The 57,671-nt window shown below is 60.8% G+C and carries 47 protein-coding genes and 2 tRNA genes (1 of these 49 running past the window's edge); 26 read left to right on the top strand and 23 right to left on the bottom strand.

Annotated elements, in window-relative coordinates; genetic code table 11:
• Window positions 1-1,132: the 5' portion of a membrane-bound lytic murein transglycosylase MltF gene (gene mltF / locus NDJ82_RS24010; RefSeq protein WP_099585591.1), read on the bottom strand. It extends 329 nt beyond the left edge of the window; 1,132 of the gene's 1,461 nt are visible here — the first part of the coding sequence; its start codon is at window positions 1,130-1,132; its stop codon lies off the left edge, out of view.
• 275 nt (window positions 1,133-1,407) lie between these two features.
• Here mltF and purL point away from each other — a divergent pair, with 275 nt between their 5' ends.
• Together purL and NDJ82_RS24000 are read left to right on the top strand one after the other, a co-directional pair.
• Window positions 1,408-5,304, top strand: a complete 3,897-nt coding sequence (gene purL, locus NDJ82_RS24005; RefSeq protein WP_099585590.1) for a phosphoribosylformylglycinamidine synthase — start codon at window positions 1,408-1,410, stop codon at window positions 5,302-5,304.
• 4 nt (window positions 5,305-5,308) lie between these two features.
• Complete coding sequence (locus tag NDJ82_RS24000; protein ID WP_099585589.1) at window positions 5,309-5,620, top strand: YqfO family protein; 312 nt, start codon at window positions 5,309-5,311, stop codon at window positions 5,618-5,620.
• Window positions 5,621-5,703: 83 nt separating this feature from the next.
• Here NDJ82_RS24000 and NDJ82_RS23995 read toward each other — a convergent pair whose 3' ends face one another.
• The 8 genes from NDJ82_RS23995 to NDJ82_RS23960 form a co-directional block, all read right to left on the bottom strand.
• Window positions 5,704-11,403, bottom strand: coding sequence for a membrane-targeted effector domain-containing toxin (locus tag NDJ82_RS23995; protein ID WP_250926428.1), 5,700 nt, complete (start codon window positions 11,401-11,403; stop codon window positions 5,704-5,706).
• Between the two features lie 112 nt (window positions 11,404-11,515).
• On the bottom strand, window positions 11,516-13,207 hold the full coding sequence (nagE, locus tag NDJ82_RS23990) for an N-acetylglucosamine-specific PTS transporter subunit IIBC (RefSeq protein ID WP_250926427.1): 1,692 nt from the start codon (window positions 13,205-13,207) through the stop codon (window positions 11,516-11,518).
• A gap of 26 nt (window positions 13,208-13,233) precedes the next feature.
• The gene (gene ptsP / locus NDJ82_RS23985) at window positions 13,234-15,747 is read right to left on the bottom strand and encodes a phosphoenolpyruvate--protein phosphotransferase (RefSeq protein ID WP_250926426.1); all 2,514 of its coding nucleotides are present in this window, start codon (window positions 15,745-15,747) and stop codon (window positions 13,234-13,236) included.
• Window positions 15,748-15,783: 36 nt separating this feature from the next.
• Complete coding sequence (locus tag NDJ82_RS23980) at window positions 15,784-16,794, bottom strand: SIS domain-containing protein (protein ID WP_502941246.1); 1,011 nt, start codon at window positions 16,792-16,794, stop codon at window positions 15,784-15,786.
• Window positions 16,787-17,893 (bottom strand): N-acetylglucosamine-6-phosphate deacetylase, encoded by a 1,107-nt coding sequence (nagA, locus tag NDJ82_RS23975; protein ID WP_099585585.1) that lies wholly within the window; start codon window positions 17,891-17,893, stop codon window positions 16,787-16,789. The genes NDJ82_RS23980 and nagA overlap by 8 nt, the downstream gene beginning before the upstream one ends.
• A gap of 10 nt (window positions 17,894-17,903) precedes the next feature.
• Window positions 17,904-18,662 (bottom strand): GntR family transcriptional regulator, encoded by a 759-nt coding sequence (locus tag NDJ82_RS23970; RefSeq protein ID WP_099585584.1) that lies wholly within the window; start codon window positions 18,660-18,662, stop codon window positions 17,904-17,906.
• A 261-nt stretch (window positions 18,663-18,923) separates the two neighbouring features.
• Window positions 18,924-19,427, bottom strand: coding sequence for a L,D-transpeptidase family protein (locus NDJ82_RS23965; RefSeq protein WP_099585583.1), 504 nt, complete (start codon window positions 19,425-19,427; stop codon window positions 18,924-18,926).
• Window positions 19,428-19,455: 28 nt separating this feature from the next.
• The gene (locus tag NDJ82_RS23960; protein ID WP_099585582.1) at window positions 19,456-20,004 is read right to left on the bottom strand and encodes an NUDIX hydrolase; all 549 of its coding nucleotides are present in this window, start codon (window positions 20,002-20,004) and stop codon (window positions 19,456-19,458) included.
• A 146-nt stretch (window positions 20,005-20,150) separates the two neighbouring features.
• Between NDJ82_RS23960 and NDJ82_RS23955 the strand changes: the two genes are divergently transcribed.
• From NDJ82_RS23955 to purT, 5 genes are all read left to right on the top strand, one after another.
• Window positions 20,151-20,753 carry a CoA pyrophosphatase gene (locus NDJ82_RS23955; protein WP_033898592.1) on the top strand — a complete coding sequence of 201 codons (603 nt, stop codon included), beginning with the start codon at window positions 20,151-20,153 and terminating at the stop codon, window positions 20,751-20,753.
• Window positions 20,754-20,789: 36 nt separating this feature from the next.
• The gene (locus NDJ82_RS23950) at window positions 20,790-21,314 is read left to right on the top strand and encodes a gamma carbonic anhydrase family protein (RefSeq protein ID WP_250926424.1); all 525 of its coding nucleotides are present in this window, start codon (window positions 20,790-20,792) and stop codon (window positions 21,312-21,314) included.
• Window positions 21,311-21,526: a DUF1289 domain-containing protein gene (locus tag NDJ82_RS23945; protein ID WP_158877165.1), complete on the top strand. Its 216-nt coding sequence runs from the start codon at window positions 21,311-21,313 to the stop codon at window positions 21,524-21,526. The genes NDJ82_RS23950 and NDJ82_RS23945 overlap by 4 nt, the downstream gene beginning before the upstream one ends.
• Window positions 21,527-21,678: 152 nt before the next feature.
• Complete coding sequence (locus NDJ82_RS23940) at window positions 21,679-22,146, top strand: VUT family protein (protein ID WP_099585579.1); 468 nt, start codon at window positions 21,679-21,681, stop codon at window positions 22,144-22,146.
• 69 nt (window positions 22,147-22,215) lie between these two features.
• Window positions 22,216-23,397, top strand: a complete 1,182-nt coding sequence (gene purT, locus NDJ82_RS23935) for a formate-dependent phosphoribosylglycinamide formyltransferase (RefSeq protein ID WP_250926423.1) — start codon at window positions 22,216-22,218, stop codon at window positions 23,395-23,397.
• A 49-nt stretch (window positions 23,398-23,446) separates the two neighbouring features.
• On the opposite strand, the gene NDJ82_RS23930 is transcribed toward purT, so the two are convergent.
• The 3 genes from NDJ82_RS23930 to NDJ82_RS23920 all read right to left on the bottom strand — a co-directional run bounded on the left by NDJ82_RS23930 (window position 23,447) and on the right by NDJ82_RS23920 (window position 27,019).
• Window positions 23,447-24,757 carry an MFS transporter gene (locus tag NDJ82_RS23930; RefSeq protein ID WP_099585577.1) on the bottom strand — a complete coding sequence of 437 codons (1,311 nt, stop codon included), beginning with the start codon at window positions 24,755-24,757 and terminating at the stop codon, window positions 23,447-23,449.
• 192 nt (window positions 24,758-24,949) lie between these two features.
• Window positions 24,950-26,194, bottom strand: a complete 1,245-nt coding sequence (locus NDJ82_RS23925; RefSeq protein ID WP_158877163.1) for a transporter associated domain-containing protein — start codon at window positions 26,192-26,194, stop codon at window positions 24,950-24,952.
• Window positions 26,195-26,206: 12 nt separating this feature from the next.
• On the bottom strand, window positions 26,207-27,019 hold the full coding sequence (locus tag NDJ82_RS23920) for a cytochrome C assembly family protein (RefSeq protein WP_099585575.1): 813 nt from the start codon (window positions 27,017-27,019) through the stop codon (window positions 26,207-26,209).
• 234 nt (window positions 27,020-27,253) lie between these two features.
• Between NDJ82_RS23920 and ffh the strand changes: the two genes are divergently transcribed.
• From ffh to thrC, 10 genes are all read left to right on the top strand, one after another.
• A complete protein-coding gene (ffh, locus tag NDJ82_RS23915; RefSeq protein ID WP_003193965.1) occupies window positions 27,254-28,630 on the top strand; it encodes a signal recognition particle protein in 1,377 nt (458 codons plus the stop codon).
• Window positions 28,631-28,880: 250 nt separating this feature from the next.
• Complete coding sequence (gene rpsP / locus NDJ82_RS23910) at window positions 28,881-29,132, top strand: 30S ribosomal protein S16 (protein WP_003238923.1); 252 nt, start codon at window positions 28,881-28,883, stop codon at window positions 29,130-29,132.
• 5 nt (window positions 29,133-29,137) lie between these two features.
• Window positions 29,138-29,674 carry a ribosome maturation factor RimM gene (rimM, locus tag NDJ82_RS23905; RefSeq protein ID WP_099585574.1) on the top strand — a complete coding sequence of 179 codons (537 nt, stop codon included), beginning with the start codon at window positions 29,138-29,140 and terminating at the stop codon, window positions 29,672-29,674.
• Window positions 29,656-30,429 carry a tRNA (guanosine(37)-N1)-methyltransferase TrmD gene (gene trmD, locus NDJ82_RS23900; protein ID WP_024077235.1) on the top strand — a complete coding sequence of 258 codons (774 nt, stop codon included), beginning with the start codon at window positions 29,656-29,658 and terminating at the stop codon, window positions 30,427-30,429. Before rimM ends, trmD begins: the two co-directional genes overlap by 19 nt.
• A 45-nt stretch (window positions 30,430-30,474) precedes the next feature.
• Window positions 30,475-30,825: a 50S ribosomal protein L19 gene (rplS, locus tag NDJ82_RS23895; protein ID WP_003175895.1), complete on the top strand. Its 351-nt coding sequence runs from the start codon at window positions 30,475-30,477 to the stop codon at window positions 30,823-30,825.
• An 82-nt stretch (window positions 30,826-30,907) separates the two neighbouring features.
• Window positions 30,908-31,321: an acyl-CoA thioesterase gene (locus NDJ82_RS23890; RefSeq protein ID WP_250926422.1), complete on the top strand. Its 414-nt coding sequence runs from the start codon at window positions 30,908-30,910 to the stop codon at window positions 31,319-31,321.
• A gap of 151 nt (window positions 31,322-31,472) precedes the next feature.
• Window positions 31,473-32,369, top strand: a complete 897-nt coding sequence (xerD, locus tag NDJ82_RS23885) for a site-specific tyrosine recombinase XerD (RefSeq protein WP_191947311.1) — start codon at window positions 31,473-31,475, stop codon at window positions 32,367-32,369.
• A gap of 144 nt (window positions 32,370-32,513) precedes the next feature.
• Window positions 32,514-33,245 carry a thioredoxin fold domain-containing protein gene (locus tag NDJ82_RS23880; protein ID WP_003175893.1) on the top strand — a complete coding sequence of 244 codons (732 nt, stop codon included), beginning with the start codon at window positions 32,514-32,516 and terminating at the stop codon, window positions 33,243-33,245.
• 129 nt (window positions 33,246-33,374) lie between these two features.
• Window positions 33,375-34,679 (top strand): homoserine dehydrogenase, encoded by a 1,305-nt coding sequence (locus tag NDJ82_RS23875; protein WP_032890791.1) that lies wholly within the window; start codon window positions 33,375-33,377, stop codon window positions 34,677-34,679.
• 66 nt (window positions 34,680-34,745) lie between these two features.
• Entirely contained in the window at window positions 34,746-36,155 is a 1,410-nt protein-coding gene (gene thrC / locus NDJ82_RS23870; RefSeq protein WP_032890793.1) for a threonine synthase, read from the top strand.
• Between the two features lie 86 nt (window positions 36,156-36,241).
• On the opposite strand, the gene NDJ82_RS23865 is transcribed toward thrC, so the two are convergent.
• Window positions 36,242-36,445: a hypothetical protein gene (locus tag NDJ82_RS23865; protein WP_371929460.1), complete on the bottom strand. Its 204-nt coding sequence runs from the start codon at window positions 36,443-36,445 to the stop codon at window positions 36,242-36,244.
• A 310-nt stretch (window positions 36,446-36,755) separates the two neighbouring features.
• Here NDJ82_RS23865 and NDJ82_RS23860 point away from each other — a divergent pair, with 310 nt between their 5' ends.
• A complete protein-coding gene (locus tag NDJ82_RS23860) occupies window positions 36,756-37,040 on the top strand; it encodes a DUF3509 domain-containing protein (RefSeq protein WP_099585568.1) in 285 nt (94 codons plus the stop codon).
• Window positions 37,041-37,210: 170 nt separating this feature from the next.
• Here NDJ82_RS23860 and NDJ82_RS23855 read toward each other — a convergent pair whose 3' ends face one another.
• Window positions 37,211-38,080, bottom strand: coding sequence for a TIGR02285 family protein (locus NDJ82_RS23855; protein ID WP_250926421.1), 870 nt, complete (start codon window positions 38,078-38,080; stop codon window positions 37,211-37,213).
• A gap of 16 nt (window positions 38,081-38,096) precedes the next feature.
• The gene (locus NDJ82_RS23850; protein ID WP_112196634.1) at window positions 38,097-39,296 is read right to left on the bottom strand and encodes a CaiB/BaiF CoA transferase family protein; all 1,200 of its coding nucleotides are present in this window, start codon (window positions 39,294-39,296) and stop codon (window positions 38,097-38,099) included.
• Between the two features lie 147 nt (window positions 39,297-39,443).
• Here NDJ82_RS23850 and NDJ82_RS23845 point away from each other — a divergent pair, with 147 nt between their 5' ends.
• The gene (locus tag NDJ82_RS23845) at window positions 39,444-39,986 is read left to right on the top strand and encodes a YaeQ family protein (RefSeq protein ID WP_099585565.1); all 543 of its coding nucleotides are present in this window, start codon (window positions 39,444-39,446) and stop codon (window positions 39,984-39,986) included.
• Between the two features lie 98 nt (window positions 39,987-40,084).
• Window positions 40,085-41,794, top strand: coding sequence for a single-stranded-DNA-specific exonuclease RecJ (gene recJ, locus NDJ82_RS23840; protein WP_112196632.1), 1,710 nt, complete (start codon window positions 40,085-40,087; stop codon window positions 41,792-41,794).
• Window positions 41,795-41,856: 62 nt separating this feature from the next.
• Here the strand turns inward: recJ and NDJ82_RS23835 are convergent, their stop codons facing one another.
• The 4 genes from NDJ82_RS23835 to NDJ82_RS23820 all read right to left on the bottom strand — a co-directional run bounded on the left by NDJ82_RS23835 (window position 41,857) and on the right by NDJ82_RS23820 (window position 46,474).
• Window positions 41,857-43,137: a virulence factor family protein gene (locus NDJ82_RS23835; RefSeq protein WP_099585563.1), complete on the bottom strand. Its 1,281-nt coding sequence runs from the start codon at window positions 43,135-43,137 to the stop codon at window positions 41,857-41,859.
• Complete coding sequence (mprF, locus tag NDJ82_RS23830) at window positions 43,137-45,779, bottom strand: bifunctional lysylphosphatidylglycerol flippase/synthetase MprF (RefSeq protein WP_250926420.1); 2,643 nt, start codon at window positions 45,777-45,779, stop codon at window positions 43,137-43,139. The genes NDJ82_RS23835 and mprF overlap by 1 nt, the downstream gene beginning before the upstream one ends.
• 266 nt (window positions 45,780-46,045) lie before the next feature.
• A tRNA-Met gene (locus NDJ82_RS23825) sits at window positions 46,046-46,122 on the bottom strand.
• Between the two features lie 275 nt (window positions 46,123-46,397).
• A tRNA-Met gene (locus NDJ82_RS23820) sits at window positions 46,398-46,474 on the bottom strand.
• A gap of 280 nt (window positions 46,475-46,754) precedes the next feature.
• Between NDJ82_RS23820 and dinB the strand changes: the two genes are divergently transcribed.
• Window positions 46,755-47,813: a DNA polymerase IV gene (gene dinB, locus NDJ82_RS23815; RefSeq protein ID WP_250926419.1), complete on the top strand. Its 1,059-nt coding sequence runs from the start codon at window positions 46,755-46,757 to the stop codon at window positions 47,811-47,813.
• Window positions 47,814-47,881: 68 nt separating this feature from the next.
• Here the strand turns inward: dinB and NDJ82_RS23810 are convergent, their stop codons facing one another.
• The 4 genes from NDJ82_RS23810 to NDJ82_RS23795 form a co-directional block, all read right to left on the bottom strand.
• A complete protein-coding gene (locus NDJ82_RS23810) occupies window positions 47,882-48,835 on the bottom strand; it encodes a hypothetical protein (protein WP_099585560.1) in 954 nt (317 codons plus the stop codon).
• Between the two features lie 20 nt (window positions 48,836-48,855).
• Window positions 48,856-50,571 (bottom strand): proline--tRNA ligase, encoded by a 1,716-nt coding sequence (locus tag NDJ82_RS23805; protein WP_250926418.1) that lies wholly within the window; start codon window positions 50,569-50,571, stop codon window positions 48,856-48,858.
• 204 nt (window positions 50,572-50,775) lie between these two features.
• Window positions 50,776-52,308 carry an AmpG family muropeptide MFS transporter gene (locus tag NDJ82_RS23800; protein ID WP_099585558.1) on the bottom strand — a complete coding sequence of 511 codons (1,533 nt, stop codon included), beginning with the start codon at window positions 52,306-52,308 and terminating at the stop codon, window positions 50,776-50,778.
• Window positions 52,309-52,351: 43 nt separating this feature from the next.
• Entirely contained in the window at window positions 52,352-52,666 is a 315-nt protein-coding gene (locus tag NDJ82_RS23795) for an MGMT family protein (protein ID WP_178117154.1), read from the bottom strand.
• Window positions 52,667-52,859: 193 nt separating this feature from the next.
• On the opposite strand from NDJ82_RS23795, the gene NDJ82_RS23790 reads away from it, so the two are divergent.
• From NDJ82_RS23790 to groL, 5 genes are all read left to right on the top strand, one after another.
• Entirely contained in the window at window positions 52,860-53,867 is a 1,008-nt protein-coding gene (locus tag NDJ82_RS23790; RefSeq protein WP_099585556.1) for a DUF481 domain-containing protein, read from the top strand.
• Between the two features lie 96 nt (window positions 53,868-53,963).
• Entirely contained in the window at window positions 53,964-54,695 is a 732-nt protein-coding gene (locus NDJ82_RS23785; protein WP_099585555.1) for a HugZ family pyridoxamine 5'-phosphate oxidase, read from the top strand.
• A gap of 66 nt (window positions 54,696-54,761) precedes the next feature.
• Window positions 54,762-55,238: an FxsA family protein gene (locus NDJ82_RS23780; protein WP_099585554.1), complete on the top strand. Its 477-nt coding sequence runs from the start codon at window positions 54,762-54,764 to the stop codon at window positions 55,236-55,238.
• A 247-nt stretch (window positions 55,239-55,485) separates the two neighbouring features.
• Complete coding sequence (locus tag NDJ82_RS23775) at window positions 55,486-55,782, top strand: co-chaperone GroES (RefSeq protein WP_003175874.1); 297 nt, start codon at window positions 55,486-55,488, stop codon at window positions 55,780-55,782.
• Window positions 55,783-55,832: 50 nt separating this feature from the next.
• Complete coding sequence (gene groL / locus NDJ82_RS23770) at window positions 55,833-57,476, top strand: chaperonin GroEL (RefSeq protein ID WP_099585553.1); 1,644 nt, start codon at window positions 55,833-55,835, stop codon at window positions 57,474-57,476.
• Window positions 57,477-57,671 lie beyond the last annotated feature (195 nt).

Genomic DNA, 57,671 nt, shown 5'->3' with positions numbered 1-57,671 from the left:
AGGTGCGGTCCGGCTCGGCGATGCTGTCGTCCAGCTCATCCTTGATCTTGGCCAGGTACTTGGCGCCGCCCATGATGCTTTGCTTGGGATCCAGGCGGTTGGACACGCCCATGGCCTGGGCGGTGTTCTGGGTCAGCATCATCAGGCCGCGCACGCCGGTCTTGGAGGTGACCGCCGGTTGCCACAGTGATTCCTGGTAGCCGATGGCCGCCAGCAGGCGCCAGTCGACCTTTTCTTCCTTGGCATAGGCCCGGAAGTGCTTCTCGTATTTGGGCAGGCGCTGCTGCAAATGCTGGGCGAACGTATAGGCGCCGACATAACCGAGTACATCGACGTGCCCGTAATAGCGGTCTTTGAGGCGTTGCAGGGTGCCGTTTTTTTCCACCTTGTCCAGGTAGCTATTGATCTCGTTGAGCAGGCTGTTGTCTTCGCCTGCGGCCACGGCCCAGCTCTGGTTGCTGGCGTTGCCCAGGTCGAAGGCCACGCGCACATTGGGGAAGTACACCTGGTTCATCGCCACTTCGTTGGAGTCCACCAGGGTCAGGTCGATCTGCCCCTCGTCCACCATGCGCAGCAGGTCGACTACCTCAACGGCGTCGGATTCTTCGTATTCAATCGCAGGATTCTGCTTTTTAAGCGCCGCCAATTGTTCGGCGTGGGTGCTGCCCTTGAGCACCATGATCTTCTTGCCCACCAGGTCCGCCGCGTTGGTCGGGCGTGACTGGCCGTTGCGGTAGATGATCTGCGGGGTAACTTCCAGGTAAGGATGGGAGAAACGCACCTGTTGCTGGCGCTGCTCGCTGCTGACCAGGCCGGCGGCGGCAAGCACCGGGCCATTGGCTTTGCCCAGTTGGCCGAACAGGTCGTCGAGGTTGTCGGCGGTCTCGATTTCCAGCTTCACGCCCAGGTCGTCGGCAAAGCGCTTGACCAGTTCGTATTCGAAACCGGTTTCACCGTTGCGGTCCTGGAAATACGTGGCCGGGCTGTTCCGGGTAATCACCCGCAATACGCCATCCTCCTTGATTCGCTCAAGCGTGCTGGGTTTATCAACACAGGCGCTGAGCATCAGGAAGAGTCCGGTGGCGATGAGCCATTTGGCGCATCGCGGGCGCAAAGCAGTTGGGGAGAACATCTGCGCAGTATACGCAAACGGCCCACGGCGCCATATCTCGACAGCGGCGGTCTTGTCTGCTAGCGCCGCCAAAACTGTGCTGCAGCCCGCAGAAACGTGGCTTGGCGGGTAATTGTGACGGTTAAAATAACTGCGCTGAATGCCTTGGATAATGCCCCGACCCTGCCAACTGACGTTCGGCAGCAGCCGGCGATGCCGTTTCGGGTGCCGTTAGCGATGGTTTACGCTAGAATGCACGGCCTCAAAGCACACCCCTTCCCGAGGCTGTCCCGAAGATGTTGATCCTGCGCGGCGCTCCTGCCCTTTCTGCCTTTCGCCACAGCAAACTCCTTGAACAACTGAGCCAGAAGGTTCCAGCGGTTACAGGCCTGTATGCTGAATTTGCTCACTTCGCCGACGTTACCGGCGTATTGACCGCCGACGAACAGCAAGTGCTGGCACGCCTTCTGAAGTACGGCCCAAGCGTTCCCGTTCAAGAGCCGACCGGCCGCTTGTTCCTGGTTCTGCCGCGGTTCGGCACCATCTCGCCCTGGTCGAGCAAGGCCAGCGACATTGCCCGCAACTGCGGCCTGGACAAAATCCAGCGCCTGGAGCGCGGTATCGCCTTCTACGTCGCCGGCCAGTTCAGCGATGCCGAGGCCGAGCTGGTCGCCAGCAGCCTGCACGACCGCATGACCCAGATCATCGTCAGCCAGCTCGAACAGGCCGCCGGTCTGTTCAGCCACGCCGAGCCCAAGCCGCTGACCGCGATTGATGTGCTCGGCGGCGGCCGCGCCGCCCTGGAGAAGGCCAACACCGAACTGGGCCTGGCCCTGGCCGAAGACGAGATCGACTACCTGGTCAACGCCTTCAACGGTTTGCAGCGCAACCCCCACGACATCGAACTGATGATGTTCGCCCAGGCCAACTCCGAGCACTGCCGTCACAAGATCTTCAACGCCAGTTGGGACATCGACGGCCAGAGCCAGGAAAAAAGCCTGTTCGGCATGATCAAGAACACCTACGTGATGCATAGCGAAGGCGTTCTGTCGGCTTATAAGGACAACGCCTCGGTCATCGTCGGCTCCGTCGCCGGCCGCTTCTTCCCGGACCCGGAGACCCGCCAGTACGGCGCGGTACAGGAGCCGGTGCACATCCTGATGAAGGTCGAAACCCACAACCACCCGACCGCGATTGCTCCGTTCCCAGGCGCAGCCACCGGTTCGGGCGGCGAAATCCGTGACGAGGGCGCAACCGGCCGTGGCGCCAAGCCCAAGGCGGGCCTCACCGGTTTCACCGTGTCCAACCTGCAGATCCCTGGCTTTGAACAGCCGTGGGAAGTGCCGTACGGCAAGCCTGAGCGCATCGTCACCGCCCTCGACATCATGATCGAAGGCCCGCTGGGCGGTGCCGCGTTCAACAACGAATTCGGGCGCCCGGCACTGACCGGTTACTTCCGTACCTTCGAACAGTCCATCACCACGCCTCACGGTGATGAAGTGCGCGGTTACCACAAGCCAATCATGCTGGCCGGCGGCATGGGCAACATCCGCGAAGAACACGTCAAGAAAGGCGAGATCCTGGTCGGTTCCAAGCTGATCGTGCTCGGCGGCCCGGCGATGTTGATCGGCCTGGGCGGCGGCGCGGCTTCTTCCATGGCCACCGGCACCAGCTCGGCGGACCTGGACTTTGCTTCCGTACAGCGCGAAAACCCAGAGATGGAGCGTCGCTGCCAGGAAGTCATCGACCGTTGCTGGCAGTTGGGTGACAAGAACCCAATCAGCTTTATCCACGACGTCGGTGCTGGCGGTTTGTCCAACGCCTTCCCGGAACTGGTCAACGACGGCGACCGTGGTGGCCGTTTCGAACTGCGCAACATTCCAAACGACGAGCCGGGCATGGCCCCGCACGAAATCTGGAGCAACGAATCCCAAGAGCGTTATGTGCTGGCCGTCGGCCCTGAAGACTTCGCGCGCTTCCAGGCCATCTGCGAACGCGAGCGTTGCCCGTTTGCCGTGGTCGGCGAAGCCACAGCCGAGCCGCAACTGACGGTTACAGACAGCCACTTCGGCAACAGCCCGGTGGACATGCCGCTCGAAGTGCTGCTGGGCAAAGCCCCGCGCATGCACCGTTCGGCGGTACGTGAAGCCGAGCTGGGCGATGATTTCGACCCAAGCGCCCTGGAACTGGCCGACAGCATCGAACGTGTGCTGCATCACCCGGCCGTGGCGAGCAAAAGCTTCCTGATCACCATCGGCGATCGCAGCATCACCGGCCTGGTGGCCCGTGACCAAATGGTCGGCCCATGGCAGGTGCCGGTGGCTGACGTTGCCGTGACCGCAACCAGCTTTGACGTCTACACCGGTGAAGCCATGGCCATGGGCGAGCGTACCCCGCTGGCCTTGCTGGACGCCCCGGCGTCGGGCCGCATGGCCATTGGTGAAACCCTCACCAACATCGCTGCTTCGCGCATCGGCAAGCTGTCCGACATCAAGTTGTCGGCCAACTGGATGTCCGCGGCCGGTCACCCGGGTGAAGATGCACGCCTGTACGACACGGTCAAAGCGGTCGGCATGGAGCTGTGCCCGGAGTTGGGCATTACCATTCCGGTAGGCAAGGACTCGATGTCCATGGCCACCCGTTGGAACGATGAAGGCGTGGACAAGAGCGTCACCTCGCCGCTGTCGCTGATCGTTACCGGTTTTGCACCGGTCACCGACATCCGCCAGACCCTGACCCCGCAGCTGCGCATGGACAAGGGCACCACCGATCTGATCCTGATCGACCTGGGCCGTGGCCAGAACCGCATGGGTGCCTCGATCCTCGCGCAAACCCACGGCAAGCTCGGCAAACACGCGCCGGACGTCGATGATGCGGAAGACCTCAAAGCCTTCTTCGCCGTGATCCAGGGCCTTAACGCCGACGGCCACCTGCTGGCTTACCACGACCGTTCCGACGGCGGTTTGCTGACCAGCGTTGTAGAGATGGCGTTCGCCGGTCACTGCGGCCTGAACATCGTGCTCGACAGCGTTGCCGAGGATGCTGCCGAAATCAACGGCATCCTGTTCAACGAAGAGTTGGGCGCCGTGATCCAGGTGCGCCAGGACGCCACCCCGGATGTACTCGCACAATTCAGCGCCGCTGGCCTGGACGATTGCGTGGCGGTGATCGGCCAGCCGATCAACAACGGCGAAATCAATATCTCGTTCAATGGCGATACCGTGTTTGCCGGCCAGCGCCGCCTGCTGCAACGCCAGTGGGCCGAGACCAGCTACCAGATCCAACGCCTGCGTGACAACGCCGACTGCGCCGAGCAGGAATTCGACGTGATCCTGGAAGAAGACAATCCGGGCCTGAGCACCAAGCTCAGCTTCGACGTCAACCAGGACATCGCCGCGCCTTACATCAAGAAAGGCATCCGCCCACAGGTTGCCGTACTGCGTGAGCAGGGCGTCAACGGCCAGGTGGAAATGGCGGCTGCATTCGATCGCGCCGGCTTCAATGCGATCGACGTGCACATGAGCGATATCCTCGCCGGTCGCGTTGACCTCAACGAGTTCAAAGGCCTGGTGGCCTGCGGTGGTTTCTCCTACGGCGACGTGCTGGGTGCCGGTGAAGGCTGGGCCAAGTCGGCCTTGTTCAACAGCCGTGCCCGCGATGCGTTCCAGGGTTTCTTCGAACGTAACGACAGCTTCACCCTGGGGGTGTGCAACGGTTGCCAGATGATGTCCAACCTCAGCGAACTGATCCCGGGCAGCGAGTTCTGGCCGCACTTTGTGCGCAACCGTTCCGAGCAGTTCGAAGCCCGTGTAGCCATGGTGCAGGTGCAGGAATCCAACTCGATCTTCCTGCAAGGCATGGCCGGTTCGCGCATGCCGATCGCCATCGCCCACGGTGAAGGCCATGCCGAGTTCGAAAGCGAAGAAGCACTGCTCGAAGCCGATCTGTCCGGCACCGTGGCCCTGCGTTTCGTCGACAACCACGGCAAGGTCACCGAAAGCTACCCGGCCAACCCGAACGGCTCGCCGCGCGGGATCACCGGCCTCACCAGCCGCGACGGTCGCGTGACCATCATGATGCCGCACCCGGAGCGTGTGTTCCGCGCCGTGCAGAACTCGTGGCGCCCGGAAGAGTGGAACGAAGACGGCGCCTGGCTGCGTATGTTCCGCAACGCGCGCGTCTGGGTGAACTAAGACGGTGTACAAGCTCGCCTTCTTTGTGCCCGACAGCCATGTAGAGGCGGTGAAAACCGCCGTCTTCGCTGCTGGCGGCGGGCGCATCGGCGACTACGACAGCTGTGCCTGGCAAGTGCTGGGCCAGGGCCAGTTCCGGGCGTTGGACGGCAGCCAGCCGTTTATTGGCCAGGTCGGGCAAGTTGAAGCAGTCGAGGAATGGAAGGTTGAGCTGGTGGTGGCGGATGCGTTGATCAAGGCCGTTGTGGCCGCGTTGAAGCTCAGCCATCCCTACGAGACACCGGCCTATGAGGTGTGGCAGTTGGCGGATTTCTGATCCGGGTACTGCAGCAACACAAAACCCGTCGAGCCCTTTGGGCCGGCGGGTTTTTTATTGGCTTGGTGACCGTAGTCGCAGTTTTACGGGGCGGGTGTCAAGTTGACTTCAAACCTGAGGGCGCTCTCCAGGGTTTTTGGCGAGATGAAGCGCTTGTCCTTCAAGTGCCAACGATCAATGAAAAACAACCCGTTATCGTCGATCTGGATAGGGGTCGATACAATTTCACCGCTGCTGGAATGATGCAGCAGGTTCATTTCAGTGCTTGAAGGGTTTTCTATCAGAAAGTACCCAGGGCGGCTTAATCGCGACCTGTCGGCTGTGGTGAAGAACGGCGATGACCGCCGGCCTTCTACACCGACTTTCAAGGTGAAATCGCTTCGGGCGGCACCGGGTTTCAGGCCCGTGTTGATCTCCCAGGTGTCGGGGTGGATACCGGTGGGCGGTGACGGTGACGGCGCAACGTCCCGTACGTAGAGACTGACCGCATCATGCAACTCCACCAGCCCGGGTACACCCTTGTTTGTATTGGTGTGGGCATTGCCGACAAAGGCCACCCATTTGTGAGCGCCTTGTGCGGCCTGGTCGGCCTCGATCACCTGTGATGCATAAAAGCTGAAGAGGCTGTTGCGGTTCAGGCCTTCACTGTCCACAAGACCTTTGAGGTAGTAACTGGCTGTGCAGTCCAGCGCCTTGATGCGAATCCCGTGTTTGTTTGCTTTCTCGATGACAGCGGTGAAGTGACTACCGCCCTCGTACCCGAGCATGTGTCCCCTGTTCAGCGCTGCCAGGTACTGTTCCAGTTTTCTGTTCAACAGGGCGGTCTTGAAAAACGTATCCAGATCCCGCTGGAACAGGTCGCTTGGCAGGTGTTCGAAATAGAGCGTCTTGACCCCCAGTTGCTCAAACGTACTCATGTGCTTGATCAGGAACGCCTTGCTCGACTGGTCACTGTGAACTTCGCCGATCACCAATCCTGCGGCGTCACGTTTGAAAATCTGACGGATGAACGTGTCGGCCGAGGTATCGGGTTTTATTTCAGGCAAGGCGGACCTGGCAGTCGCCGTCCGGTTCTTAAAGTATGTCTGCGCGTGATCCTGCAGCCGAAGGCGGGTTTCTTTAAAGGCACTGATTGCGCGGCGACCTTCAGCGTCAGAGGGAACATAGCGGGTGTCCAGCCCATCTGGGTGCCGGATCATTTGCAGCACGCGGTCGTGAAACTCGGGAGGCAGGTCGAACTTGGCAAGCACGCTTGTCGAAGGCGATACCGGACTTGTTGAAGGCCCGGCAGTGGCGATGCCTTTGTAGGAAGTGCGCATCGTCAGTCGGTAGTCGGCTTTGGCAAGTGCGTCTTCCGGTATGCCGCCAGCGGTATCTGCCCAGATCCCCACCGGCTGGTTCGGCCCCACATCTTCTATGCGCAGGGCGATGGTTTTTTGCAGGTCGGCCATGCCCGGAATCTGATTGAAAGTGCTCATGCGGGTTTGATGAACCAGTGCAATCCAGCCGTCATCCGGGTGAGCGGCGATGTCGGCTTCAATGACTTTATGCGAGTAGAAGTTTCTGAGGTCGTTGGTCCGGGGCGTAGTGGGCGGCGTGTCACCGAACATCAGCGCATCGTCGAGCTTGTACGAGGTGGTGGCGTCCAGCGCCTTGATGGCGATGCCTTTTTTACGCGCGGTTTTAATGAGCATGGCGTACGAATAATGGGAATGCCTGTTGAAGCCAAAAGTCTCGTCGAGGGTGTTGAGGTGGCGATCAAGGTGCATTGACGACCGGCCAGGCGTGAGCTTTGCCAGCTTCGGCGCGAACACATCGCCCGGTATGTATTCCAGGTAGAGGCGTTTTATGTTCTGCCCGACGAACGCGTCGAGGTTGTCGATCAGGAATTTTTTGCTGGCAATGGAGCTGGGAATTTCGCCGATGACCAGGCCTTTGTTTTCGCCCACCAGCTGTTTGATCAGCGTGCGGTGAGGCGTGCTGGCCTCCAGCGCCAACACGTCGGCGCGTGGCGGCGGGATGTCCAGGTAGGTGAAGAAATTTTTTGCATCGTTGGCCAGGTTCGCGACCTGTTTTTGATACGCCTCATAGGCGGGCTGGTTGAGCAGGGCCAGAGAGAATCGGGTCCGCTCAGCGTAATCGGCTTGTTGGCGCAGAAACCGTTTGACCGATTCGGGGTTGAGGATCAACTCAAATTCGGGCAGGTGCTTTTTGGGAATTTCGTACGGATCCAAGGGTTGCAGTGGTTCGGGGACCTTTTCATATTTAGGTCCTGGAGCACCGCCCTTCACGCCGGTACGTACCCAACGTCCGTCGGCATCCGGCGCTGCCAGGCGGCTGGTGGACACCAGTCTGCCGCTGGTGGGATCTGCGCGGTAGAGCAGGTAGCGTCCGATCGGGTCAGGTGTTTTCGGTGCCCAGAGCAACTGGCCTTCATGGATGACCGGCTGCATTGTGGCCGGGGTGAGCGGCGGCGGGTCCAGCTGTTCGATCAACTGCATGGCCTGGCGTTGTTCGGCGGTCCGTGCGACCTGGCGTAGCGGCCGACTCGCTTTGGCAAGGAGGCCCAGCGCCGGACGCAAGTCGGTGGCCAGCGCGCCAGCGGTATTGAGCACAAACCCGATGTAATGCCCGAGCGCCGCACCGGCGTCACCCTGGTTGTAGGCGTGCAGGGCAAGCATGCCGTCCTTGAACGCCAGCAATGCGCCCACGCTCAGGCTGACAACGGGAAAGGGCGCGGTGGCAATAGCTGTCAGCAACTCGACGCAAGTCCACAGAATGCCGCTGATCATCTGCGTGCGGCTGACGGTCGTCGCGTTGACGTTGTCGATTTTGCGCTGGATGTTCATGTTGTACAGCAGTCTGCGCAGATCGGGCACACCGGGGAGTGCGTGGATCGAGTCGTAGAACGCTGTGCTGCGGCTGGTACTGTCGATGTGTTCGGGGAGGTTGTCCGCAGCCCGCTGCAGAAAAGTGCGGACACGCATCTGCGACTGCAGGCCGACGCGCTCCATCAGATAGCCGGGCATGCCTTTGGTTTTTTTCAGCAGATAGTTGAATTGCCGGGCTTCGCGAAAGCTGATGCCGTCGGGGGCTTGCGGGGTGTACAGCAAGACCGGGTTGTCGGCGTGGCTGAACAGGTAGCAGCCGATCACCCAATCGCCATCGATCATCAGGCGATGGATCGGATAGGTGCTGCGTGCCGAGGCCGAGGTGTCGCCCATGGCATCGATGCTGCGTTCCAGCCAGTCCAGATCCACCCCGGCAATGTCGCCGAGCAAGCGCGACTCCAGCGCGGCGTTGCGCAATTGCAACTGGGTGATTGCCAAGGTGGCGTTGCGTCGGTAGTGATAGTCGGCCTGGGTTTCGTCGAGCAGTTGCGACTTGACGAGGTTGATATAGCGCTGGCCAATCCAGACTCCCGTGACCGAACGCGCCACCTGTTCCGGGCTCAAGGCGCTCAGATCAAGCCCTGGAGGGCCTTTGAAGCGGGCCGACCGGGAAAACTGCTCGTTGATAAAGCCTATCCCGTCGGCGTGCCCGTCACGAAACAACTGCGTATAGCTGATGGGCGCCGAGGGCTTTACGAATAATTCAGGCGGGGCGTAGGCCCAGACGGTATCCGGATCGATATCGTTTTGCGCGCGGCCCAGCAGGCGGTTTAGTTGTGCCTTGGCCTGTTGGTGCACGTAAGTTTCAAAGGCCGGGACGTGCGCCTCGGATCGAGTATCTGCCTGATAGAGGGCTTGGGCGCCGACGGCGTCGTCGGCCTGGGTCGCCAGTTTTTTACGCAGATCGGCCGTCGTCGAGCGATACCAGGCCGGCGTGGCGTAATCGTAATCATCGATTCGCCGGCTCAGCAGATGTTCCGCCATGATCGTCAGGCATTGGGCGTGATTGCACGGCGCATTGAAGGTGATTTCTTCATGCTCCTTTGCCGCTGGCTTGAAGCTCAGGCCGGTCAGCAGCTGTTTCAGCTTGGGTTGAAAACGCAAAGGCACCTGCTGCAATACGTATTCGCTCATGCCGGGTGTGCCGTTGTGCAGGCACCAGCCGAGGATATGCGCCTGCAGGTCGACTTCTTTGTTGAACCTCTGCCATTGCATGCCGCTCGGCGCATCGGGCGTGCACAGCAACAGACGCTGGATCGATCCGTTGGCATCGCGCTGGCGCAACACCCACAGGTCGCGCAGTTGCGCGCCGTGAAACGACACACTCGACGCCTCCAGCTGCGCATCGTTGCCTTCACGCAGGCGTTGTACGAGGCGGTAATCGTCATCGCTGATATGCCCCTGCAACGTGGCCAGATACGCGAGTGCCTGGATGCGTTGGTCGAGCATTCGCTCGATAGCGGTTTTCAGCGGCGGCTGTTGCTGGATGGATTTTTGAACGTTGGCAAAGTCCAGGCGGGGTTGCAGTTGCGTCAGCACTTCAACCAGATACGCGGGTGTCAGCGATCCATAATCATCCTCAAGCGGCTCACCGGCATAGGTGAGCCGGGTGTTTGTGAGAAACGCGCTACCCGGTTCTTCATCATGGGTGTGCAGACCTCGCAGGGCCAGTTCGACAAGATTTTTGTGATCGTCGTATTCGCCGACGTCGACCACGTGGCGACGCGTGCTGATGTGCAGTTGCTGGGGATCGAGATCGTGAATGTCCAGGTCATCACTCAGGCGTTCGAGCAACTGGTAACGCGCCAGGGCGTGCGGGGTGGCGGCGGGGCCGAACAGGTCCAGCAGGTTCTGGCGTGCCTCGTTGTAGCTGGCCAGGTGCTCGGCGAGCAGCTGGCGCCGGGTGACGCTGGCGCTGCGATACCAATCCGGAGCGCTCAGGCGCAAGTGTCGCTCCAATAATGCCTGGGCGCGCAGCTCCAGGTAGGCCGTCAGGTCGGGCAGCGTCTGCTGGAGCGCACGTTCAAGGCGCTGCATCAACTGCGCTGCGCTGTGGGCTGGGTTGTCCGTGGTGTTCAATGCCCATTCGATGTCCTGGCGGCGTTTCTCCAGCAGGCTGTCGTAACTGTGTTCGAACAGCGGCTTGTCGCTGATGGGCGAGAGGGCCAGCGGCCAGATCGCGACCGTCGGCAAATGCTGGTAACGCGCCGGGAGCAGTTGGCTGAATTCGTTGACGTGCAGCAAGTGGGCGTTGAGTTCACCCAATGAGTCAAAGGCTTCCAGGCCGCGAACGGGAGTGAACAACAAGACCCTGCCGGGCAAGGCTGAGGTTGCCAGGTCATTGACCGGCGCCACGAACGGTAAGCTGATGATAAACGCACCAGCCAGTTCTACGGTGTGCTCCTGGTACTGGAACGTCAGGGCCCACGCCGCGGGACGCAACTGCGGGCCGAGGCTCAGCCTCTGCACGTCCTTGAAGTCATCCCGGTGCAACAGGCGATCCTCGACGCCCAGTTTGGCCTGATGTTCAAGGGCAGTGAAACCGGCGGTATAGGTCATGAATGTCTTGCGCGACTGATTCGAGATCAGCTCACGCGCCTCCAGGTCCGACAGCCTCTGCGCCAGCTCACGCTTGAGCGCGTCCAGCACTCGCCGGCCGTCATCGGTGTGCAGGTCGGCCGAGGCGAGCGCCTCAAAGGCGGCGCGACTGTTTTTGAAAAACACCCGGTTGGCGGATATGAGTGTGGTGTTCAGTTGTTCGAGGAAGGCCAGCGAGGCCGAGGATTTTTGCCCGATTCGCGGCAGCTCGACCTTCAGTAAATGACGGGCGATGTTGGCAATATCACCTTTGATCGCGTCGTAGGAAGGGGGTGTAACGTCAGCGGTGCTCATAGGCCCGTTTTCCATGCTGAGGAGTAGAGTCGTCAGCATGGAAAAGCTGGGATGGCGGTGGGCGGTATATAGGTGGGCCAGGCCTGGGCGCTAGCCTGCAGCCACTACCGCTTCAGGCCTGGCACTTGACCAATCGTTCCAGCGCTTGACCCAATCCGGGTGCCTTGTCACCCATCAACAGGTGCCAGACACCGCTTTCTAGCTGGCGTACACCCAGGCAGCCCCGCGCAGTGAGATCAGCTTCAGACAAGCCTGAGTCATCTGCCAACTCCACCCGCAAGCGCGTCATCGCCACCACTTCCAACTGGCGCACATTCGCCCGGCCACCCAAGGCATCCAGCCATTTTTCGGCTTCCCGCACATTCACCTCGACCGGCTTATCCACAGGCGCAACCGCCACGGGCGCAGTCGCGGCAAACGACGGCATGGCCAGTCGGATCTCATCCGCAATGCTGTCCGCCATCGGCCCGACCACCACTTGCAAACTGCCACCATTGCCTGGCCGTACCACTGCCATGGCGCCCAGCGCTTTCAGTTGCGTGTCTGCCGCTTTGTTGCGATCAACCAGGTCCAAACGCAACCGTGTCGTGCAAGCACCGACGCTCAATAAATTTTCTGCACCGCCCAACGCACTGATATAGGCGGCGGCGCGCTGGTTGTCGGTCATGGTTTGCGCCTGTGCGACGACGATGTCTTCGCGTCCTGGCGTCTTGAGGTTGAAGCGGCGGATGCAGTAGCTGAACACGCTGTAGTAGATCAGTGCATACGCCACGCCGACCGGCACCACCCGCCAGCCGTTGGTGGATTTGCCCCAGCCCAGCACCATGTCGATGAAGCCGCCGGAGAAGGTGAAGCCCAGGTGAATGTCCAGCAGGTTGGTGACGGCCATCGACAGGCCGGTCAACAGCGCGTGCAGCAGGAACAGGAACGGCGCGAGGAACATGAACGCAAATTCGATGGGTTCGGTCACCCCCGTGAGGAACGATGTCAGGGCCATCGACAGGAAAATCCCGCCCATGATTTTACGGCGCTCCGGCAACGCGTGGCGGTACATCGCCAGGCACGCGGCGGGCAGGCCGAACAGCATCACTGGGAACATGCCGGTCATGAACTGGCCGCCGTTGGGGTCGCCGCCAAAATAGCGGGTCAGGTCGCCGGTCACCACCGCGCCTGTCGCCGGATCAGTGAAACTGCCGAACACAAACCAGGCCATGTTGTTGAGGATATGGTGCAGGCCGGTGACGATCAGCAAGCGGTTGAACACACCAAAAATAAACGCACCGAGGCTGCCGCTTTCCATCAGCAACACGCCGAAGCTATTGATGCCGTGTTGGATCGGCGGCCAGATCAGCCCAAAGATTACCCCCAGCCCGACCGCACTGAACCCCGTGACAATCGGCACAAACCGTCGCCCGCCAAAAAATGCCAGGTATTCCGGGAGCTTGATGTCCTTGAAGCGGTTGTACAGCGCGCCGGCCATCAAGCCGCTGACGATACCGGCGAGCATGCCCATGTTGATGGTGGTATCCATCACCTTGAGCGTCGAGATCATCACCAGGTAACCGATCGCCCCGGCCAGCCCGGCCGTGCCGTTATTGTCGCGGGCAAAACCCACGGCGATACCGATGGCGAAGATCAGCGCCAGGTTGGCGAAGATCGCCTGCCCGGCATCGTGCATCACCGCGATGTTCAGCAGGTCGGTGTCACCCAGGCGCAGCAGCAGGCCGGCAATCGGCAGGATCGCGATGGGTAGCATCAGCGCACGGCCCAGGCGTTGCAGGCCTTCAATAAACAGTTGGTACATGGCGAGTCTCCTTTTTCTTGTTGTTGTCAGCTCAATGGCCAGTGGCGGTGACAGGCTTGGCGAACGGCCTTGGCGCTGCTCAGGTTGAGCAATTCCTGGCTCCGTTGCCGGCATTGCGCGGCGTCCAGATGGCGCACGCGATCCTTGATTTCGCCAATTTGCGGCGGACTCACGGACAGCTCGCGCACCCCGAGGCCAACCAGCACGGGAGTGGCCAGCGGGTCGGAGGCCAGGGCGCCACACACACCGACCCACCGGCTATGCTTCGCCGCGCCTGCGCAGGTCTGGGCAATCAGGCGCAACAGCGCCGGGTGCAGCGCATCGACCCGGGCGGCCAGGCCGGCGTGGTCACGGTCCATGGCCAGGGTGTATTGCGACAGGTCATTGGTGCCGATGGACAGAAAGTCCGCATGTTCGGCCAGTTGTTCGGCCATCAGCGCGGCGGCCGGTACTTCGATCATCACCCCCAGTTCCGGGCGTTGGGTCAATTCCAGTTCGGCACATAGCTCATCCAGGCGCTGGCGGATGTGCAGCAACTCGTCGACTTCGCTGACCATCGGCAACAGGATCCGGCAGCGGGCCAGCGGGCTGACTTGCAGGAGGGCGCGCAGTTGCTGGTCGAGCAGTTCCGGGCGCACCTGGGCCATGCGGATACCGCGCAGGCCCAGCACCGGATTGGCCTCGGCGGGCAACGGCAGATAATCGAGTTGCTTGTCGCCGCCGACGTCGATGGTGCGGATGATCACCGACTTGTCGCCCATGGCATCCAGCACGGCCTGATAGGCCAGGCGCTGTTCCTGTTCATCGGGCGCGGTGTGGCGGTCAACGAACAGGAATTCGGTGCGCAGCAGGCCGACGCCGTCGGCGCCGTTTGCAAAGGCAAGCTGTGCTTCGCTGCTGGAGGCCACATTGGCGGCGACTTCGACACCTACGCCGTCGAGGGTCTGGGCCGGCGTCCGGGCGAGGGTCTGTTGCTGCTGGCGCTTGAGCTTTTGCGCATCGCGGATCTGATGGACTTCGGCGTGTCGTGCCTCGTCGGGGTGCAGTTCAAGGCGGCCATGGGCAGCGTCCAGCACCACCCGTTGGCCTTGCGGTACATCCAGCACTTCGCCGCCCAATGCCACTACGCACGGCAAACCTTTGCCCCGGGCCAGGATCGCCACGTGGGAGGTGGCGCCGCCTTCGGCCATGCAGATGCCGGCCGCGTTTTGCGCGCTCAGTTGCAGCAGGTCCGAGGGAGTCAGTTCATGGGCGACGACAATGGCGCCAGCGGGCAACTCAAATTGCCAGGCCTCGCCCAGCAGTGCGCGCAATACTCGTTGCTGCAAATCCCGCAGATCGTTGGCGCGCTCGGCAAACAAGGGTTTACCCAAACCCAGCAACACCGCGCATTGGGCCTGGATTGCATTGCGCCAGGCATGGGTGGCGGCGCTACCTTGTTCGATGGCGCCAGTGGCGGCGTCCAGTAGTGTCGGGTCTTCCAGCAGGGCCAGATGGGCGGCGAAGATCTCTTCTTCCTCGACGGCCTTGCGCTGGCGGGCGTGCTCCAGGGTATTGCGGATTTCGCCGCGTACCCGTTCCAGGGCGCTGTTCAGGTGTTGCAGTTGTTCATCACGCGCATGGTTACCCGGGTCCTGCGGCAGCTCGATGGTGTCGAGCCGGAACAGCGGCCCGCAGACCAGGCCGGGGGCTGCGCAGACACCCTGCAATACGCCCGCTTCGGTATTGAGCGGGCGTGCCGCGACGATCACCGGGGCGTGCACTTCTTCGTGGGTGGCAACGGATAACGCTGCGACCAGTGCCTGCAACGCCGCATCACAATCCTTGCCCTGGCAGGTGACCTGTATCTCGTCCTGCTCACCGATGCCCAACCCCATCAACCCCATCAGGCTGGCGCACGACGCCGATTTACCGGCGAAATGCAGCTGCGACTGGCTGCTGAAGCCTTGGGCGGTCTTGCGGATCAGGGCGGCGGGGCGCGCATGCAGGCCGCCGCGATGGGTGATGCGCACGCTGGCGCTGGCATGTGCCTGGGAGTTGTCGGCCACCGCAGCCTGCACGACGCCAGCCTGACGCGCGACGATGCGCAGCAATGCCTCGCCGACCTTCACAGTATTCAACGCCACCGGGCGCACTTCGAACTGTTCGCCATTGGTGAGAATGATCAGGCTGACCAGGCTTTTGCACTGGCGGGCGATGCGGTCCAGGTCAAAGCGCACCAGGGCTTGCCCGTTGCTGACCCGCGTACCTTCCTTGACCAGTAAGGCGAAGCCTTCGCCTTGCAGTTCGACGGTGTCGATACCCACGTGCAGCAGGACTTCGGCGCCATTGTCGGCGCGGATGGTCAGGGCGTGGCCGGTACGGGCAACATGGATCACCACGCCAGCGCACGGCGCATGCAGGCAGTCGTTGAGGGGGTCAATGGCAATCCCGTCGCCCATGGCGCCACTGGCGAACACTTCATCTGGAACGTTGCCCAGGGTCAGCACCGGTCCGCTAAGAGGGGCGCTGAGGGTGAGGTCATTATTATTGTCGGGCATGGGCACGGTACTCATCAGGAAACGACGGAAATCAACTCAATGGGTGCGAGTGACTTTGCTCAGGTGACGGGGCTGGTCCGGGTCCATGCCCCGGGCCTGGGCCAAACCTGCAGCCATCACATAGAAGCTCTGGATCGCCAGGATCGGGTCCAGTGCCGGGTGTTCGGCACGGCTCAAGGTCAGGTCGCGTTCGTCGATATCGTCGGGCGCGGCCAGCAGTACTCGGGCGCCACGTTGGCGCATTTCCGCGGCCAGGGTCAGCAGGCCCGGCTGTTCGGCGCCGCGTGGGGCGAATACCAGCAGCGGGTAGTTGTCATCAATCAACGCCATCGGGCCGTGGCGCACTTCGGCGCTGCTGAAGGCTTCGGCCTGGATCGCCGAGGTTTCCTTGAGTTTGAGCGCGGCTTCCTGGGCGATGGCAAACCCGGCGCCACGGCCGATGACCATCAGGCGTTGGCAGTCGCGCAGGGCGAGGATGGCCAGGCTCCAGTCCTGAGTCGCCGCTTCGCGCAGGCCGGCGGGCAAGGCATCGCAGGCGTCGAGCAGGCCGTCTTCGTGATTCCAGTGGCCGACCAACTGGGCGCTGGCGCTCAAGGTGGCGATAAAGCTCTTGGTCGCGGCCACGCTGCGCTCGGGGCCTGCGCACAGTGGCACATGGAATTCGCAGGCGGCTTCCAGGGGCGAGTCTTCGGCATTGACCATCGACACACTCAAGGCCCCGCGCTTGCGCAGCAGGCGCAGGCTGTTGACCAGGTCCGGGCTCTGCCCCGACTGGGAGAACCCGAAAGCCACCTGACCGCTGACCTTCAGCGGCGCCTGGGACAGCGTCACCACGGACATCGGCAACGACGCCACCGGAACGCCCACGTGCTGCATGGCCAGGTAGGCGAAGTAGCTGGCGGCGTGGTCCGAGCTGCCACGGGCGATGGTCATCGCCACTTGCGGCGGCTGGCGGCGCAGGCGTCCGGCGATCTCTTCGAGTATCGGGTTCAGGCGTTGCAGTTGCGCCGCGACGGCCTCACAGGAGGCCAGGGCCTCTTCAAGCATTTTTGAAGTCAATGGTTTCTCCTTCGACCATTACGTCGGTGAGGTGCAGGGAGCGGTCCAGGCGTACGCAGTCGGCAAAGCTGCCGGGTTGCAGGCGGCCGCGTTGTTCCAGACCCAGATAGTCCGCCGGAAATTGCGACAGGCGCTGTGAGGCTTCGTTGACAGGCAGGCCGATCTTCACCAGGTTGCGCAGCGCCTGATCCATGGTCAGGGTGCTGCCGGCCAGGGTGCCGTCGGCCAGGCGTACGCCGCCCAGGCATTTGGTCACGGTGTGGCTGCCCAGCTTGTACTCACCGTCGGGCATGCCGGCGGCGGCGGTGGAGTCGGTGACGCAGTACAGGCACGGGATCGAGCGCAGGGCCACGCGCATGGCGCCGGGGTGCACGTGCAGCAGGTCCGGGATCAGTTCTGCGTAGGTCGCATGAGCCAATGCCGCGCCGACGATGCCCGGCTCGCGGTGATGCAGCGGGCTCATGGCGTTGTACAAATGGGTGAAACTGGTCGCGCCGGCAGCCAGGGCGGCGACGCCTTCCTCATAGCTGCCCAGGGTGTGGCCGATTTGCATGCGCACGCCGCGTTGGCTGAGGGCGCGGATCAGGCCGTCATGGCCGGCGATTTCCGGGGCTATGGTGATCACCCGGATCGGTGCCAGGCGCAAATATTCCTCGACCTCGGCCATCAATGCGGTGTGGGCGAAGTTGGGTTGCGCGCCAAGTTTGCCGGGATTGATGTAGGGACCTTCCAGGTGTACGCCCAGTACACGGGCGCTGCCGGCCGGGCGGTGTTCGCAGAACTGGCCGAGTTCACCGAGCACCCGGGAGATTTCCTCGACCGGGGCAGTCATGGTGGTGGCCAGCAGCGAGGTGGTGCCGAAGCGCACATGGGTGCGGGTGATGGTCTCGAAGGCGTCGATGCCTTCCATGATGTCCTTGCCGCCGCCACCGTGCACATGCAGGTCGATAAAACCCGGCAGCAAGTAGGGCAGGTCGTTGTCGGCCGGATCGCAAGGCACACCTTCGACGGCGCTGACCTTGCCTTCGTGGTGCACCAGGCGGCCGCGAATCCAGCCGTGGGGCGTGAGGATATTGTCTTCGGACATGGGCAGTTCTCTAAGGCCGCAACTCGGCGGCAAAGTCGTATCGACGCAGCTCTGCGACAAAGTCGTAGTAATCGTTGCGGCAGTAGGTGTCGGTGATCTCGATCGGCGTGTTGTCGGCGGTGTAGCCCACGCGGGTCATCAGCAGCATGGCGGTGCCGGGGGCGATGCCCACCAGGGCGGCGAACTCGTCCGAGGCGTTGACCGCCTGGATATGCTGCAGGGCACGCACGATGGGCTTGCCGATACTTTCCAGGTACTCGTACAGCGAGCTGCCGATGGCTTGCGGTTGCGGCAGCACCGAGGCGGGCAGGGTGGTCATCTCAATGGCCATGACGGTGTCGTCGGCTTTACGCAAACGCTTGAGGCGCGCCACTTTGTCGGTGGGCGACAGGGCCAGGCGGATCAGTTCTTCGTGGGTCGGCGGGGTGATGTCGCGTTCCAGCCATTGTGAGCTGGGCACAAAGCCCTTGAGGCGCAACATCTCGCTGAAGCCCGACAGGCGCGACAGCGGCTGCTCCAGGCGTGGAGTGATAAAGGTGCCGGAGCCCTGGCTGCGGCGGATCAGGCCTTGGGCAAACAACACTTCCAGCGCCTTGCGGGCGGTGACCCGCGAGATGCTCAACTGCTCGCTGAGGACGCGTTCCGACGGCAGTGCCTGTTCGGACTTCCACTCGCCGGCATGAATGGCGGCTTCGAGCTTGCGGGCCAATTGCAGGTACAGCGGGGTGGATTGCTTGTCGTCTGGGCGTAGGGCCAGGATGGGATTCATCTGTCAGGTTTCCGATGCGTTATTGGAGTGTTGTCGCCCGGTATTGGCCGAAAATTAATACCACTTAAATACCATGTCAATCCTGCCAAAACGGTGCAGATACGGCTTTCTTGGCCCTATAACGGGGCTTGGTCTCAAGTGGTATTAGAGAGGTCTTTATGGCGCGCAGAAAAGCGCAGCCCGCGCGGTGAACTGGTATTCACCGGCAGGCGTTGTGAGAGGCGGGGATTTTTTTTGAATTATTTTACGAGCGGTCGCTGATTACGGCCGGATCTCGATCAGGGTGCCGTCTTTGACCAGGGTCCAGACTTCACGCATGTCCACGTTGCGCATGCCGATGCAGCCGTCGGTCCAGTCCAGGGTGTGGAACCACTGTTCCGGGTAGTCTTCGGTGTCGGGGGTGCCGTGGATCATGATCATGCTGCCGGGCTTCACCCCTTCGCGGCGTGCGCGGGCGGCGTCGCTGATATTGGGGTAGGAGATGTGCATGGCCAGGTTGAAGCGCTCGCTGGTCTTGCGCCAGTCGATCCAGTACAGGCCTTCCGGAGTGCGGCGGTCGCCCTCGATCAGCTTGTGGCCCTTGGGGTTTTTACCCAGGGAAATGCGGTAGGTCTTGAAGGGTTTGCCGTCGTTGATCAGTTGCAACTGATGGGCGGACTTGAGCACCAGGACTTTTTCGACGGTTTTGCCGCCCAGGGTCTCCACGGTGGAAGCCGGCGACAGCGTGGCGAACGACAGGCAGAGCAGAGCAAGCAACCAACGCATTGAAACGATTTCCCTTGATGCCGGATTATTATTGGGCGGGCTTGCCCATCGGCGGCACAGCCTCGCTGCGCACCGGGTAGGACTGTTCGCGGCGGTCAGCGAAAAAGCATTCTAAGGTACGTGCCACCGTGCGGAAAGCCAGCTCGGACCAAGGGATGTCGGCTTCGTCGAACAGCTGCACTTCAAGGCTTTCGGGACCTGCAGCGTAGTCCAGGTCGACCAGCTCGGCGCGGTAGAAGATATGCACCTGGTTGATGTGCGGCACGTCGATGAGGGTGTAGATCGCCAGGTTGCGCACGCGGGCGCAGGCTTCTTCCAGGGTTTCGCGGGTGGCGGCCTGTTCGACGGTCTCGCCGTTTTCCATAAAGCCTGCGGGCAAGGTCCAGTAACCCAGGCGCGGCTCGATGGCGCGGCGGCACAACAGCACCTTGTCGCCCCACACCGGTACGGTCCCGGCGACGATATTGGGGTTCTGGTAGTGAATGGTCGAGCAGTGATCACACACAAAACGCAGGCGCCCGTCGCCTTCGGGAATGCGTTGGGACACCGGTTTGCCGCACTGGCTGCAGAATTTCATGCTGGGGTTCCTGGAAAGTGCGCCTATCTTGGCGTGGCGGGCGGGGGCCTGCAAGTTGTCGTTTAGCGACACCCGCCGGGTTTTGGGGTTGGGCGCCCGCCCGCTTTGGTGCATGATGCTTGGTAGCCAACAGACCGAGATGACTCATGCTGGACGAGCTACTTCGCCGGGTAAGCAACCACACCCCCCATACGCTGGAAACCGACGGGCGTTTCCCCGAGGCCGCGGTGCTGGTGCCGATTACCCGCAGTGACGAACCTGAGCTGATCCTGACCCTGCGCGCCAGCGGCCTGTCGACCCACGGTGGCGAAGTGGCGTTTCCCGGCGGTCGCCGCGACCCCGAAGACCCGGACCTGATTTTCACCGCCCTGCGTGAGGCCGAAGAGGAAATCGGCCTGCCGCCCGGCCTGGTCGAAGTGATTGGCCCGTTGAGCCCCCTGATTTCCCTGCACGGTATTCGCGTCACGCCTTATGTCGGTGTGATCCCCGATTACGTCGAGTACCTGGCCAACGATGCCGAAATCGCCGCCGTGTTCAGCGTGCCCCTGGATTTTTTCCGACAGGATCCGCGTGAACATACCCACAGAATCGATTACCAGGGGCGCAGTTGGTACGTGCCCAGCTATCGGTTTGGCGAGTACAAGATCTGGGGGCTGACGGCGATCATGATCGTCGAGCTGATCAACCTGCTCTATGACGACGCCCAGATCAGCCTGCACCAGCCGCCTAAAAGCTTCATCAATATCTAAAGCCATCGTTTGAATGGCGAGCCGTGAGGACACACCATGAAATACCGCCTGGGCGACGCCCGCGTCGAGACGCACCCCAACAGCTGGGTGGCACCCAATGCCACGCTGGTGGGCAAGGTCAAGCTGGAGGAGGGCGCCAATGTCTGGTTCAACGCGGTATTGCGTGGCGACAACGAACTGATCCTGATCGGCAAGAACAGCAACGTGCAGGACGGCAGCGTGATGCACACGGACATGGGCTTCCCGCTGACCTTGGGCACCGGCGTGACCATTGGCCATAACGCCATGCTGCACGGCTGCACCGTGGACGATTACAGCCTGATCGGCATCAATGCGGTGATCCTCAACGGCGCGAAAATCGGCAAGCACTGCATCATCGCCGCCAATTCGCTGATCGGCGAAGGCAAGGAAATTCCCGACGGTTCGCTGGTAATGGGCTCGCCGGGCAAAGTGGTGCGCGAGTTGACGGACGCGCAGAAGCGCATGCTCGAAGCCAGCGCCGCGCACTATGTGCATAACTCGCAGCGGTATGCCCGTGACCTGGCCGAGCAGTCAGAATGAACCCGACTGAACGCCCCGTCGCCTCGCCGTGCGTGAGCATTTGCGCGCTGGACGATGACGATATCTGCACTGGCTGCCAGCGGACGGTGGATGAGATTACCCGTTGGAGTCGTATGGATAACACCGAGCGCCGGGTGGTGCTGGGGTTGTGCCATGAGCGGGCGGTGGCGGGTGGATTGGTGTTTATGGTTTCTGGTAAATCCGGCGCCTGATAGATCGCCATCGGGGGCAAGCCCCCTCCCACAATTGAATGTATTCACAGATCAAAATGTGGGAGGGGGCTTGCCCCCGATGAGGCCCTCCCAGACGACATATTTCCAAATGTGAAGTACCCTGTGCCCCTTGTTCACAGGTCCCTCGCCCCATGCTCTTCCTGATCGCCTACATCAGCAGCGTCGTGCTGATCAACTTCGCCTTCTCCACCGCCCCGCACCTGGACGTAATCTGGTCCGCCTGGGGTGGGCTGGTCTTCATCCTGCGCGACATGGTGCAAACCCGCTTCGGCCATGGTGCGATCGTCGCCATGCTGGCGGCGCTGGTGCTGTCCTATGTCACTTCCGACCCGGCCATCGCCCTGGCCAGTGCCACGGCTTTCGCGGTGTCCGAATGCATCGACTGGCTGGTGTTCAGCATCACCAAGCGCCCACTCCACGATCGCCTGTGGATAAGTTCGGCGCTGAGCATTCCCCTCGATACGTTTATCTTCTTCGGCCTGATCGGTGCCCTGACGCCCGCAGTGGTGGGCACCGCCCTGGCCTCGAAATTCGCCGGTGTGACGGCGGTCTGGTTGATCATGGCCTGGCGCATTCGCAAGCGCGCCGTCGCCAACTGAGGCCAATTTTTACAGTTCATGTAAAATGCCGGCCTTTCTCCCCATGATCCGCTCCCCTGAGGACCTGAGATGACCCGAATCGGAACTCCATTGTCGCCAACCGCGACCCGCGTATTGATGTGTGGCTGCGGTGAGCTGGGCAAGGAAGTGGTAATCGAGCTGCAACGCCTGGGCGTTGAAGTGATTGCCGTGGATCGCTACGCCGACGCACCGGCCATGCAAGTGGCGCATCGCAGCCATGTGATCAATATGCTCGACGGCGCCGCCCTGCGTGCAGTGATCGAAGCCGAGAAGCCGCACTTCATCGTGCCGGAAATCGAAGCCATCGCCACCGGTACGCTGGTGGAACTGGAAGCCGAAGGTTTCACCGTGATCCCTACCGCCCGTGCAGCGCTGCTGACCATGAACCGTGAGGGCATTCGTCGCCTGGCTGCTGAAGAGCTGGATCTGCCCACCTCGCCGTACCACTTCGCCGACACCTTCGAAGACTACAGCAAGGCTGTCCAGGACCTGGGCTTCCCCTGCGTGGTCAAGCCGGTGATGAGTTCGTCGGGCAAGGGCCAGAGCCTGCTGCGCAGCGCTGACGACGTGCAGAAAGCCTGGGATTACGCCCAGGAAGGCGGGCGTGCCGGCAAGGGTCGGGTGATCATCGAAGGGTTTATCGACTTCGACTACGAAATCACTCTGCTGACCGTGCGTCACGTCGGCGGCACCACCTTCTGCGCGCCGGTCGGTCACCGTCAGGAGAAGGGCGATTATCAAGAGTCCTGGCAGCCTCAGGCCATGAGCCCGGTTGCCTTGGCTGAGTCCGAGCGGGTTGCCAAAGCCGTGACCGAGGCCTTGGGTGGTCGCGGTCTGTTTGGTGTGGAATTGTTCATCAAGGGTGATCAGGTGTGGTTCAGCGAAGTGTCGCCGCGCCCGCACGACACCGGTCTGGTGACCTTGATTTCTCAGGATCTGTCGCAGTTTGCCCTGCACGCACGCGCCATCCTGGGCCTGCCAATCCCGCTGATCCGTCAGTTCGGGCCTTCGGCGTCAGCGGTGATTCTGGTGGAAGGGCAATCGACGCAGACCGCCTTTGCCAACCTCGGCGCGGCACTGAGCGAGCCGGACACGGCGTTGCGTCTGTTTGGTAAGCCAGAAGTGAATGGCCAGCGCCGCATGGGCGTGGCGTTGGCGCGGGATGAGTCGATTGAAGCGGCTCGGGCCAAGGCCACCCGGGCTTCCCAGGCTGTTGTGGTAGAGCTCTAAAAGCATCGGGGGCGGTGCGACGATTCGACTTGCCCCCGATAGCGGTCTATCAGGCCACCTTGTTCAAATCATTATCCCGCGTCTCTTTCAGGCACAGCACAGCAATCAAGCTGAGCAACGCTGCCGCCGACACATACCCGCCGACATAACTCAGCCCGCCCATCGCCACCAGTTTGGTCGCGAAAAACGGTGCCGCCGAAGCGCCCACAATCCCACCCAGGTTATACGCCGCCGAAGCCCCGGTATAACGCACGCGTGTCGGGAACAGTTCCGGCAGCATCGCGCCCATCGGCGCGAAGGTCACACCCATCAGGAACAGCTCCAGCGCCAGGAACAGCGCCACGGCCCAGGTCGAACCGTGGGTCAGCAAGGGTTCCATGGTGAAGCCGGACAGGATGGCGAGAATCGCGCCGACGATCAGCACCGGCCTGCGTCCATAGCGATCACTGGCCAAGGCTGCCAGCGGTGTGGCCAACCCCATGAACAGCACCGCGAAGCACAGCAGGCCAAGGAAGGTTTCGCGGCTGTAGCCCAAGGTCGACACGCCGTAGCTCAGGGAAAACGCCGTGGTGATATAGAACAGCGCATAGCACACCACCATCGACGCGGCGCCCAGCAGTACGGGCAGCCAATGCTGGCTGAACAATTCCACCAGCGGCACCTTGACCGGTTTTTCCTTGGCCACGGCGTTGGCGAACACCGGGGTTTCATGCAGCTTCAACCGTGCATACAGGCCGACCATCACCAGCGCGGCGCTGAGGATAAACGGGATGCGCCAACCCCAACTGCGGAATTGCTCGTCGTCAAGGCTCATGGCCAGGATCAGGAACAGGCCGTTGGCCGCCAGAAACCCGATCGATGGGCCAAGCTGCGGGAACATGCCGAACCAGGCGCGTTTGCCTTTCGGAGCGTTCTCGGTGGCCAGCAGTGCCGCGCCGCCCCATTCCCCGCCCAGCCCAAGGCCTTGGCCGAAGCGCAGCACGCACAACAGGATCGGTGCCCAGGCCCCGATGGTGTCGTAGCCCGGCAGCAAGCCGATCAGCGTCGTGCACACGCCCATCAGCAGCAGCGAGGCCACCAACGTGGACTTGCGGCCGATACGGTCACCAAAGTGGCCGAACAGCGCCGAGCCCAGTGGGCGGGCGATGAAGGCGATGCCGAAAGTCAGGAACGACGCCAGCATCTGCGCGGTGCCGGAGGTCTGCGGGAAGAACACCGGGCCGATCACCAGGGCTGCGGCGGTGGCGTAGATATAGAAGTCGTAGAACTCGATGGCGGTGCCGACGATGCTCGCCGTGGCGACCCGTGCAGTCGAGTTGGTCGGGGCGGCGGTCGCGGCCTCGTTATAGGTGGTGCTCATTGAGTTATCCCTGACAGTCATTGCGCGTTTGGACGCGGATTATTATTGGTCGAACACCCGTGGATCAGGGTTGTGCGCGGTCGGGCGAAGCTTGAGTAAGCCGCAGGGATTATAGGAAGGGGTCTGGAATTACAACAAGAGCCGACACGCCGCAAATCAAAATGTGGGAGGGGGCTGTTCACCGTCAGGCAGTTACGCGGCGACGGGTATCCGGCTGGTGTGCCAGATCAGCACCTTGGCCACGCGGTTGTCCTCGGTTTCAAGGATTTCCAGGCGGTAGCGGCCGATTTTCAGGCACACCGCGCAATCCGGAATGGTCTCCAGCGCTTCGGTCACCAGGCCGTTGAGGGTCTTGGGGCCGTCGCTGGGCAGGTGCCAGCCCAGGCTCTTGTTCAGTTCGCGGATCGAGGCGGCGCCATCAATGATGTAGCGGCCATCGGGTTGCGCTTCGATATGCGGGTTGTCCGTGCCCTGTTCACTTTCGAATTCACCGACGATTTCTTCGAGGATGTCCTCAAGGGTCACGATGCCCAGCACTTCGCCATACTCATCCACCACCATGCCCAGACGTCGCTGCTGTTTGTGGAAGTTCAGCAGTTGCAGTTGCAGAGGCGTGCTTTCCGGGACGAAGTAGGGTTCGTGGCAGGCGGCGAGCAGCGCCTCTTTGGTCAGGCTGGCGTCGGGCAGCAGATGCTTGACCTGCCGGGTATTGAGCACGGCCTGGACCTGGTTGATATCACTGTGAAACACCGGCAGGCGTGTGCGTGGCGAGATGCGCAGCTGTTCGATGATGGCTTCGATCGAGTCGTCGAGGTTGATGCCGTCCACTTCGCTGCGGGGCACCAGGATGTCATTGACGGTGATGTTGTCCAAGGCGTGGATGCCGGGCATGCGAGGGGTGTGGTCGGCGTCGGGCTCGGGTTCGTCATCGTGATCGTGATCGTGACCGGGCAGAGGCTCGTCGCTCTTTTTCACCGCGCCGGATTTTCGTGCAAACGGGCGCAACAACAGCAGGCTGATGCCATTGAGCAGCCAGGCTGCGGGGTAGAGGATTTTCAACGGCACGCCCAGCAACGTATTGCCAAAGCCCAGCACCGCGTGCGGATGGCGGATAGCCAGGGCGCGAGGTAGGTAATCGGCCAGCACCAGCAGGAGTACGCAGGAAATCAGCCAGCCGAGCCAAGGACCATTCAGCGCCCAGGCATAGATCGCCAGCAGCGTGCAGAGAATCACCACGGCGGCGCGACACAGGCTGTTGCACAGGATCAGGCTGTTACGCGGGAAGTTCAGGCGGGCGGCCGCTTTATCACCCTGGCGTGTACCGGGGCGCAGGGCGAGCAAGTGGTGTTGTGCCGCTTCAATGGCGGTAAACAGCCCGGCCCATAACACCAGCAAGGCGATTACTGCGAGCATCGGCCCTAAGGGCAGGTTATCCATGATTGCTGCCCGTCAGATATGCAGGATGTATTCGCGAACCAGCTTGCTGCCGAAATAGGCCAGCATCAGCAGGCAGAAACCGGCCAGGGTCCAGCGGATCGCCTTGTGCCCACGCCAGCCGAGGCGGTTGCGGCCCCACAGCAACACGCTGAACACCACCCAGGCCAGGCACGCCAGCAGGGTTTTGTGCACCAGATGCTGGGCAAACAGGTTCTCCACGAACAGCCAGCCGGAAATCAGCGACAGCGAGAGGAGTGTCCAGCCGGCCCACAGAAAACCGAACAGCAGGCTTTCCATGGTTTGCAGCGGCGGGAAATTCTTGATCAGGCCGGAAGGGTGCTTGTGCTTGAGCTGATGGTCTTGCAACAGCAGGAGCAGGGCCTGGAACACCGCGATGGTGAACATGCCGTAGGCCAGGATCGATAACAGGATATGCGCGAGGATGCCGGGTTCTTCGTCGATCACCTGCACGGTGCCGGTGGGGGCGAATTGTGCCAGCAGCACCGTCAGCACGCCCAACGGGAAGAGCAGGACCAACAGGTTCTCGACGGGAATCCGATAACAGGCCATCAGCGTCAGGGCAATGACCGCAGCAGCGATCAGGCTGGCGGCGCTGAAAAAGTCCAGGCCCAGGCCAACCGGCGTCATCAGGTGGGTAAACAGGCTCGCGGCATGGGCCAGCAGGGCGAGGACGCCGAGGCCGACCAGCAGGCGTTTGTCTGCCTTGGTGCCTTGGGCAAGACGAGTGCCCTGATAGAGGGTCGCAGCGGCATACAAAATGGCGGCGGCGAGGCTGGGTAGCAAACTGGGTGACAAGGGGACCATAAATCCTGATAGACAAGCCCGAAAGGCGCTGAGTTTGGCATACACCTGCGTTCCACGAAAGACTCCAGGACCAGACAGCGGGTGTGCATGGGCGCAGTCTTCGCTATAATCCGCGACCTGCCCACGCCGCAGGCTCGCCGAGCGCTGTTTTTAATAGCGATTTACCACAGCCTGGGCCGTCATTACCTCGGTCTACCAATGCATTTCGATGAATGGGGCCTGAAAGGATCGCGCATGTTTGAAAACTTGACTGACCGTCTCTCGCAGACGCTGCGCCACGTAACCGGCAAGGCCAAGCTGACCGAGGACAATATTAAAGACACCCTGCGTGAAGTACGCATGGCGTTGCTGGAAGCCGACGTGGCCCTGCCTGTGGTCAAGGACTTCGTCAACTCGGTCAAAGAGCGCGCAGTGGGCACCGAAGTGTCCCGCAGCCTGACGCCGGGCCAGGCTTTTGTGAAGATCGTCCAGGCCGAACTCGAAAGCCTGATGGGCGCTGCCAACGAAGACCTGAACCTCAGCGCCGTGCCACCGGCTGTCGTGCTGATGGCGGGCCTGCAGGGTGCGGGTAAAACCACCACCGCCGGCAAGCTGGCGCGCTTCCTTAAAGAGCGCAAGAAGAAGTCTGTCATGGTGGTGTCGGCCGACGTATACCGTCCGGCGGCCATTAAACAGTTGGAAATGCTGGCGGGCGAAGTCGGCGTGACCTTCTTCCCGTCCGACCTGAGCCAGAAGCCGGTCGACATTGCCAACGCGGCTATTAAAGAAGCCAAGCTCAAGTTCATTGATGTCGTGATCGTCGATACCGCCGGTCGCCTGCACATCGACGAAGAGATGATGGGCGAGATCAAGGCGTTGCATGCCGCGATCAACCCGGTCGAGACGCTGTTCGTGGTCGACGCCATGACCGGTCAGGATGCGGCCAACACCGCCAAGGCTTTCGGTGATGCACTGCCGCTGACCGGCGTGATCCTCACCAAGGTCGACGGCGACGCCCGTGGCGGTGCTGCGCTGTCGGTGCGTGCCATCACTGGCAAGCCGATCAAGTTCATCGGTATGGGCGAGAAGAGCGAAGCGCTCGAACCGTTCCATCCTGAGCGTATCGCCTCGCGTATCCTTGGCATGGGCGACGTACTCAGCCTGATCGAACAGGCCGAAGCGACCCTCGACAAGGACAAGGCCGATAAACTGGCCAAGAAGCTGAAGAAGGGCAAGGGCTTCGATCTCGAAGACTTCCGTGACCAGCTGCAACAAATGAAGAACATGGGCGGCCTCGGCGGCCTGATGGACAAGCTGCCGAATATCGGCGGTGTGAACCTGGCGCAAATGGGCAATGCCCAGGGCGCGGCAGAGAAGCAGTTCAAGCAGATGGAAGCCATCATCAACTCCATGACCCCGGCCGAGCGCCGCGACCCTGAGCTGATCAGCGGTTCGCGCAAACGTCGGATCGCCATGGGCTCCGGCACCCAGGTGCAGGACATCGGTCGCTTGATCAAGCAGCACAAGCAGATGCAGAAGATGATGAAGAAATTCTCCGCCAAAGGCGGAATGGCCAAGATGATGCGCGGCATGGGCGGTATGTTGCCCGGCGGCGGCATGCCGAAAATGTAAAGAATTCGAGCGGGGGCGTGCCCCTGCTCCGACCCACAGGGATGTGGGATCTCCAGCAAACCCGCCGTTGGCGGGGGCTGACCTGCCGTTTTAACCGACGGCTCTCTAGCAGATCTGAATGGCACGCTGATAGGCGCCAGAAAAAGACATTTGCAAAAGTCCGGATATTCCTTAGAATATGCGGCCTTTCGGGCACCTATGCCCGCTGTGCATTTAGATTTGCAGCACCGACTACAGGAACGATGTTCACATGCTAACAATCCGTCTTGCCCTTGGCGGCTCCAAAAAGCGCCCGTTTTACCACTTGACCGTAACTGACAGCCGCAACCCACGTGACGGCTCTCACAAGGAACAAGTAGGCTTCTTCAACCCGATCGCTCGTGGTCAAGAAGTCCGTCTGTCCGTGAACCAAGAGCGCGTAGCCTACTGGCTGAGCGTTGGTGCACAACCGTCTGAGCGTGTTGCTAAGTTGTTGAAGGACTCGGCTAAGGCCGCAGCCTGAGCAATATGAACGCGACGCCAGCTGTTGCTGATGATTTGATCGTTATCGGCAAGATTTATTCTGTTCATGGCGTTCGCGGCGAAGTGAAGGTGTATTCCTTTACTGATCCGACTGAAAACCTGTTGCAGTACAAAACCTGGACGCTCAGGCGCGAAGGGAGTGTGAAACAGGTCGAGCTGGTCAGCGGACGCGGGAGCGATAAGTTCCTGGTCGCGAAGCTCAAGGGTCTTGATGATCGTGAAGAAGCTCGTCTTCTGGCTGGTTATGAGATCTGCGTGCCGCGCAACCTGTTCCCTGAATTGACCGACGGCGAGTACTACTGGTACCAGCTGGAAGGTCTGAAGGTTATTGATCAACTCGGGCAATTGTTCGGGAAAATCGATCATCTTCTGGAAACCGGCGCCAATGATGTAATGGTGGTCAAGCCTTGCGCTGGCAGCCTGGATGATCGCGAACGCCTGCTGCCCTATACGGAGCAGTGTGTGTTGGCTATCGACCTGGTAGCGGGCGAGATGAAGGTGGAATGGGACGCGGACTTCTAAGCGTGGCTAATTTGCGCATTGAAGTGATCAGTTTGTTTCCCGAGATGTTTTCCGCCATCAGCGAGTACGGCATCACCAGTCGGGCGGTGAAACAGGGGCTCTTGCAGCTCACCTGTTGGAACCCGCGAGACTACACGACGGATCGACATCACACTGTGGACGATCGCCCATTTGGCGGTGGCCCGGGCATGGTGATGAAGATCAAGCCCCTGGAAGACGCGTTGGTTCAGGCCAAGGCAGCTGCCGGGGAGAAGGCGAAGGTAATTTACCTGTCCCCTCAAGGCCGTCAGCTGAAACAGGCGGCGGTGCGCGAACTGGCGAATGAGGAAGCATTAATCCTGATTGCCGGTCGCTATGAAGGCATTGACGAGCGATTTATTGAAGCTCATGTCGATGAAGAGTGGTCGATTGGGGACTATGTCCTGTCTGGCGGCGAGCTGCCGGCGATGGTCCTGATAGATGCGGTTACACGACTGCTGCCTGGAGCTTTAGGGCATGCGGACTCCGCGGAGGAAGATTCCTTCACGGACGGTTTGCTGGATTGCCCGCACTACACCCGACCGGAGGTGTATGCGGATCAGCGTGTTCCCGACGTATTGCTAAGTGGCAATCACGCACACATCCGGCGTTGGCGTTTACAGCAGTCCCTTGGTCGGACCTATGAACGACGCGCCGATCTTCTGGAAAGCCGCTCGCTTTCTGGAGAAGAGAAGAAGCTGCTCGAGGAATACATCCTCGCGCGGGACGATAGTTAACAACGTATCGATGGTAGGTCCATTGACTTACCTTAGGAGCACAGCATGACTAACAAAATCATCCTTGCACTCGAAGCAGAGCAGATGACCAAAGAGATCCCTACCTTTGCCCCGGGCGACACTATTGTCGTTCAGGTGAAAGTGAAGGAAGGCGACCGTTCGCGTCTGCAAGCGTTCGAAGGCGTGGTAATTGCCAAGCGTAACCGTGGTGTGAACAGTGCTTTCACTGTTCGTAAAATCTCCAACGGTGTTGGCGTAGAGCGTACTTTCCAGACCTACAGCCCGCAAATCGACAGCATGGCCGTCAAGCGTCGCGGTGACGTACGTAAAGCCAAGCTGTACTACCTGCGTGACCTGTCCGGTAAAGCAGCTCGCATCAAGGAAAAACTGGCTTAAGTCCAGCTTCCCGATGCAGAAAGAAGCAGCCTACGGGCTGCTTTTTTGTGCCTGAAATTTGTCCATTCCCCGGTATTTGTCCATGACCACCCGCCCCGAAGAAATCCAGCGTCGCACCGATCTGTCCGTGACCCACGTGACCAAGGCCGTATTCCCGCCCACCACCAACCACCACAACACCCTGTTCGGCGGCACCGCGTTGGCCTGGATGGATGAAGTGTCGTTCATCACCGCCACGCGCTTCTGTCGTTTGCCGTTGGTGACGGTCTCCACTGACCGCATCGACTTCAATCACGCGATCCCGGCGGGCTCTATCGTTGAACTCATCGGGCGGGTTATCAAGGTAGGGAACACCAGCCTCAAGGTGGAGGTTGAGGTGTTCGTTGAGAGCATGAGTGTCGATGGCCGCGAGAAGGCGATCCAGGGCGTATTCAGTTTTGTCGCGATTGATGCCGACAAGCGTCCGGTGCCGGTGTTGCCAGGGTTTGTTGACTGATTCAGACCGAGTCGCGGCCATCGGGGCAAGCCCCTCCCACATTTGATCTTTATCGGACACAAAATAGCGGGGGCGATACAAAACAAGTGTGGGAGTGGGCTTGCCCACGATAGGATCTAACAGACGCCACATTATTTTTGCCCGAGCCCTCATGCCTGCCATTGACCACCCCCTGATCGACCGCTTTCTTGATGCCCTCTGGCTGGAAAAGGGCCTGTCGGACAACACCCGTCAGGCCTACCGCAGCGACCTTGCCCTGTTCAACGGCTGGTTGCAGGATAAAAACCTTGAATTGATCAATGCTGGCCGCGAGCTGATCCTCGATCACTTGGCCTGGCGCCTGGAGCAGAATTACAAGCCGCGTTCCACTGCGCGATTCCTCTCCGGTGTACGTGGCTTCTATCGCTATCTGCTGCGGGAAAAACTCATCGCTCTGGACCCGACCCTGCAGGTCGATATGCCGCAGCTCGGTAGGCCTTTGCCCAAGTCCTTGTCGGAAGCCGACGTCGATGCTCTGCTTGCCGCGCCCGACCTCAGCGAGGCTATCGGCCAGCGCGACCGCGCCATGCTGGAAGTCTTGTATGCCTGTGGCCTGCGGGTCACCGAGTTGATCAGCCTGACGCTGGAGCAGGTCAACCTGCGTCAGGGCGTGCTGCGGGTGATGGGCAAGGGCAGCAAGGAGCGGCTGGTGCCGATGGGGGAGGAGGCGATTGTGTGGGTCGAGCGCTATATGCGCGATGCCCGTGGCGAGTTGCTCGGCGGCCGTCCCAGTGATGTGTTGTTCCCCAGCCAGCGCGGTGAGCAAATGACCCGCCAGACGTTCTGGCATCGCATTAAGCACCAGGCCAAGGTCGCGGGGATTGGCAAGAGCCTGTCGCCCCATACGTTACGCCATGCATTTGCCACCCATTTGCTCAACCACGGCGCGGATTTGCGCGTGGTGCAAATGCTGCTCGGGCACAGCGACTTATCCACCACCCAGATCTACACCCATGTGGCGCGCGCGCGATTGCAGGATATGCACGCCAAGCACCACCCACGAGGCTGAAAACCGCCAATTTATACCGCCACGGGCTGCCCTGCGGCCCAACTGTGGTAGGCTTTGCCGGTTAGCAAAGGTGACGGTGCCGGCCCGTGTCTACTGAGATCGCGGTGTTCCTTCCCGTCCCTGCATCTGCCTTCAGGAGTTCCCATGCGCTTGACCCAGATTATTGCCGCCGCAGCCATTGCGTTGGTTTCCACCTTTGCCGTCGCTGATGACGCTGCCGAGCAGACCATCCGCAAGAGCCTGGCCAACCTGCAGCTCGACACCCCGATCGAAAGCATCAGCGCCAGCCCGATGGCCGGCCTGTATGAAGTCAAGCTCAAGGGCAGCCGCGTGCTGTACGCCAGTGCGGACGGCCAGTACATCGTTCAGGGCTACCTGTTTCAGCTCAAGGACGGCAAGCCGGTCAACCTGACCGAGAAAGCCGAGCGTCTGGGCGTGTCCAAGCTGATCAATGGTATCCCAGTGGCTGAAACCGTGGTTTACCCGGCCATTGGCGAGACCAAGACCCACATCACGGTGTTCACCGACACCACCTGCCCGTACTGCCACAAGCTGCACGCCGAAGTGCCGGCGCTGAACAAGCTCGGTGTGGAAGTTCGCTACGTTGCGTTCCCGCGCCAGGGCCTGGGTTCGCCGGGTGACGAGCAGTTGCAAGCCGTATGGTGCTCGGCCGACAAGAAAGCGGCCATGGACAAGATGGTCGACGGCAAGGAAATCAAGGCTGCCAAGTGCGCCAATCCGGTCTCCAAGCAATTCGCCCTGGGCCAGTCCATCGGTGTGAACGGTACGCCGGCCATCGTTTTGGCTGACGGCCAGGTGATTCCGGGCTACCAGCCGGCACCACAAGTTGCCAAACTGGCGCTGAGTGCCAAATAAACCAGCATCGTCGAACCTTTGACGATCATGGCCCGTTGATAAGTCGACGGGCCATCAATTGAAAGCCGCAGTCGTGCGGCTGTTTTCCACGGCCGACCTTGCGTCGGCCGTTTCATGGGGAGTTCTTCAGTGAAACCGGTCAAAGTAGGCATCTGTGGGTTAGGGACCGTCGGTGGCGGCACCTTCAACGTACTTCAGCGTAATGCTGAAGAAATTTCCCGCCGTGCAGGGCGTGGGATTGAAGTGGCGCAAATTGCCACGCGTTCGCCAAAGCCTCAGTTCGAAACGACCGGTATTGCGATTACCAACGATGTCTTCGCCGTGGCCACCAACCCTGAGATCGATATCGTCATTGAGCTGGTGGGCGGCTACACCGTAGCCCGTGAGCTGGTGCTCAAGGCCATCGAGAACGGCAAGCACGTGGTCACTGCCAACAAGGCGCTGATCGCCGTGCACGGCAACGAGATCTTCGCCAAGGCCCGCGAGAAGGGCGTGATCGTGGCGTTCGAAGCCGCCGTGGCCGGTGGTATCCCGGTAATCAAGGCGATCCGTGAAGGCCTGTCCGCCAACCGTATCAACTGGGTGGCCGGCATCATCAACGGCACCGGTAACTTCATCCTTACCGAAATGCGCGAGAAGGGCCGTACCTTCGAAGACGTGCTGGCCGAAGCCCAGGCGCTGGGCTACGCCGAAGCCGACCCGACATTCGACGTGGAAGGCATCGATGCCGCCCACAAGCTGACCATCCTGGCGTCCATCGCCTTTGGTATCCCGCTGCAGTTCGACAAGGCCTACACCGAAGGCATCACCAAGCTGACTACCGCCGACGTGAACTACGCCGAAGCCCTGGGCTATCGCATCAAGCACCTCGGTGTAGCGCGCAGCACCCCGGCCGGTATCGAGCTGCGTGTGCACCCGACGCTGATCCCGGCTGATCGCCTGATCGCCAACGTCAACGGCGTGATGAACGCGGTGATGGTCAATGGTGATGCTGCCGGTTCCACGTTGTTCTACGGCGCCGGCGCCGGCATGGAGCCGACCGCTTCTTCGGTGATCGCCGACCTGGTGGACGTGGTTCGCGCCATGACCAGCGACCCGGAAAACCGCGTACCGCACCTGGCTTTTCAGCCGGATTCGCTGTCGGCCCACCCGATCCTGCCGATCGAAGCGTGCGAAAGCGCCTACTACCTGCGCATCCAGGCCAAGGATCATCCGGGCGTGTTGGCCCAGGTCGCCAGCATCCTGTCCGAGCGCGGTATCAACATCGAGTCGATCATGCAGAAGGAAGTCGAGGAGCAAAACGGCCAGGTGCCGATGATCCTGCTGACCCACCGCGTGCTTGAGCAGCACATCAACGATGCCATCACCGCGTTGGAAGCCTTGCAAGGCGTCGTCGGCCCGGTCGTGCGTATTCGTGTCGAACACCTGAACTAACCGATTGTTCCAGGGGCTCCGCGCGTTCGGCGGCCTCTGTTCGAGAATGTTTTAGAGGAGCCAGTCATGCGTTATATCAGTACCCGCGGCCAGGCACCGGCCCTGAATTTCGAAGACGTCCTGCTGGCAGGCCTTGCCACCGACGGCGGCCTGTATGTGCCGGAAAACCTGCCACGCTTCACCCAGGAAGAAATCGCCTCCTGGGCCGGCCTGCCGTACCACGAGCTGGCGTTCCGGGTGATGCGCCCGTTCGTCACCGGCAGCATTCCGGATGCGGATTTCAAGAAGATCCTGGAAGAAACCTACGGCGTGTTTTCCCACAGCGCCATCGCGCCGTTGCGCCAACTGAACGGCAACGAGTGGGTATTGGAGCTGTTCCACGGCCCGACCCTGGCGTTCAAGGACTTCGCCCTGCAACTGCTCGGTCGTTTGCTGGACTACGTGCTGGAGAAGCGCGGCGAGCGCGTGGTGATCATCGGCGCGACCTCCGGTGATACCGGCTCGGCGGCGATTGAAGGCTGCAAGCACTGCGAAAACGTCGACATCTTCATCCTGCACCCGCATAAGCGTGTGTCCGAAGTGCAGCGTCGCCAGATGACCACCATCTTTGGTGAGAACATCCACAACATCGCCATCGAAGGCAACTTCGACGACTGCCAGGAAATGGTCAAGAACAGCTTCGCTGACCAGAGCTTCCTGAAAGGCACACGTCTGGTTGCGGTGAACTCGATCAACTGGGCGCGGATCATGGCCCAGATCGTCTACTACTTCCACGCCTCCCTGCAGCTGGGCGGCCCGGCGCGCTCGGTGTCGTTCTCGGTGCCCACCGGCAACTTCGGCGACATCTTCGCCGGCTACCTGGCGCGCAACATGGGCCTGCCGATCAACCAGTTGATCGTCGCCACCAACCGCAACGACATCCTGCACCGCTTCATGAGCGGCAATCAGTACGTCAAGGAAACCCTGCACGCGACCCTGTCGCCGTCCATGGACATCATGGTTTCGTCGAACTTCGAGCGCCTGCTGTTCGACATGCACGGTCGCAACGGCTCGGCGATTGCCGGCTTGATGGACACCTTCAAGAGCGGTGGCGGTTTCAGCGTGGATGAAGAACGCTGGACCGAAACCCGCAAGCTCTTCGACTCCCTGGCCGTGGACGATGCTCAGACCTGCGAGACCATTGCCGAAGTCTATGCCCAGACCGGCGAGCTGCTCGACCCGCACACCGCCATCGGTGTGAAGGCCGCCCGCGAATGTCGTCGCAGCCTGGATATCCCGATGGTGATCCTGGGCACCGCCCACCCGGTCAAATTCCCCGAAGCGGTGGAGAAGGCTGGTGTTGGCAAAGCGCTGGAGCTGCCGGTGCACCTGACCGACCTGTTCGAACGTGAAGAGCGTTGCACGGTGTTGGCCAATGACTTGAAAGCCGTGCAGGCGTTTGTCAGCCAGCATGGCAACCGGGGCAAGCCGTTGTAAGGCAAACCGCGTACACAAAAACGCCGCTGTCCCTTCCTTGGGGCAGCGGCGTTTTTTGTTTTTGGCAGGCCCGATTAAACGACGGTCTACGTAAGCAGCTTATGTGCCAGGGCCATTACCGTACCTACGGCTGTGAAGAAGCCTATCGCGATGCCTACGGGGTACCAGAAGACTTCACGGGTTATCTTGTGGACTTCAGCGTTGAACTTGCGCTGTTCAGCATAGATACGTGATATATCTGCGTGAATTTTCTCGATCGAGGCTTGTTGTTCATTGTGTTCCAGCATCATGTTCATCCTTCGCAATAAGGGCCTTTTGATATGCGCTCTCGCCTGCGCGGCGCAGTGAAAAACACTCAACGCGTATAGGATTCGCTCTGCGCCCCGGCGTCGGCAAACCCCAAAACAGCCACTCATTGCGTAAGCACTTATGTGCGGCCGTTTTTTCGTTGTCATGTTGCAAGTGCATGCTGGTTCTCGTCATCCCCTGACGGGCCTATAAAGACGAAAAAGCGAACTTTCCTACGTAACAACCAGTCACTTAGGATAGATGCAGCTCCCGTTGAAACGATTGTTCCCGAACTATTGAGTGGTGATCGAGATGGAAAGTATCAGCCTATTGCTCGAAGAAGCACTGAGCCCTTATCAGGTTACGCTGACCACCGCGGGTGTTCAGGACGAGTGCTTGGTGACGGTGAAGAATCCTGCTGGCGCTATCGTCGTCGAGCGTGAAGTCGACCGCGCCCAATTGATGGATAAGCGCGTGCTGGTGGACGTAGTGGACTGCTTGCTGCGCGATATCAAAATCGCGGAAGGGCGCGTGGAGCCCTCGGTCATCGCGGCCTTGCGCAACGCTGCCCAGACCCGCAGCGCTGCCCGCGCATGAAGAATTGTTCACTGATGGAAACTTCCTACAGCATGGCCGGTCAGATTTTGTAACAGCAAGAGCAAACATTGTGCTCCGGTGTTTGTGGCTTGCTGTACTGGTCTTTGTTGGCCACGTTTAACCCCGAAGTGTCTCCCCACGCTTCGGGGTTTCTTTTTGCCCGCGATTTGTCAGGGCATGGGCGTGTCCTGATAGAACCGTGGGTGGTCGATCAGGTATTGCGCGCGTAGCGTCGGGTCGAGCCAGGCCGCGTAGGAGTGCAGCAGTTGAGCTTGGGGCAGTTCGCTCAACACTTGGTTGATGTGTTCAATCGCCTGGTGGCCCTGGGGCGTATTGGAGCAACCGATGTGAACACGCTGGTAGGGCATGGAGCCGGCAATGGGATAGAACGCCAATGTCAGCGGATCAATACCCTGGCGCAGGGCGTGATAGCGAATTTCAGTCCAGTAGCCCAGCACCGCTTCCAGACGCCCCAAGCGCTGCATTTGCAGCAGGCTGCCCAGTGCGTCGTTTCCGTAGTGCAGTACGCGGTTGTGTGCGTCCGTGTGCTCCAGCACGTCGTCGATGAACGCCCCGTAGCTGCGCTCGGCCACTACGCCCAGGCGTGCGTGTTTATCCAGCAGGAGCGCCGAGAGGTCGACCCGCTGCTGTGCGATAAACGGCGCGAGCACTTCACGGTGGTCCTGGCGTACCACCACGCCGTTGCTGACGATGGAAAAAGCCGGACGCGAATACACCACCCACTTGGCCCGCTCCGGCGTCCACAGCATGGTGGGGTCGCAGGTCAGGGCGGTTGTCTGCAGCATTTGCAGGCCGCGCGCGCGGTTGACGTGCAGAATCTTGTGCTGGTACTCGGGCAGGCGATCCATCAGCATCGGCAGCAATTCGTCGATGGCGCCCTGACCTTTTTGCGGGCCGTCGAAGATGATCATCGGCGGCAAGTCGCGGATCAGCCAGGTCAAGGTGTCCGCCGCCTGGGCTGGCAATGGCAGAAGTCCGAACAACGGTGCACAAAGGCCCAGCAGCCAACGAGGCGCCATTATCTTGAGTTGGCCATCAGATCGCCCCTTGCTCACGTAAACGGGTAATGGCCGCGGCGTCGTAGCCCAGTTCGTTGAGCAACACACTGTTGTGTTCGCCCAACTGCGGCCCGACCCACTCGCAACTGCCGGGAGTATCTGACAGCTTGGGCACGATGCCTGGCATTTTGAAGTCCTTGCCGCCTGGCAACCGGGCCTTGAGGAACATCTCTCGCGCCAGGAATTGCGGGTCACCCAGCATGTCCTCGGCACTGTAGATCCGACTGGCGGGCACCTCGGCCTTGTTCAGTCGCTCCACCACCTGTTCCAGTGACAGTGAGCTGACCCAGCGATCAATCACGCCATACAGCTCATCACGGCGGCCATCGCGGCCGTCATTGCTCGCCAACTGCGGGTCGTTCGCCAGGTCTTCACGGCCGATGGCGCTCATGAACCGTTTGAAGATCGCATCCCCATTGGCGCCGATCTGCACATGCTTGCCGTCCGCGCTGGTATGGATCGACGACGGCGTAATGCCGGGCATGATGTTGCCGGTGCGCTCGCGGATAAAGCCGAACACGTCGAACTCGGGGATCATGCTTTCCATCATGGCGAAGATGGCTTCATACAGTGCTACATCCACCACTTGCCCCACGCCGCCATTCACTTCGCGATGACGCAGCGCCATCAGCGCCCCGATCACTGCCCACAAAGCAGCGATAGAGTCGCCAATGGAAATCCCGGTGCGCACCGGCGGGCGGTCCTCGAAACCGGTGATGTAACGCAGCCCGCCCATGGATTCGCCCACGGCGCCAAAGCCCGGCTGATCCTTCATCGGCCCGGTCTGGCCAAAGCCCGAGAGCCGCACCATCACCAGTTTCGGGTTCAGCGCGTGCAGGGTTTCCCAGCTCAGGCCGAGCTTTTCCAGCACGCCGGGGCGAAAGTTCTCGATGAGGATGTCGGCGTCCGCCAGCAGTTGCTTGAGAATCGCCAGCCCGTCCGGATGCTTGAGGTTCAGCGTCAGGGATTTCTTGTTGCGCGCTTGTACGAACCACCACAGCGAGGTGCCCTCGTACAGCTTCCGCCATTTGCGCAGCGGGTCGCCGCCATCCGGGGATTCGACCTTGATCACCTCGGCGCCGAACTCCGCGCAGATACGCGAAGCGAACGGGCCGGCGATCAGGGTGCCGAGTTCGATGACTTTCAGGCCGGCAAGCGGTTTGGCATTAAACGACATGAGGATCCTTGGCTACGCAGAGCGGGTGTGTGAAGCCTTTTAACATAGGCGGGCGGCCAGGGATAAGCATGATGCAGCGCAGGATTCGTTGAATGGCCCCGCCATCGGTTAGACTGGCAGCCTTTCCCTGTCTCTAGAAGCCCGTTCATGGCCCAGCCGTCCACGACCTACAAATTCGAACTCAACCTCACTGACCTTGATCGTTCGGTGTACGAGAGCGTCAAACAGACCATCGCCCGTCACCCTTCGGAAACCGAAGAGCGCATGACCGTGCGCTTGCTGGCCTATGCCCTGTTTTACAACGAGCAATTGGCGTTCGGTCGTGGCTTGTCAGATGTAGACGAACCAGCCCTGTGGGAAAAAAGCCTGGATGATCGGGTTCTGCACTGGATCGAAGTCGGCCAGCCCGATGCTGATCGCCTGACCTGGTGTTCGCGTCGCACCGAACGCACCAGCCTACTGGCGTATGGCAGCCTGCGTGTGTGGGAAGGCAAAGTGGTGCCGGTGGCGAAAAACCTGAAGAACGTGCACATCGCCGCGGTGCCTCAGGAGATTCTGGAGACCCTGGCCAAGGACATGCCCCGCGTGATCAAGTGGGACGTGATGATCAGCGAAGGCACGATCTTCGTCACCGATGACCGTGGCCAGCATGAAGTGCAACTGCAATGGCTGGTTGGCGGACGCGATTGAAAAATGTGGGAGGGAGCAAGCCCCTTCCCACAGTGATTTGTGTTGTATGAAGAATTGTCGTTTAACCGTTGTATCCGCAGAGAAGTCATCACCCCCGTATGCGTATCGATCCTCGCCCGTTGCCCGCTGTCCTGCCATTCCTCGGCGATCTGCCGCCGCTGTTGACCCGTCTCTACGCCGCACGCGGTGTGCAGTCCGAGGCCGAGCTGGATAAAGGCCTCGCGCGGTTGATTCCCTATCAGCAGCTCAAGGGTATCGACGCGGCGGTCGATCTGCTGGTGACGGCCCTGGAGCAGCGCCAGCGCATCCTGATCGTTGGCGACTTCGACGCCGATGGCGCCACCGCCAGCACCGTGGGCACTTTGGGCCTGCGTTTGCTCGGTGCGGCCCATGTGGATTACCTGGTGCCCAACCGCTTCGAATACGGCTATGGCCTGACCCCGGAGATTGTCGCCGTGGCGTTGCAGCGCGAGCCGCAGTTGCTGATCACCGTGGACAACGGCATCTCCAGCGTCGAAGGCGTGGCGGCGGCGAAGGCGGCGGGGTTGCAGGTGTTGGTCACCGACCACCACTTGCCGGGTGATGAGTTGCCGGCGGCCGATGCCATCGTCAACCCGAATCAGCCGGGTTGTGAGTTTCCCAGCAAGGCCTTGGCTGGCGTGGGCGTGATCTTTTATGTGTTGATGGCCCTGCGCGCACGCCTGCGCGATATGGGTTGGTATGCGAACAAGCCGCAACCGAACATTGGCGATCTGCTTGATCTGGTCGCTCTGGGTAGCGTCGCCGACGTGGTGCCGCTGGACGCCAACAACCGCATCCTGGTGCATCAGGGCCTGGAGCGCATTCGTGCTGGTCGCGCTCGGCCGGGGATCAAGGCGATCCTGGAAGTGGCCAAGCGTGACGCCGCGCGCATCACCTCTACCGACCTGGGCTTTATCGTGGGGCCACGGCTCAATGCCGCCGGGCGCCTGGACGACATGAGCCTGGGTATCGAATGCCTGCTCACCACGGATTTCGCGGCGGCGCGGGAAATGGCAGCGCAACTGGACGGCATGAACCAGGACCGTAAATCCATCGAGCAAGGCATGCAGCGCGAGGCCCTGGCCCAGCTCAAGGACCTGCCGGTGGAATCGATGCCCTACGGTCTGTGCCTGTTCGACCCGGAATGGCACCAGGGCGTGATCGGCATCCTGGCTTCGCGCATGAAAGAGCGCTATTTCCGCCCGACCATCGCCTTCGCCGACGCCGGCGATGGCTTGCTCAAGGGCTCTGGGCGCTCTGTGCCGGGTTTTCACATCCGTGATGCCCTGGCGGTGGTCGCCAGCCAGCATCCCACCCTGATCGCCAAATACGGCGGCCACGCCATGGCGGCGGGACTGACATTGCCCGAGGCGAATTTCCCACTGTTTGCCGAAGCCTTTGATGCCGAAGTACGTCGGCAATTGCGAGAAGAAGACCTCACCGGACGCCTGCTGTCCGACGGCACCCTGGCGGTCGAGGAGTTCCACCTGGAGCTGGCCCGCGCCCTGCGGCACGCCGGGCCGTGGGGGCAACACTTTCCCGAGCCGTTGTTTCACGGTGTGTTCCAGCTGGTAGAACAGCGGGTGGTGGGTGAGCGGCACCTGAAGGTGGTGCTCAAGAGCGAATGTGGCTCAGTGAAGCTCGATGGCATTGCCTTTGGGGTGGACCGTGAGGTCTGGCCGAACCCGACCGTGCGCTGGGTGGAACTGGCCTACAAGCTGGATGTGAACGAGTTTCGTGGGAATGAAACCGTGCAACTGATGATTGCGCATATCGAGCCGCGCTGAATCTTACTGGCAATGCAAAACAAATGTGGGAGGGGGCTTGCCCCCTCCCACAGTTGGTTTAATTACTCGGCCTTGGCCTGGTGCTTGACGATGATATCCACCAACCGCTGGGCCAGCGCCGGGTAGTTCTCGTCGAAGTGATGCCCACCGGGCAGCTTCAGCGCCTCACCTACGGCCGTCTTGTCGGTGCAGCCACTCTCGTCGACTTCTTCGGCGCCATAGATGCACACCACTTTCTCCGGCGGCAGCTTGGCCATTTCCGGGCCGGTCGCGGCTTCTTTGCCGGCGTTGCCCAGCCAACCTTCCACTTCGATCTCAAAGCTGCCGGTGCGGGCGAAGGCCAGGAGGATGATCGCGTCGACGCGCTGCTGCTCGTTTTCCGGCATGCGGTTATAGATCGCCGGCAGCACGTCGGCGCCGAACGAATAACCGGTCAGCACGAAGCGCTTGGTGCCCCATTTCTGGCGGTAGTGCTGCATCAGCTCGGTCAGGTCTTTGGCGCTTTGTTCCGGGGTCTTGTGCTGCCAGTAGTAGCGCAGGGTGTCGATGCCGACCACCGGGTAGCCGATCTTGGCCATTTCGCCCGCGACGTCACGGTCCAGATCACGCCAGCCGCCATCACCGGAGAGGAACAGGGTCACAGTGTCCTTGGCCTGGCCCGCCGGGACTTCTACTACGGGAATCGCCAGGCCGCCGTTGTCCGAACCCACCAGTTGCTTGCGCAATTCGTTGTTCAGCACCTGCGGGTAGTGAATGTCGTAGTCGCTGATGCTGGTGGTGGCGCGCGGTGTGTCGCGTACGAAACTGGCGCTTTCGTCGTCAGGGTTATCGTTCCACGCGACCAGCCAGTTGCCGTGTGCGGCCGTTTTCGGCAGTGGGTCCTTGCAGCCTTCCTGCACCAGAGCGAAGCCGACGGAGATGGCGTTGGCGTTGTCGTCGTTCTGTGCGGCCAACCAGCGCCAGGCCAGCGCCGCGCCAGGGCCGATGCCGCTGACCAGGGTCGCCGGGCCTTTGAGCTGGCCCAGGGCGCTTTGCAGCGCTTGTTCCTGCAGCTTGCAGTCATCTTTTGGCAGGATCACCTGGACGATCTGCGCCTTGCCACCCTGGCTGAGGGTGATCAACTGGCTGTCGGTCAGGGTTTCGTCGGCCATCACCGCCACGGCGACGCGGGCTTTGGACGTGCCGGCTGGGGTGACGCGGGTCATCACCGAGCCGTCGGCCTGGGGCAGTTGCTCCAGCGTCGGCTGCGGGGCAGGGCGTTTCAAGTACCAAAAGCTGCCACCCAGGACCAGGGCCAGCAGCACTACAAAGGCCAATACATACCGCCAGGAGCGTCGAATCATCAGCGTTTCACCAATCCAGTCAAGCCGCCCGCGATCAGGGCGGCGGTATCGGCCAGTGCCACCAGCGGATCAAGTCCTGCGGGCACAGCCATGTAACGGGGTTCCCAGTCGGGCTGGAACTTGTCTTTGAAGCGGCGCAAACCTTGGAAGTTATACAGTTGCTCACCGCGCCGGAACACCATCGAACCCAGGCGCTGGGTCAGTGGCGCGCCGCGTCGCGGTTGCAGGCCCGACAACGGCACCATGCCGAGGCTGAAGCGGACGTAGCCGTGACTCTTATAGTGTTGAATCAGGCCGACCATCATGAACTCCATGGTCAACTTGGGTGCTTCCGGATGGGCACGCATCAGGTCAAGGCTGGCCAGGTCGTGATTGTACGTCTCAAGCAGGTTGGCGAAGGCTACCGGGCGTCCTTCGAAGCGAATGATCGCAATGCGAAAGTGCTTGAGGTAGTCATCACTGAAGCGTCCCAGGGAAAAGCCCTTTTCGCGCACATTCTTACCCGTCAGCCAAGCGTCCGAGATGACTTTTAATTCATCCATCGGCGCCGTACCCGGTTCATGGATCTCCAGGGACAAGCCGTCCCGGGTGCCACGGTTCCAGGTGTAGCGCAGGTCCTTCATCTCTTTGCCCTTGGCTTCCAGGTCAAAGCGTTTCAGGTCGACGCGGGCTTCTTCGCCCAGCTTGATGGCGGTGAGGCCGATGTCCATGTAATACGGCAGGTTCTCCGCCCGCACCTGATAGAACACTGGGCGCGCATGGTGGATATCGCACAGGTCGCGGAACTGCCAGATCATCTCGGCCCGTTGTTGTGTCGGCCCGATCGGGTCGTACAAGGCCACCAGGCTGCGGCCGCGACGGGCATACATCAGGAAGGCTTCGTCGTTGGGGTGGAACAGCAGCGCCTTGTCACCGGTCAGCGCCAGGCCGCCGTCGGGCTGGGACGAGGCCATCAGGATTCTGGAAGCACGCTCCAGCTCATCCGGGGTCGGCAGGTGAATCACCGGGCGTGCGGTGCGCAGCAGCCAGGTCAGCGACACGATCACCAGCAGCACGGCGGCCCCCAGCAATGAGCGCAGGCCGCGTGGGGCGTTGGCGTCGAGGGTGAACTGCCACCACAGTTGATGGCTGTACGGCACATCTTGATAGGCAAACAGCAGCAGCCAGATCGAGGCGCCCAGTACGCAGACGCTGGCCACTAGGTACAGCGGCGAAAACGGCAGTTCGGTCAGGCGGCTGGCGCGGTAGAACGAGCGGCGGAAGATCGCCAGCAGTATCGCGGTCATGGTCATCAGGCTGGCTTCTTCCCAGTCGAAACCCTTGAGCAGCGAAAGCAGGGCGCCCACCAGCAGCAGCACCATGGTCAGCATCCAGGCCGCCGACAGACGTCGACGCAGGCCCTGGGCGAGCAACAGGCACAGCACGCCGATCAGACTGGCACCAAAGTGCGAGGCGTCAATCAGGCGGTGGGGAATCAGGAAGCCGATGTTTTCCAGGCGTGAGTCGATCTCTGGCGTGGCGCCGGAAAACAGCAGGACCACGCCGGACAAAAAAACCAGTACGGCCAACACCGGTGCCGCCAGGCCTGAGGCGACGCGCAGGCTCTGCTGGGTCTGGAACAACCGCTGCGCTTCGTTGATCAGCAGGAACACGCACGCGATCAGCAGTGGCAGCACCACGTAGATCATGCGATACAGCAGCAGCGCGGCGGCCAGTGGCGCAGCGCCAAGCTTGTCTGCAAACGCGGCGAGCAGGATCGCTTCAAACACCCCGACACCGCCCGGCACATGGCTGAGCACCCCGGCGGCGAGCGCCAGCAGGTACACCAGCAGGAACGGGCCGAAGGGCGGCGCTTCCGGCAGCAGCAGATAAAGGACGGTGGCGGCAGCGGCGACATCCAGCGCAGTGATCACCAGTTGCAGGAACGTCAGGCGCCGGCCGGGCAGGCGCAGGGTGCGACGGCCGACCTTGACCAGCAGATTGTCGGGGTAAGGTTGCTCCGGCAAGCGGCGGCGATAGATACCGATGCACAGCGCGGTCGACAACAGCAGCACTGCACCGGCAATCGCGCCGAGCAAACCTTGCGACAGGTGCAAGTAGGTCGACGCCGCCGGCAGGTTGCTCAGCGTCGCGAGTGCGGCCAGTGGCGGCAGGGCACAACCCAGGGCCAGGCTGGCGAACACGGTCATATGGGCGACTTCCGAAGCCCCGATGCCATGGCGTGCATATAAACGGTAACGCACCGAACCGCCGGAGAGCATCGACAGGCCAATCGCGTTGCCAATGGCAAAGGCGGTGAAGCCACCATGGGCCAGGGTCTTGGCAGGCAACTTCACTCCGGCGTAGCGCGCCCCGGAAAACTCATAACCCAGCAGAATGATGAATCCTGCAACGGCAGCGGCAAAGGCTCCGAGCAGGGCGGGTTTGGGCACTTCCAGGATCGAGTCGTGGAGGGCGTAGAGATCCAGTTCCAGCAGCAAGTGGCGGCAGGCGATCAGGGCGATGCCGAACAGCAACAGAGTGACCGCCAGCCCGATGGGTTGCCGGTATTTGCTCAACAGATCCAGCCAACGTAAACGGGTGGGAGTGATCGGATGTTCTGCTGTGACGGTGTCTTGTGGTTCAGACGAGTTGGCGCGCATCAATCACCTCGTGGATTGTGCGCGACAGGATGGGGGTATCCAGCCAAGTTACCAATCCCTATGGACAAAATAATCACAAATATTAACGCGGATCACCGAGTGCGGCGACAGCGGCCATTGGTCGTAGAGGAGTAAGCATAGCGTGTGATGAGATGGACTCCACAAACCGTGTACGGTTTCATGAAAGATGCCATGCCATTGTTTCAGAAGAACTTTTTCGTCAGATACAAAAAAGGCCACTCTTTCGAGTAGCCTTTTTTGATGTTTGGTTGCGGGAGCCGGATTTGAACCGACGACCTTCGGGTTATGAGCCCGACGAGCTACCAGACTGCTCCATCCCGCGTCTGTGGGCGGCATTCTACAGCCAAGCGGCGAGGTGTCAACCGTTAATCAACCGATGAGTCAAATAAGTGTGAATTAACTGCCCAGGCAACCTAAGTTCACGATTGAAAACGCTTTTTGGTCGGCGGGCTTGCTGTGGTGAGTGGTCTTGCTGTGGTGAGCGGGCTTGCCCCGCGCCGGGCTGCGAAGCAGCCCATAGTGAAGTTGATGCGATCCAGATTGAAAAACAGCCACGCACAAAAAAGGCCACTCTTTCGAGTAGCCTTTTTTGATGTTTGGTTGCGGGAGCCGGATTTGAACCGACGACCTTCGGGTTATGAGCCCGACGAGCTACCAGACTGCTCCATCCCGCGTCTGTGTGTCGGCATTCTACAGAGGATCGCGAGTGTGTCAACCCGCGATTCGAAGAAAAGCGCTTGCGGTTCAATCGGTTAGCTCTCCATATGGGCGTATATGGGCTGCGCGGGCCAGTCGGGCCAAGGGTTTGGGCTCTATCGGGATGCTGATTTCGATTGAGAAAATAAATTCATCTGCGAAATTTCCTACCGCTCAGGCGGAAGATTCAAACTACTGGTGCTATATACAGGGGTGAGTGCGATACTGCCCGCCCGTTGGATTTCACCCCTTCTATATATGACGCAGCGCAAAATCATCCACGTCGACTGTGATTGCTTCTACGCCGCCATCGAGATGCGCGATAACCCGAGCCTGGCGCAAAAGCCTCTGGCGGTGGGCGGCTCGGCGGACCGACGGGGCGTGATCGCTACGTGCAATTACGAGGCGCGGGCGTATGGCGTGCGTTCGGCCATGTCGTCGCGCCATGCCTTGAAGCTCTGCCCGGACCTGACCATCGTCAAGCCGCGTATGGATGCCTATAAGGAAGCGTCGAAGGAAATCCAGACGATCTTTCGCGACTACACCGACCTGATCGAGCCATTGTCCTTGGATGAGGCCTATCTGGACGTGTCCGACAGCCCACATTTTGGCGGCAGCGCCACGCGCATCGCCCAGGATATTCGCCGTCGCGTGTCCAACCAGTTGCATATCACCGTGTCGGCAGGCGTGGCGCCGAACAAATTCCTGGCCAAGATCGCCAGCGACTGGAAAAAGCCCAACGGTCTGTTCGTGATTACGCCGGACCAGGTCGAAGATTTTGTCTCTCAGTTGCGCGTCAGCAAGTTGCACGGCGTGGGCAAGGTCACGGCCGACAAGCTGGCACGTTTGGGTATTGAAGACTGCCTGCAACTGCGCGAGTGGAACAAGCTGGCGCTGGTGCGCGAATTCGGCAGTTTTGGTGAACGGCTTTGGAACCTGGCCCGTGGGATTGACGAGCGCATTGTGCAGAACGACAACCGTCGGCAATCGATCAGTGTGGAAAATACCTACGATGTGGACCTGCCGGATCTCTCAAGCTGCCTGGAAAAACTCCCTGAGCTGCTGGAAACCCTGGCGGGGCGCATGGCGCGCATCGACAGCAGTTACCGTGCGGGCAAGCCATTCGTTAAGGTGAAGTTTCATGACTTTACCCAAACGACCTTGGAGCAGGCCGGGGCGGGCAGGGATCTGGAGAGTTATCAACAGCTGATGACCCAGGCGTTTAATCGCGGAGGGAAACCGGTGCGGTTGCTGGGGATCGGGGTGCGGTTGCTGGATTTGAGCAATGGCAACGAACAGCTGGAGTTCTCCTGGTAGAAACCGGGAGCAAAATGTGGGAGGGGGCAAGCCCCCTCCCACATTTGGATCTTCACATGGCCTAAGGCTTAGCGTGCGCCGGGATCTGCCACCAGCCGCCCTGCATCCTTGGTCAACGCCTGCAGAAATTCCTGCTGCAACTCTGGATCATTGCGGGTCAGTTCGATCAGGCTTTGTTCCAGTTCACTGGCCTCTTCTTCCAGGCCCAGCTCCGACAGGCGCTTGACCCGGTGCACCCACTGGCTGACTTCGTCATCTTCCAGGTCGTCGTAGATCAGGCCGTGGGCTTCCAGCAGCTTGCCACGCAAGGTGCTGCTGATGGCCAGGGTCGAGTCCGAATGCACGTCGTCCTGGCCATCTTCCACGCTGATCTTCAAGGTCGTGACGCGGTTCAGGTCTTGCTCGGCAAACGGGCTGTCCAACAGGTTCAGGCGCAGCACGCCGTTGCGGTCGGTGGTCAGCTCGTGGATCTTTTTGCCGGCAGTCACCTGTACCGGTCGTTCGCTCCAGGGCAAGCTCGAATACTCCACACGTTTATCACGCTGGACTTCATCGATACCCGCCAGGTTCTGTTGCGCGCGGCCGTGGGATTGCACGTTCATGAACGGGTTGAGGCCGTCCACGCCGTAGCTCAGCCAGTCGTGGGTCATGCTGGTCGGCAAGTTGCCGAGGGCGAAGATATTCGCCACGTTGGCACCCGCGCCCGCCACCAATGCCACCGCACCCAGGGGCAGCTCATAGAGTTTGCGCCAGGGCTGGTAGGGCGTGTAGCGGTCGTAACGACGGGTGACTTCGAACTCGGTGACCTCGAAGGTCTTCTGCTCGTGAATGCGAACCCGGCGTTGCGGCAGCTCCAGCACTTTAGGCTCGCCTACATCGATCTGCAGGCTGTGGTCGAGCAACTTACGCTCGACCCGCTCCTCGTGCTCACTGCGTTGTGACATCTGGTTGGCGCAGCCGCTGACCAGCAGGGCGCCGCACAAGGCGGCGCCCCCCAGGGCTCTGGTGTTTCGCTTGAACATGACTTCTCTTGATCTGGTTTTCAGCGACGAATACGCGCCTGAAGGAAAGACAGCACGTCAGCCACCGGCAACGGTTGGGCTTCGGCTTCGGTCCGGCTCTTGTATTCCAGATTGCCATCGGCCAGGCCGCGGTCACTGACCACGATCCGGTGCGGGATGCCAATCAGCTCCATGTCGGCGAACTTGATGCCCGGGCTGGTTTTCTTGTCCCGGTCATCGAGCAACACTTCAAAACCGGCGGCCGTCAGTTCGACATACAGTTTGTCGGTGGCTTCGCGTACTTGCTCGGTTTCATAACGCAGCGGTACCAGGGCGATCTGGAACGGCGCCAGGGTGTCGCTCCAGATGATGCCTTTCTCGTCGTTGTTCTGCTCAATGGCAGCTGCAACCACGCGGGATACGCCGATGCCGTAGCAGCCCATGTCCAGGGTGATCGGCTTGCCGTTCTCGCCCAGCACTTCGCACTTCATCGCCTTGCTGTACTTGTTACCCAGCTGGAAGATGTGCCCGACTTCGATGCCGCGCTTGATTTCCAGGGTACCCTTGCCATCCGGGCTCGGGTCGCCTGCAACCACGTTGCGCAGGTCGGCCACGGTCGGAACCGGCAGGTCACGTTCCCAGTTAACGCCGAAGTAGTGCTTGTCGTCGATGTTCGCGCCGATGCCGAAGTCGCTCATCAGCTCGACCGAACGGTCGATGATGAGCGGCAGCGGCAGGTTCAACGGGCCGAGGGAGCCGGCGCCGGCGCCAATGGCGTTGCGCAGTTCGTCATCGGTGGCCATGACCAGCGGGCTGGCTACGCCAGGTTGCTGGGCAGCCTTGATTTCGTTGAGTTCGTGGTCGCCACGGATCACCAGGGCGATCAGCTTGCCTTCTTCCTCGGCGCGCACGATCAGGGTCTTGATGGTCTTTTCAATCGGCAGATTGAATTTTTCCACCAGGGCCGCGATGGTCTTGGTCTCTGGCGTGTCCACCAGGCGCAGCTCTTCAGCCGGTGCTGCACGCGAGGTTTCACGCGGCACGGCTTCGGCTTTCTCGATGTTCGCCGCGTAGTCGGAACCGTTGCTGAACGCGATATCGTCTTCGCCGGACTCAGCCAGTACGTGGAACTCGTGGGAACCAGCACCGCCGATGGAGCCGTTGTCCGCTTCAACCGCGCGGAACTTCAGGCCCAGGCGCGTGAACACGTTGCAGTAGGCCTGGTGCATGCGGTCGTAGGTGGCCTGCAGCGATGCCTGGTCAGCGTGGAACGAATAGGCGTCCTTCATGATGAATTCGCGGCCGCGCATCAAACCGAAGCGTGGGCGGATTTCATCACGGAATTTGGTCTGGATCTGATACAGGTTCAGCGGCAGCTGCTTGTAGCTGCTCAGCTCGTTGCGCATCAGGTCGGTGATCACTTCTTCGTGGGTCGGGCCGGCGCAGAAGTCGCGGCCGTGACGGTCCTTGAAGCGCAGCAACTCAGGGCCGTACTCTTCCCAGCGCCCGGATTCCTGCCACAGCTCAGCCGGTTGGGTGCTCGGCATCAACACTTCGAGAGAGCCGGCGGCGTTCATTTCTTCACGAACGATGGCTTCGACCTTGCGCATCACCTTCAAGCCCATGGGCAGCCAGGTGTACAGGCCGGAGGCCAGTTTGCGGATCATGCCGGCGCGCAGCATCAGCTGATGGCTGATCACAACCGCGTCGGAAGGCGTTTCTTTCTGTGTGGCGAGCAAATATTGACTGGTACGCATGGTAGGCCGTTGTCGGTTGCTTGGACTTGAAATGACTTGGGATTGTACGGGCGCAAACTGCTGGAGTACAGGCATCAGAATGCAGAGGGGTGTGCAGGCTAATGTGGGAGGGGGCTTGCCCCCGATTGCGGTGTGTCAGCTATGTATAAGCTGACTGACACTCTGCCATCGGTGGCAAACCCCTCGCACATTGTCCGGCTGGTGTCAGTCTTCCTGCGGGGGATTCAACCGAATCCGCCGATTTTCCTGATACCAGTGCAGCGCAATCAACAGCAGCGTCGGCACGCCCAGCATGCAGGTGATCAGGAAGAAGTTGTGGTACCCGAACTTCTCGACCATCACCCCCGAATACCCACCGATCAGGCGCGGCAGCAGCAGCATGATCGAACTGAGCAGCGCATATTGGGTGGCGGAAAACTTGAGGTTGGTCAGGCTCGACAGATAGGCCACAAACGCCGACGTGGCGAGGCCGGAGCTGAAGTTATCCAGGGAGATGGTAAAGATCAGCATCTGCAGGTCCGGGCCCATGTCGGCGAGCATCACGAACAGCAGGTTGGTACCGGCCGACGCCACGCCGCCGATGAACAGGATCGGCAGGATGCCGAAACGCACAATCAGCAGGCCGCCCATGCCGGCGCCGAGCAGGGTCATGATCAGGCCGAAGATCTTGCTGACCCCGGCGATCTGGTCCTTGGTGAAGCCCTGGTCGATATAGAACACGTTGGCCATCACGCCCATCACCGTGTCGGACATGCGATAGGTGGCGATCAGTCCGAGCAACAGCAGTGCCTGCCAGCGGTAGCGCAGGATAAAGTCGTTGACCGGCGTGAGCACGGGCGCCAGGCCGCGACGGCCCATGGTCGAGAGGCACAGGGCGGTGAGGGTGATATAGAGAATGGCGCGCAGGAATGCGCGGTCTTCCATCAGCAGGTCCCACACGCTGGTGTCGTGGAACAGCACGCTAGCGAAGTCGGTGTTGTACAGCTGGGTAAACATGGCGGGTACGGACACCAGCAGCACGATCAGCACAAACACTGACATCAGTTGATGCATGAAGCTGTAGCGCCCGGCCTGCAACTGGGTGCGCAGTGGCACATTCGGTTCGCGCATGAACAGGGTGGTCAGCAGCGCGGGGACCATCAGCACGCCGAACAGCACATAGGTGCCAGTCCACGCCGAGTGTTTATAGTTGAAACCGGTGGAGCCGAAGCCTTCGGCAAAGAACAGCGCGCCCGCCGTGGCCAGCAGGGCGGCAATGCGGTAGCCGGACATATAGCTGGCGGCCAGTGCGGCCTGGCGGCTGTCGTCGGCGATTTCCAGGCGATAGGCGTCGACCGCGATGTCCTGGGTGGCGGACGCGAAGGCAACGACGACGGCAATAGCGATCAGCCAGGACAAGTGTTTCTGCGGGTCGCAGAAGCCCATGCCAATCAATCCAAGGATCACCAGCGATTGGGCCAATACCAACCAGGAACGACGTCGTCCAAGTTTGCCGAGCAGCGGCAGGCGCCATTGGTCGAGCAGCGGCGACCAGACCCACTTGAAGGCGTACGCCAGGCCGATCAGGCTCGCGTAGCCAATGGTCTCGCGGGCCACACCGGCCTCGCGCAACCACACCGAAAGCGTCGAGAACACCAACATGTAAGGCAGGCCGGCGGCAAAGCCGAGCAACAACAGGACTAACGTCGAGGGGCTGGCATAGGCGGCGAGCGCGGCGCGCCAGGTTTTACGGGGCATGGGCTGGAGTCTGCCTCAGGTTCGCGGAAACAAAGCGCGCACTCTAACCGCTGTGCTCTACCGGGCGCCAGCCATGGCGCTGAATATCCACGCGATTATTGCGGACAGTCACGCCTTCATCGCGCAAACGCGCGCGCTGCTCGTCGCCCGAGACGCTGCCCACCGGCAGACTTATCCGACCACCGGCACCCAGCACGCGGTGCCAGGGCAATGTGGTGCCTTCGGGAAGCTGGCTCAAGGTGCGTCCCACCCAGCGGGCGGCGCGTCCCAAGCCCGCCAGTTGCGCCAGCTCGCCGTAGCTCACCACGCAGCCGGCGGGGACTTGCGCCAAGGTCAGGTACAGCGCGGTGCGGCGCATCTCGGCGGGGCTTTGCGGGGTGTCGGCAGAGAGGTTCACTGAGCAGCTATCCGTTGAAATCGTCTGTCTATCTGTAAGAAACGTCTGTAAACATGGCGATGAGAATTGAACTCAACACAAAACCTTGAGTCAGTCCTAGCTATCTAACACGATAACCGCCCCTTTTCGCCAACCCTGAGCTCCTTATCCGCTTATGTTGTCCAGAACCCTGCTGTGCCTCGCTGTCCTCAGTGCCTCCACGCCCTTGCTTGCCGATACGGTCTGGTTGAAAAACGGTGACCGCCTGACCGGCAAAATCAAGGTCTTCGACGGTGGCAAATTACTGATCCAGACTGACTATGCCGGCGCCATCCCGGTGGACTGGAAGCAGGTCAAGACCCTGGAAAGCGACCAGGAATTGCTGGTCAAGCAGGACGCCTACACCGGCGAAAAGGCGAAATCCCTGAAGGCCGCAGACGATGGCAAAGTGGTGTTGGCCAATGGCGAGGCGCCGAAGACCGTTGACCTGGCCAGCATCCAGCAGATCATCAAGCCAAAGCCTGTGATCGAAGACCTGGTGTGGAAGGGTAATGTCGACCTGGCGCTGGACTACAAGCGTGCCGAGAACGACACCAACGACTACGACATCGACTTCAAGACCACGGCGCGTCATGGCCAATGGCGTCACACCGGCCAGGGCGAATACAACCGCGAGTTTCAGGACGATGTCACCACCACGGACAACTGGGCCCTGGAATACGACCTGGACCGATTCCTCACCGAACACTGGTTCTGGCAGGGGCGCCTGACCTACAAGCGCGACAAGGTTGAAGACCTCGCGCGCCAACGCACAGTCGGTACCGGCCCGGGCTATCAGTTCTGGGATGATGAGCTGGGTGCGTTCTCCCTTGGCTCGCTGGTCAACCGCACCGACTATGAATACGCCACGGGCGGCAAGGACAATTTCTACTCGGTGGCCATGAAGTGGAATTACAACCGCTATCTGGTGGGCAAGACAGTCGAGTTCTTTACCACCGGTGAATTGGGCCGTCCTATCGACGGGCCTGTGGATTATTCCCTGGATGCCGAGATGGGCCTGCGCTACAAGGTCACCGAATGGGCCTCCCTCAATCTCAAGGCCGAGCGCGACGTCATCAGTGGCGATTCGGAAAGCAGCTTGAGCAAGACCCGCTACACCGCAGGCTTCGGCGTGGCCTGGTAACACAGAGCCGCTGGCAACCTGCGCGTATATTGATTACCTTGTGTTGAGATCCATTCCCATATGCTGTGGGCGGCGGAATACCCGAGGAGTCATACGTTGAGCGCGCACGTTGCCAAGAACGCCCGAGAGCTGTTGCTCAAGGAATACCGTGGGGCTCTCGCCACACAATCCAAAGCCATGCCAGGATTCCCCTTCGGCTCGGTCGTGCCGTACTGCCTGGACGAGCAGGGCCGCCCACTGATCCTGATCAGCCGTATTGCCCAGCACACCCACAACCTGCAAAAAGACCCGAAGTGCTCGCTGCTGGTCGGCGAACGCGAGGCCGATGATGTGCAGGCAGTGGGGCGCCTGACCTACCTGGCCGAAGCCGAGAAGCTGGAGGAGGGCGCCGCCATCGAAGCCGCCGCCGAACGCTATTACCGCTACTTCCCCGATTCCGCCAACTACCACAAGGCCCATGACTTTGACTTCTGGGTGCTCAAGCCGGTGCGCCACCGTTACATCGGCGGCTTTGGCGCGATTCACTGGGTCGATCAGTTGAACCTGACCAATCCATTCGCGGGCAAGGCCGAGCGCAGCATGATCGAACACATGAACAGCGATCACACCCAGGCTATCGCCCATTACGTTCAGCTTGCCGGCCTGCCGACTTCCGAGCCCGCGCAACTGGCCGGCATCGACAGCGAAGGCATGCACCTGCGCATCGGCCAATCCTTGTACTGGCTGCCGTTTGCCGAGTCTTGCAACACGCCGACACAAGTGCGCGAAGCCTTGGTTTCATTGGCTCACGCCGACGTCTGGCCGAAAAAAGCCGCGGCTGACGCTTGAATTCACATAATGGCGACGTCATCTAAGGTGGACTGGCAAGGCATTCTTGCGTTGAGGAACCTTTTGATGCGCCCTTTTTTATTGCTCTTTCTGCTGTTCCCGGTGTTGGAGCTGTTCGTATTCGTTCAAGTCAGCAGTGCGATCGGTTTTTTCCCGGCCCTGTTGCTGATCATTCTCGGCTCGATGCTCGGCGTCCTGGTGCTGCGCGTCGCCGGCCTGGCCACGGCACTGCGTGCCCGTGAAAGCCTGAACCGCGGCGAACTGCCGGCCCAGACCATGCTTGAAGGCCTGATGATGGCCCTGGCCGGTGGTCTGTTGATCCTGCCGGGTTTCGTCAGCGATGTGCTCGGGCTGTTCCTGTTGTTGCCGTTCACCCGCAAGCTGCTGGCCGGCAAGATGCGTCAGCGCGCCGAAGAGGCGGCGATCCGCCAGCGTGCGTTTGCCGACGACCTGCAACCCCGTGGCGGCCCGGCTCCGCGCCAGCCGTTGGGGCGTGAAGGTGATGTGATCGAAGGTGAGTTCGAACACCGCGACAGCAAATAACCGCTTGATTGGCACGGCACCCTGGGGTGCCGTGTTGCTTTTATCGCTCGGCAGCTGCAAAAAAATTCCGCCGAGCGCCCTTGTAATAAGCTTACGCGCCCTTATGTAACGGTCACCGCAAGGTTTCTGGTGGCAACACCAGACAGACTTCCGCGTCTTGCCTGGCGAGGCGCGACCGGCACCGCCGGATAACAACCTGCCGGTACTGACACCGGCCGATGAAAAACACAATTAGGAGAGATCGACAATGAGCAAGCTTCGTCCTCTGCACGACCGCGTCGTAATCCGTCGCAGCGAAGAAGAAAAGAAAACCGCTGGCGGTATCGTTCTGCCAGGTTCGGCTGCTGAAAAAGCCAACCACGGTGTGATCGTCGCTGCAGGCCCAGGCAAGACTCTGGAAAACGGTGATGTGCGTGCGCTGGCCGTTAAAGTCGGTGACAAGGTTGTATTCGGCCCTTACTCCGGCAGCAACACTGTGAAAGTTGATGGCGAAGACCTGCTGGTTATGGCTGAGAACGAGATTCTCGCTGTTCTGGAAGACTGATTTCCCCGCTCATTTTCCCGTTACTACAAAGTATTTAAGGAATATCGATCATGGCTGCTAAAGAAGTTAAATTCGGCGATTCCGCCCGTAAAAAAATGCTCACCGGTGTCAACATCCTGGCTGACGCAGTAAAAGCGACCCTGGGCCCTAAAGGCCGTAACGTGATCATCGAGAAGAGCTTCGGCGCTCCGACCATCACCAAGGACGGCGTTTCCGTAGCAAAAGAAATCGAACTGGAAGACCGTTTCGAAAACATGGGCGCGCAGCTGGTCAAAGACGTTGCCTCCCGTGCCAACGATGACGCAGGCGACGGCACCACCACCGCTACCGTCCTGGCTCAGTCGATCGTCAACGAAGGCCTGAAAGCCGTCGCTGCCGGCATGAACCCGATGGACCTCAAGCGCGGCATCGACAAGGCGACCATCGCCGTTGTTGCCGAGCTGAAAAACCTGTCCAAGCCATGCGCTGACACCAAGGCTATCGCTCAGGTAGGCACCATCTCCGCCAACTCCGACAGCTCCATCGGCGACATCATTGCCGAAGCCATGGAAAAAGTCGGTAAAGAAGGCGTGATCACCGTTGAAGAAGGCACTGGCCTGGAAAACGAACTGTCGGTTGTAGAAGGCATGCAGTTCGACCGTGGCTACCTGTCCCCGTACTTCGTCAACAAGCCAGAAACCATGGTTGCCGAGCTGGAAAGCCCGCTAATCCTGCTGGTCGACAAAAAGATCTCCAACATCCGCGAAATGCTGCCAGTGCTGGAAGCCGTTGCCAAAGCCGGCCGCCCACTGCTGATCGTTTCCGAAGACGTTGAAGGCGAAGCCCTGGCGACGCTGGTTGTGAACAACATGCGTGGCATCGTCAAGGTTGCAGCCGTCAAGGCTCCAGGCTTCGGCGACCGTCGCAAGGCCATGCTGCAGGACATCGCTGTCCTGACCGGCGGTACCGTTATCTCCGAAGAGATCGGCCTGAGCCTGGAAAGCGCCACCCTGGAAAACCTGGGTAGCGCCAAGCGCGTGACCATCTCCAAGGAAAACACCATCATCGTTGACGGTGCTGGCGTTGACGGCGACATCCAGTCGCGCATCACTCAGATCCGCGCCCAGGTTGCCGAGACTTCCTCGGACTACGACCGTGAAAAACTGCAAGAGCGTCTGGCCAAGCTGTCCGGCGGCGTAGCAGTGATCAAGGTTGGCGCTGGTTCCGAAGTTGAAATGAAAGAGAAAAAAGCCCGCGTTGAAGACGCCCTGCACGCAACCCGTGCAGCCGTTGAAGAAGGCGTGGTACCTGGCGGTGGCGTTGCGCTGATCCGTGCTCTGGAAGCCCTGGTTGACCTGAAAGGCGACAACGCTGACCAGAACGTCGGTATCGCTGTTCTGCGTCGCGCCGTTGAATCCCCACTGCGCCAGATTGCTTCCAACAGCGGCGACGAGCCAAGTGTTGTGGTCAACGAAGTGAAGAACGGCAAAGGTAACTACGGTTACAACGCTGCAACCAGCGAATACGGCGACATGGTCGAAATGGGCATCCTGGATCCAACCAAGGTGACTCGTTCGGCCCTGCAGGCAGCCGCTTCGATTGCTGGTCTGTTGCTGACCACCGAAGTTGCGATTGCTGACAAGCCGAAGGCTGAAGGCGCTGGCGGCGGTATGCCAGACATGGGCGGCATGGGTGGCATGGGCGGCATGATGTAAGCCAGCCTTACCCGGCTAACCTAAAAGCCCCGCCTGCAGTGATGCAGGCGGGGCTTTTTTGTGTGCGGTGTCCCGTCCTGAATAAGGTTTACACCTTCTGACCTTTGTTCAGGAGGACTCAATGGATACGAGAAAAAGGCGCAGCCAACGCGATTACACGCTAGCTTTTAAATTGTCGGTCGTAGACCAAGTCGA

This window comes from Pseudomonas sp. SR18, from assembly GCF_023701505.1.
GTDB classification, from domain to species: domain Bacteria; phylum Pseudomonadota; class Gammaproteobacteria; order Pseudomonadales; family Pseudomonadaceae; genus Aquipseudomonas; species Aquipseudomonas cyclaminis.
The sequence above is the reverse complement of the archived record's forward strand: the minus strand, read 5'-3'. Positions and strand labels throughout refer to the sequence as shown.

What these genes read in the sequence shown, in the direction of transcription:
- purL (WP_099585590.1), top strand. Translation starts at nt 1,408, where the DNA reads ATGTTGATCCTGCGCGGCGCTCCTGCCCTTTCTGCCTTTCGCCACAGC.
- NDJ82_RS23995 (WP_250926428.1), bottom strand. Translation starts at nt 11,403, where the DNA reads ATGAGCACCGCTGACGTTACACCCCCTTCCTACGACGCGATCAAAGGT.
- nagE (WP_250926427.1), bottom strand. Translation starts at nt 13,207, where the DNA reads ATGTACCAACTGTTTATTGAAGGCCTGCAACGCCTGGGCCGTGCGCTG.
- ptsP (WP_250926426.1), bottom strand. Translation starts at nt 15,747, where the DNA reads ATGCCCGACAATAATAATGACCTCACCCTCAGCGCCCCTCTTAGCGGA.
- NDJ82_RS23980 (WP_502941246.1), bottom strand. Translation starts at nt 16,794, where the DNA reads ATGCTTGAAGAGGCCCTGGCCTCCTGTGAGGCCGTCGCGGCGCAACTG.
- nagA (WP_099585585.1), bottom strand. Translation starts at nt 17,893, where the DNA reads ATGTCCGAAGACAATATCCTCACGCCCCACGGCTGGATTCGCGGCCGC.
- NDJ82_RS23970 (WP_099585584.1), bottom strand. Translation starts at nt 18,662, where the DNA reads ATGAATCCCATCCTGGCCCTACGCCCAGACGACAAGCAATCCACCCCG.
- NDJ82_RS23965 (WP_099585583.1), bottom strand. Translation starts at nt 19,427, where the DNA reads ATGCGTTGGTTGCTTGCTCTGCTCTGCCTGTCGTTCGCCACGCTGTCG.
- NDJ82_RS23960 (WP_099585582.1), bottom strand. Translation starts at nt 20,004, where the DNA reads ATGAAATTCTGCAGCCAGTGCGGCAAACCGGTGTCCCAACGCATTCCC.
- NDJ82_RS23955 (WP_033898592.1), top strand. Translation starts at nt 20,151, where the DNA reads ATGCTGGACGAGCTACTTCGCCGGGTAAGCAACCACACCCCCCATACG.
- NDJ82_RS23950 (WP_250926424.1), top strand. Translation starts at nt 20,790, where the DNA reads ATGAAATACCGCCTGGGCGACGCCCGCGTCGAGACGCACCCCAACAGC.
- NDJ82_RS23945 (WP_158877165.1), top strand. Translation starts at nt 21,311, where the DNA reads ATGAACCCGACTGAACGCCCCGTCGCCTCGCCGTGCGTGAGCATTTGC.
- NDJ82_RS23940 (WP_099585579.1), top strand. Translation starts at nt 21,679, where the DNA reads ATGCTCTTCCTGATCGCCTACATCAGCAGCGTCGTGCTGATCAACTTC.
- purT (WP_250926423.1), top strand. Translation starts at nt 22,216, where the DNA reads ATGACCCGAATCGGAACTCCATTGTCGCCAACCGCGACCCGCGTATTG.
- NDJ82_RS23930 (WP_099585577.1), bottom strand. Translation starts at nt 24,757, where the DNA reads ATGAGCACCACCTATAACGAGGCCGCGACCGCCGCCCCGACCAACTCG.
- NDJ82_RS23925 (WP_158877163.1), bottom strand. Translation starts at nt 26,194, where the DNA reads ATGGATAACCTGCCCTTAGGGCCGATGCTCGCAGTAATCGCCTTGCTG.
- NDJ82_RS23920 (WP_099585575.1), bottom strand. Translation starts at nt 27,019, where the DNA reads ATGGTCCCCTTGTCACCCAGTTTGCTACCCAGCCTCGCCGCCGCCATT.
- ffh (WP_003193965.1), top strand. Translation starts at nt 27,254, where the DNA reads ATGTTTGAAAACTTGACTGACCGTCTCTCGCAGACGCTGCGCCACGTA.
- rpsP (WP_003238923.1), top strand. Translation starts at nt 28,881, where the DNA reads ATGCTAACAATCCGTCTTGCCCTTGGCGGCTCCAAAAAGCGCCCGTTT.
- rimM (WP_099585574.1), top strand. Translation starts at nt 29,138, where the DNA reads ATGAACGCGACGCCAGCTGTTGCTGATGATTTGATCGTTATCGGCAAG.
- trmD (WP_024077235.1), top strand. Translation starts at nt 29,656, where the DNA reads ATGGGACGCGGACTTCTAAGCGTGGCTAATTTGCGCATTGAAGTGATC.
- rplS (WP_003175895.1), top strand. Translation starts at nt 30,475, where the DNA reads ATGACTAACAAAATCATCCTTGCACTCGAAGCAGAGCAGATGACCAAA.
- NDJ82_RS23890 (WP_250926422.1), top strand. Translation starts at nt 30,908, where the DNA reads ATGACCACCCGCCCCGAAGAAATCCAGCGTCGCACCGATCTGTCCGTG.
- xerD (WP_191947311.1), top strand. Translation starts at nt 31,473, where the DNA reads ATGCCTGCCATTGACCACCCCCTGATCGACCGCTTTCTTGATGCCCTC.
- NDJ82_RS23880 (WP_003175893.1), top strand. Translation starts at nt 32,514, where the DNA reads ATGCGCTTGACCCAGATTATTGCCGCCGCAGCCATTGCGTTGGTTTCC.
- thrC (WP_032890793.1), top strand. Translation starts at nt 34,746, where the DNA reads ATGCGTTATATCAGTACCCGCGGCCAGGCACCGGCCCTGAATTTCGAA.
- NDJ82_RS23865 (WP_371929460.1), bottom strand. Translation starts at nt 36,445, where the DNA reads ATGATGCTGGAACACAATGAACAACAAGCCTCGATCGAGAAAATTCAC.
- NDJ82_RS23860 (WP_099585568.1), top strand. Translation starts at nt 36,756, where the DNA reads ATGGAAAGTATCAGCCTATTGCTCGAAGAAGCACTGAGCCCTTATCAG.
- NDJ82_RS23855 (WP_250926421.1), bottom strand. Translation starts at nt 38,080, where the DNA reads ATGGCGCCTCGTTGGCTGCTGGGCCTTTGTGCACCGTTGTTCGGACTT.
- NDJ82_RS23850 (WP_112196634.1), bottom strand. Translation starts at nt 39,296, where the DNA reads ATGTCGTTTAATGCCAAACCGCTTGCCGGCCTGAAAGTCATCGAACTC.
- NDJ82_RS23845 (WP_099585565.1), top strand. Translation starts at nt 39,444, where the DNA reads ATGGCCCAGCCGTCCACGACCTACAAATTCGAACTCAACCTCACTGAC.
- recJ (WP_112196632.1), top strand. Translation starts at nt 40,085, where the DNA reads ATGCGTATCGATCCTCGCCCGTTGCCCGCTGTCCTGCCATTCCTCGGC.
- NDJ82_RS23835 (WP_099585563.1), bottom strand. Translation starts at nt 43,137, where the DNA reads ATGATTCGACGCTCCTGGCGGTATGTATTGGCCTTTGTAGTGCTGCTG.
- mprF (WP_250926420.1), bottom strand. Translation starts at nt 45,779, where the DNA reads ATGCGCGCCAACTCGTCTGAACCACAAGACACCGTCACAGCAGAACAT.
- dinB (WP_250926419.1), top strand. Translation starts at nt 46,755, where the DNA reads ATGACGCAGCGCAAAATCATCCACGTCGACTGTGATTGCTTCTACGCC.
- NDJ82_RS23810 (WP_099585560.1), bottom strand. Translation starts at nt 48,835, where the DNA reads ATGTTCAAGCGAAACACCAGAGCCCTGGGGGGCGCCGCCTTGTGCGGC.
- NDJ82_RS23805 (WP_250926418.1), bottom strand. Translation starts at nt 50,571, where the DNA reads ATGCGTACCAGTCAATATTTGCTCGCCACACAGAAAGAAACGCCTTCC.
- NDJ82_RS23800 (WP_099585558.1), bottom strand. Translation starts at nt 52,308, where the DNA reads ATGCCCCGTAAAACCTGGCGCGCCGCGCTCGCCGCCTATGCCAGCCCC.
- NDJ82_RS23795 (WP_178117154.1), bottom strand. Translation starts at nt 52,666, where the DNA reads ATGCGCCGCACCGCGCTGTACCTGACCTTGGCGCAAGTCCCCGCCGGC.
- NDJ82_RS23790 (WP_099585556.1), top strand. Translation starts at nt 52,860, where the DNA reads ATGTTGTCCAGAACCCTGCTGTGCCTCGCTGTCCTCAGTGCCTCCACG.
- NDJ82_RS23780 (WP_099585554.1), top strand. Translation starts at nt 54,762, where the DNA reads ATGCGCCCTTTTTTATTGCTCTTTCTGCTGTTCCCGGTGTTGGAGCTG.
- NDJ82_RS23775 (WP_003175874.1), top strand. Translation starts at nt 55,486, where the DNA reads ATGAGCAAGCTTCGTCCTCTGCACGACCGCGTCGTAATCCGTCGCAGC.
- groL (WP_099585553.1), top strand. Translation starts at nt 55,833, where the DNA reads ATGGCTGCTAAAGAAGTTAAATTCGGCGATTCCGCCCGTAAAAAAATG.